The organism is Halalkalibacter sp. HAAS-P014 (genome assembly GCF_056619965.1).
Window position 1 is genome coordinate 1 of sequence record NZ_JBWQTV010000025.1, and the last position, 57,671, is coordinate 57,671.

A 57,671-nucleotide genomic window follows, 5' to 3' on the forward strand; every position below is an offset into this window, starting at 1 on the left:
AGACCCCTTAGAGATGATGAGGTTGATAGGTCTGGTGTGGAAGCGTGGCGACACGTGGAGCTGACAGATACTAATCGGTCGAGGACTTATCCAATAAATGATTCTTGACGTCATACTTCACGAAGTGTGACAATTGTTTCTATAAAAGCATTATCTAGTTTTGAGAGAACCATCTCAGGTATTTTCGGAGAAAATACCATATAGTCTGGTGGCTATAGCGAAGAGGTCACACCCGTTCCCATGCCGAACACGGTCGTTAAGCTCTTTTGCGCCGATGGTAGTTGGGGGCTTCCCCCTGTGAGAGTAGGACGTTGCCAGGCACACACCGTTCCACAGTAGCTCAGTGGTAGAGCAATCGGCTGTTAACCGATCGGTCGTAGGTTCGAGTCCTACCTGTGGAGCCATTTTTTTTGCTTCCATAGCTCAGCCGGTAGAGCACTACCATGGTAAGGTAGGGGTCAGCGGTTCAAGTCCGCTTGGAAGCTTCGAATAGTGAAAACCCACGCACCGTAAATGATACGGGCGTTTTTTTGTGTGTCTGAAAAGCGAAAAGGAGTTGTTCATGATTCTCAAGTATTAAGAAACATCATAGCGTCAATCTACGGCATAGTGAAAATGACGTAAGAAAATTACAAGAGGCAATAGAGAAAAACAACTAGGATACTTGCTTCGGGTATTGTCGTTAACACATGAACAACAACGAGCAATTAAAAAATGAACTAATCAGAAAAGGTCAAAATTAATTAACTTCCGTTTTTTCTGTTGAGACGTAGTGTTCATTTTCTGGAGCTGTATGCATAAGAGATACTCGGACTTTACTGTTTTTTCTAAATGTTTTATTGGGGTGAAAAGAGCCTTTCCATAATGTATTGGAAAGGCTCTTTATATATTATTTTTCTACACTCTAAACTTTCCTGATAGTTCTCTTAATTCTTCTGCCAAATCTGCTAAAGATGTTGCTGAAGCTGAAACTTCTTCGGCTGAGGCTAGCTGTTCCTCGGTAACAGCTGAGATTTCCCTTGCACTATCTGAAGATACTTTGGCAAGTTCTGAAACTTCTTCAATCGCAGCATTTACTTCTTCTACACTTGCAGACATTTGTTCAGAAATCGCAGACAATTCTTGTACTTGAGCATTTGATGTATTTATCGAATTCACAATCTGGCCAAATGTATTACCTGTTTCTTCAGCTAAATCAATTCCATTTGTAACTTCATTGTTTCCTTTATTCATCATATCAACTGCTCTAGATGTATCTGCTTGTATAAATTGAATAATATCTGAAATTTGATTTGCTGACTCTCTTGATTGCTCTGCAAGTTTTCGTACCTCTTCAGCAACAACAGAGAATCCCTTACCATGTTCACCGGCACGAGCTGATTCGATTGCTGCATTAAGAGCTAACAAGTTTGTTTGATCAGCTATATCAGTAATCACTTCTATGATCTTACCAATCTCAGTTGATCTTTTCTCAAGCTCTTGAATGACATGATTTGTTTCTGAATTTGCTTTTGAGATCGTGTTCATTTGTTGTACAACTCGTTGAATATAATCATTTCCTAAACCTGCTTGTTTCATTGTTTCCATTGATGACTCGGCTACCATTGAAGCATTGTCTGCAATTCGTACAATTCCTGTTGTAATTTCACCTACACCTCGAGCACTCTCTTCTGTATTTTTTCCTTGAACTTCTACACTTGTTGCAACTTCTGTAATCGAAGTGGCTACTTGGTTTGTTGCTGCTTTGTTTTCTTCGGCACTAGCAAGCAATTGTTCCGAGGAGGCGGCAACCTGTTCAGATGTTTGGCTCACTTGCTGACTCATCTCTTTTAAACTTTCAGTCATTTTATTAAAAGAATGCGCAAGTTGACCGATTTCATCTTTACTTTTTATTTTAATGTTTTCAATTGAGAGATTCCCGTTAGCAATTTCTTCAGCTGAAGCTGAAACAAGTCGCACATTTTTTGAAATATGTCTACTGAGGAAAATAGCTACAACAACGCCAATTACAATAGCAAGAAGACTAATTACTACTATTAGTTGAACTGTATTCGCAACCTCTTCAGAAAGTTTGTTGCTAGAGTGCTCTAAATTATCTTGTTGTAAAAATAATAAATCTCTTGCTGCAGCATACAACTGATTTAGGACATCAGCTTCTTCTTCTATTACACGTAAATAACCCTCTTCATTATTTTCATTTTTATAAGCAAGCATTCGCTCGGCGATATGGTAGTATTGTTCTTCTGCCTCTACCATTTGATCAATGATTTCTAACTCCTCATTTTGATCTGTTAGTTCCCTGATTAGTCCGATATTTTTTTGAAATTCATCTCGAGCAGCTAAATAATTATGTAACTCATCTTCACTTTCACTATTTAAGTATGTTTGTAGAGCAACCTGCTGTTTATAAGTTTCAAAAATAGAATAGGTCGCATAACGTATTTTTCCTGAACGATCTTCAATCACGTGACCGTATTCATCATCAACTTGATTAAATTGAAGGTAAGTAATGGACGTCATGATCCCTAATAATAAGATGACACTAAAAAATCCCAAAAGTAACTTTCTCATTAAATTCATATGTTGTTCTCCTCTTCTAATAAACTGTCCTCCATTATACGGCATAAATCGACTTTTTTCTGTGAGTTTTTTAATGAAAGCCCTTTTATATGCATGTTTTCTTTGTAGAATAAGTGAAAAAGTTTATACTAGATCATATTGTTTAAAAAGATGGAGGATCATAAAATGAAATTAAATAATATTCGTTGGGGCATCATCGGATGTGGGGATGTGACAGAAGTGAAAAGTGGACCTGCATTCCAAAAGATTAACAACTCAGAATTGGTTGCTGTAATGCGTCGAACAGGAGAGCTTGCAAAAGACTATGCGAAGCGACATAATGTGGCAAAGTGGTACGATAATGCTGATGCACTCATTAAAGATCCTGATGTTGATGCTGTTTATATTGCAACACCACCAAGCTCACATAAAGAATACACACTGAAAGTAGCGCAAGCTGGGAAACCGGTATACGTAGAAAAACCTATGGCACGAAATTACGCTGAATGCCAAGAAATGATCACTGCATGTGAAGAAGCTGGAGTTCCTCTTTATGTAGCTTACTATCGCAGAGCACATCCGAGATTTTTGAAAATAAAAGAGTTATTAGAGCAAAAGGCAATTGGAGACGTTCGGTTTGTCACAACGACTCACTACGAACAAGCGAAAAAGGATGAGATCGACTCGAAAACCCCCCCATGGCGCGTTCAACCCGATTTGCCAGGAGGTGGACTGTTTTATGATCTAGGAAGCCACACGTTCGACATATTAGACTTTTTACTTGGACCTATTAAATCTGCTCAAGGGTTTGCTTCAAACCAAGCGGGACATTACCGAGCAGAAGATATCGTCACAGGAAGTTATCTTTTTGAGTCGGGTGTTCACGGTATTGGAAAGTGGTGCTTTACTGCTTTTGAGAATATCGAAATAAATGAAATTGTCGGTAGTGAAGGGAAAATCACATTTTCGACTTTCAGTAACGAACCCGTTGTATTAACGACAGTAAACGGGACAAAGCAATGGAGTTTTGATCCACCACAACACGTGCATCAACCTCTTATAGAAACGATTATCGCCGATCTAACTGGAAAAGGAAGTAATCAATGCCTTAGTAACGGTTTAACAGGCGCAAGAACGAACTGGGTTATGAATGAACTGGTGAATCATTATTATACTTATAATAAATAGTGTGTATTGCAAAAAGGTATTGCCCCCAAAGGCTGGTTTTGAACTTAGAAGTAGTGGGAAATTTAAATTAAGAGGCTATCTCATCTAACTCGAGACTACCTCTTTTTATGTTCAAATGATTCGTGTGCGACTCGTTAATTGTTTAGATGTTAAGCCTGTTATAGCACCAACGAGTTTTTTATCTATTCCATAATCGAGCATACATTCAGCAACTTGGATTTTTGTCTCTATTTTTGCTTTATGCTGTACATAGTCTAAAAGCGTTACTAGCTCTTCGCGAGAGTACATGGGTTTGTGGTCATTCATCATTCATCACCTCAGGCTTTTTCTATTATTATAACGAATGTATGTTCGTATAATCAAGAGGTGAGAAACCTAATTTTTTTTAAAAAAAAGGACTTGCGATTGTCTTTTTCTTTCGGTATAATATTTTTTGTCAGTAAGAAATGGCCCGTTGGTCAAGCGGTTAAGACACCGCCCTTTCACGGCGGTAACACGGGTTCGAATCCCGTACGGGTCACCATTCTAGAAGATAGAGATTAGAAGTGAGAAGTTAGAAGAAGACTTTTCTAACCTCCAACATCTTACCTCTTACATCCAAACTGGAGGATTAGCTCAGCTGGGAGAGCACCTGCCTTACAAGCAGGGGGTCGGCGGTTCGATCCCGTCATCCTCCACCATATGCCGGCCTAGCTCAATTGGTAGAGCAACTGACTTGTAATCAGTAGGTTGGGGGTTCAAGTCCTCTGGCCGGCATCGTTTTGTTTCGTGGAGGGGTAGCGAAGTGGCTAAACGCGGCGGACTGTAAATCCGCTCCCTCCGGGTTCGGCGGTTCGAATCCGTCCCCCTCCACCATCACTGGGCTATCGCCAAGCGGTAAGGCAACGGATTTTGATTCCGTCATGCGTAGGTTCGAATCCTGCTAGCCCAGCCATTTTTTTTTTTTTTTTAGATGATTGCTCTAAGTAGAGTTAATGATCGATTTTTTTCTTTTTGAGAGGCATTAGCTCAGTTACGAGCAAGGCTACTTGAACAACAACGAGTTGTTCTGACGCAGCAAGCAACAGAGCGTTATTAGAAGAGGAAAGAACAGGTAGGACCCCGGAGCGCAACATCGTCCGTAAGCATCGTGAAATCCTTCAACGGAATAACTGCAAGAGCCATTAGCTCAGTTGGTAGAGCATCTGACTTTTAATCAGAGGGTCGAAGGTTCGAGTCCTTCATGGCTCACCATTTCTACATGTATGCGGAAGTAGTTCAGTGGTAGAACACCACCTTGCCAAGGTGGGGGTCGCGAGTTCGAATCTCGTCTTCCGCTCCAATGGGGCCTTAGCTCAGCTGGGAGAGCGCCTGCCTTGCACGCAGGAGGTCAGCGGTTCGATCCCGCTAGGCTCCACCATACATATTGATATCAAAAGCCATAGATTTACTATCTATGGCTTTTTTCTTTTGATTTATTGTTTGATCGTCATTTGTTCTTTTAATTTTAATTCGTACTCATTGAGGAGTTCGTCGAGCTTTTGACTGTGCTGTATAATCTCTTGTGAATGGAGAGGAATAGTTTTCGCCTTTTTATTTAATAAATCTCTGTATCGTTCAATTTCTCTAAGAATAAGTTGTTCTTTCAAATCCATTTAATCACATCCTTATAAGAGAATGAGTTTAATAGTAAGTTTATAAGATTACCTCATAAGCTTGGCCTTAAGTATTATTTTAATACCCTATTTTTTAAGAAGTGAAACATAAAATCATGTTATGATAGATTTATATAGGATGTAATTCCTATTTTTAGTTGTATTTTGAAACTTTCATCACTATTCATCCGTAAATGAAGATAGATTGAATCTAGGCAGGGGTATTTATATGGATACAATTGTAAGAAGGTTAATTAAAGAAGTGAAAAAAGGGAATCAACAGGCTTTTGCAGAGATTGTTGATCTTTATAAAGATAAAGTATACCAGGTAGCCTATCGCATGGTTGGAAATATTCATGAAGCACAAGATGTGGCGCAAGAAGCTTTTTTACGCGCCTATACGAACCTTGACCGTTTTGATAATAATCGAAAGTTTTCAACTTGGTTGTTTCGTATTGCGACCAATGTAGCCATTGATCGCTTACGAAAGAAAAAGCCTGATTTCTATTTACAAGACCAGGTGAGAGGGTCAGAAGGGTTGACAGTTGAATCGCAGTTAGCAGCTGATGAAGAACGTCCTGATGACCAGGTAGTAGCAATAGAAATGCAGCAATGGGTACAATCTGAGATTAATCAACTACCACCCAAATACCGTACAGCGATCATTCTAAAATATATAGAAGACTTATCGATTAATGAGATAAGCGATATCCTTGATATACCTCCTGCAACGGTTAAAACTAGAGTTCATCGAGGCAGAGAAGCTCTTAGAAAGAGAATGCGTCATGTATAGAAAGGGGTGTTTAGCATGAAGTGTGAACAGCACTATGAAGAGTTAATCGAAAAAGTAGTTGATTCTCGTGCGTCAGAAGAAGAAAAGAAACAATTAGACCGACATCTTAAAAACTGTGCTTCTTGTAAACAACACTTTCATGAGTTAAAGAAGGTAATAGCCTTTGTACAGAGCGCATCTCATATAGAAGCACCTGAAGGCTTTACTGACAAGGTGATGGCTAATTTACCTGAACGAAAGCAAGTGTCAAAGTGGAAACAATGGACGAGGAAACATCCAATTCTTGTTTCTGCAGCTATTTTTATATTGCTTATGCTTGGAAGTGTTACATCTCTTTGGAATACGACTGGTGAGCAAGTGGCAGTTACGGGATCAGGGAAAGTTCAAATAGACCAGGAAAATGGAGAAGTTGTTGTGCCTGAAGGAGAAGTGATTGAAGGCGATTTAGTCGTTCGAAATGGACTATTGAAAGTAGATGGTGAGGTGCAAGGGAATGTACTCTTGGTAAATAGTGAAGCCTATTATGCATCTACTGGTCATGTATCGGGTGAAATTAAAGAGCTGAATCAAGCATTAGAATGGGCATGGTACAATATTAAGAGCTTTTTTAGAGAAGTCATTGCAATTACAGGTAATGAGAGCTCGAATGAATAAAGAGGATGAGTCCTCATGTTACGCGCCTGCTGTGTCGGTCATAGCAGGCGTGTAAACCTTGCTGAGGTTAATCGTCAATGAATTGAAGATCTCTAACAGTGTAGAATTCTACTTTGTTCCTAGACTGTGATATAATGGGTCAAGGAAAAAAGAGGTCTAGATCATAGATCTCTTTAGATGCATGTCTTAATGGTTTGGAGGAAGAGCCATGTTTTCACTCGCAGAAGTTGGTTTGCTCAATTATATTGGGCAAATTGTTGATATTTTGCTCGTTACGTATGTCGTGTACAAGGCGATCATGATTATACGTGGGACTAGGGCAGTACAGCTAGTAAAAGGGATTACCGTCATATTAGCGATTTGGTTTCTTAGTAGGTTTTTGGGACTGCGTACGCTGGAATTTTTAATGAATCAAACATTTACATATGGACTGTTAGCTATCATTATTATTTTCCAGCCGGAGCTTAGACGTGCGCTAGAACAGTTAGGAAGAGGGCGTTTCTTTTCAAGCAGAACAGTTCCTCAAGACGATTCTGTTAAAACATCTATTGACGCCATTGTGAAAGCTTCTTCCTATATGGGAAAGCGACGGATCGGAGCTCTTATGACGTTAGAAAGAGAAACTGGAATGACGGATTATGTGGAGACAGGAATACAAATGAATGCCAAGTTAACTTCGGAGTTGCTTATCAATACATTCATTCCTAATACACCACTACATGATGGGGCTGTGATTTTAAAAGAAAATACGATTTTGGCTGCTGCTTGTTATTTGCCGTTATCAGAAAATCCTTTTATTTCAAAAGAGCTTGGGACAAGACATAGAGCTGCTCTTGGAGTAAGTGAAGTCACAGATTCCATAACGATTATTGTATCTGAAGAAACGGGAAGTATTTCATTAACGAAAAACGGTGAGTTACATAGAGATCTTGATGAGGAGAAGCTTCGTACTCTATTGGAACGAGAGCTTCTAACAGAAAGCAAGCAAACAACCACTTCACGTTGGCAGTGGGGAGGGAAGAAAAATGGATAAATTGTTCAACAGCCATTGGTTTGTTAAAATTATCTCTTTTTTTATTGCGTTAATGCTATTTACAATGGTGAATATTGACGATATGGCTTCTCAACCGGGTGTTTTGCCAGCTATTACACAGGCTTCTTATACTCTTGAAGATGTTGAGTTAAATGTTCTATATGATGAAGACAATTATGCGATCATTGACCAAACAGAACATGTTCAAGTGAATTTGAAAGGGCCACAAAGCTCATTAACATTATTTCAATTAACAAGACCTTCCTACGAAGTGTTTGTTGATGTTAGGGATCGTGGAGAAGGTGTTCATACGTTAAGTGTTGAGCATCGTAATTTCCCAAATGACTTAAGTGTATCTGTTGTACCACAATATGTTCGAGTTGAATTAGAAGAGAAACAAACCGTCTCGTTCCCAGTACAAGTAGATATTATTAACTCGGGTGAAGTTGAGGAAGGGTATACTGTTGGAACACCACTTGTATCACCATTAAATGTTGATGTAACGGCAGCGAAAAGTGTAGTTGCGAAAATAAGTGAAGTAAAAGCTTATGTCGATGTAGCAGGAGCTGATAAAACAATTGAGGAAACGACACCAGTGAAGATTTATGATGATAATGGAAATGAATTAACACTTTCAGTAGATCCTCAAGTTGTTGATGTAAAGGTGCCTGTTACGAGCCCTAACCGGACGATTCCATTAAAAATTGTTCGAGAAGGGGAGTTACCAGAAGGGGTAAGTATTAATGAGATTAGAATGGAACCTGAAGAGGTAACCGTCTATGGCTCGACTGATGTGATCGACAGAATGAATGTAGTTGAAGTGGGTCCATTAGACATGAGTGAAATAACAGAAGACCAAACGCTAGAGGTGAATGTACCAACTCCACCAGGTGTCGAACGTGTGTCACCGGAGACTGTAACGCTCGATATTACGGTTACAGAGGAAGAAACGGTGGAGATTAGTGGAATTCCAGTTGAAGTTGTTGGTCAACGTGAGAATGAGGATGTAACGTTTAATGGTAGCGAAACGAAGGAAATAACGGCTATTGCAAGAGGTTCAGAAGAACAACTTGAAAGGTTAGAACTAACGGATATTCAAGCGTTCGTAGATGTAAGTAATTTATCGGCTGGTGAGCACGAAGTTGAAATACAAATTAATGGGCCTGCTAATGTCGGCTTCAGTTTAATTGAAAATACAATTCCAATTACTATTACATCACAACCTGGTGATGAGTTGTTTGAAGGAGAGAATGAATAATGGGAAATTATTTTGGTACTGATGGTGTGCGAGGGGTTGCAAATACGGAACTTACCCCGGAGTTAGCTTTTAAATTGGGGAGAATGGGTGGATATGTTTTAACAAAAGATACCGAGAAACCTCGAGTTGTGATCGGGCGAGATACACGTATTTCAGGAGAAATGCTCGAAAGTGCGCTTGTTGCAGGGCTTTTATCAATTGGAGCAGAAGTGATGCGATTAGGGGTTATTTCAACTCCTGGAGTCGCATTCTTAACAAAAGCTTTGAGCGCTAATGCAGGTGTAATGATCTCTGCTTCGCATAACCCGGTTCCTGATAATGGAATCAAGTTTTTTGGCCCTGATGGATTTAAGCTACTAGATAATCAGGAAAAGGAAATTGAACGCCTATTAGAGAGCGAAGATGAATTACCGAGACCGACCGGAGGTGCTCTTGGTATCACAAATGATTATTTTGAAGGTGGTCAGAAATACCTTCAATATCTAAAACAAACAGTTGAAGAGGATTTCTCAGGGATCCATATTGCCCTTGATTGTGCAAATGGAGCAGCTTCCTCTCTGGCACCTCATTTATTTGCAGATTTAGAGGCAGACATCTCTACGATGGGAACTTCGCCAAACGGTATCAATATTAACGAAAATTGTGGGTCAACACATCCAGAAGCCCTCTCAGCTTTTGTCATTGAAAAGGGAGCGCAAGTGGGTCTTGCATTTGACGGAGATGCAGACCGCTTAATTGCAGTTGATGAAAATGGCGACATTGTTGATGGCGATAAGATTATGTTCATCTGTGCGAAATATATGAAAGAGCAAGGTTGGTTAAAGCATGGAACTGTTGTATCAACAGTGATGAGCAATCTTGGTTTTTATAAGGGGCTTGAAGAGTTAGGTATTGAAACAAAGCAAACAGCAGTTGGCGATCGCTATGTAATGGAGGAAATGAGAAAAGGTGGATACAATATTGGTGGTGAGCAATCGGGCCATATTATCTTTTTAGACCACATTACTACAGGTGACGGGCTATTATCTGCTTTGCAGCTTGTGAATATTATGAAAGCTACCAATAAGCCGTTATCGAAGCTCGCTTCAGAAATGGAAACATTCCCACAGGAACTAGTTAATGTTCGCGTAACAGATAAACATGCTGTAACACAAAATGAAAAAGTGAGTGCTGTGATTAAAGAAGTGGAAGCAGAAATGGCTGGTGAAGGGCGTGTGCTCGTTCGTCCATCTGGAACAGAGCCTCTTGTTCGCGTTATGATTGAAGCAAAAACAAAAGAACTTTGTGATGAGTATATAGATAAGATTGTACAGGTGGTACAAGAGGAAATGGGTTTAAAATAGAAATGATTTATTGCATAAGCAGCACACAACATGTTGCTTATGCATATTTTTTATTAAGAGCTGCCACTCTCAAAAAGAGATGTAAAATATTTACTTGTAATTGACGATTGATTATTCGTAATGTATGATTAAGCAAGTCAATATTTGAGAGGAGGATTGTAAGAAACTCACAGTAAAAAGCGCCTGAACTATACATCGTATAGTTGACGAGGAGAGGGAGTATCGAATGTTCGGCGGATGCCCTCCGGTTGTAGCATGACAACCGTTAGACTTCTAAGTAAAACGAAGAGGCAACTCTTTGCACAAAGCTAGAAGTAAGCATGCCTTCTAAAAATAAGAGAGTGGGGGCAAGTCTGCCCTCAGGTTGCTTGCCCCCGACTTCGGGAGGTAATTATTTTATGTGTGGAATTGTTGGATATATAGGGTCAGAAGATGCAAAAGAAATTTTATTACATGGTCTAGAAAAATTGGAATACCGTGGTTATGACTCAGCTGGTATTGCAGTAGCAAATGATGAGGGTGTTCATGTTTATAAAGAAAAAGGCAGAATTGCTTCTTTACGTAATGTTGTAGATCATTCAGTTAGTGGTACGGTCGGGATTGGCCATACACGCTGGGCAACGCATGGAGTACCAAGTCGTACAAATGCTCACCCACATCAAAGTGAAACAGCTAGATTCACGCTAGTTCATAATGGAGTTATCGAGAATTATGAGCAACTAAAGAGTGACTATTTGGTAGCTACTGATCTTCAAAGCGACACGGATACAGAGATTATTGTTCAACTTGTTGACCGTTTTGTAAAAGACGGTAAAAGCGTAGAAGATGCATTCAGTCATACATTATCCTTATTAAAAGGTTCTTATGCAATTGCTCTTCTCGACAAACAAAATGCTGATATCGTTTATGTTGGCAAGAACAAGAGTCCACTTTTAATCGGTGTTGGTGAAGGAGTCAATGTTATTGCTTCTGATGCGATGGCGATGTTAAAAGTGACAAATCAGTTTGTTGAAATTATGGATAAAGAAATTGTTTTAGTATCACGTGATAAGGTGACAATCAAGACTTTGGATGGAACGGTGATGTCTCGTGAGCCTTATACAGCGGAATTGGATGAAAGTGATATTGAAAAAGGGACTTATCCTCACTTCATGCTTAAAGAAATCGATGAGCAGCCATTTGTCATTCGTAATATCGTACAAAAGTATCAGAATGAAGACGGAACGGTTCGTCTTGATGAAAATATTCGTAATGCGATGAAATCTTCTGACCGTATTTATATAATTGCTGCAGGAACTAGCTATCATGCTGGTCTTGTCGGAAAACAATTAATTGAAAAAATTGCTGGTCGTCCAGTTGAAGTCCATATTGCAAGTGAATTCCTGTACAATATGCCACTTCTATCAGAAAACCCACTCTTTATCTTTATTTCACAAAGTGGTGAAACAGCAGACCTTCGTGGCGTTCTTGTCGAAGTGAAGGAAAAAGGATACAAGGCTCTAACGATTACAAATGTACCAGGGTCAACACTATCTCGTGAAGCTGATTTTACCTTGCACACATATGCAGGCCCAGAAATTGCTGTCGCTTCTACAAAAGCATATACAGCACAAATGGCGGTGTTAACGCTACTTGCTGTTGATACAGCTAATGCAAAAGGAATTGAGTTAGATTTTGATCCAATCCAAGAGCTTGGAATTGTTGCAAACGCAATGGAAACCCTTTGTGATCAAAAAGAAGCATTAGAACATATTGCTCGTGATTACCTCTCAGTTTCACGGAACTGTTTCTTCATCGGGCGTGCTGCTGATTATTTTGTTTGTTTAGAAGGAGCTCTTAAATTAAAAGAGATCTCATACATTCAAGCAGAAGGATTTGCTGGTGGTGAGCTGAAGCACGGTACAATTGCTCTAATTGAAGACGGGACTCCGGTTGTTGCTATTGTAACACAAGAACATGTCAACTTAAGTATTCGAGGGAATGTAAAAGAAGTCGCTGCACGTGGAGCAAATCCTTGTATCATTAGCATGGAAGGATTAGAGCAAAACAGTGATGCATTTGTTGTTCCAAAAGTGCACGAATATTTAACATCACTTGTCACAGTAATCCCATTGCAACTGATTTCTTATTATGCAGCTCTTCATCGGGATTGTGACGTTGATAAACCACGTAACCTAGCGAAAAGTGTTACGGTTGAGTAGGTTAGATAAGGTGACTTTTTATAAATAAGTTTAAGATTAAAAGGAGATGGCTGCATTAAGCCATCTCCTTTTAATGATAACTCTAACGAATGGCAAATAATTGTAGCGGTTTTTGGGTAAGATATACACAGAATAGGGGGTGTGTATCTTGTATGATAAAACTGAGATGAGGTTAACATCGGCTGAGATGACAAGCTTATGGACTCAGTACATAAATGATTCGGCTACTAAACAAGTGATTTCTGTTTTCTTGAATAATAATGAAGATGAAGATGTTCAAACGGTTCTAAAAGAGGCGCTAAAACAAGCTACGGATCACCTTACGTTCCTAACAAAGCTATTTCAGGAAGAAGGCTTTCCTACTCCTATAGGTTTTACTGAAAAGGATATTAATATAGGGGCTCCACGTTTATTTTCGGATCTCTATTATTTGTTTTATCTTCAACATATGACCATTTTAGGGATGACAGCAGGGAGTCTTGCTATTAGCACAGCTAGTCGAGCTGATATTGTTCAATTTTTTCGCAAAGTCGCTAATGATTCAACGGAATTACATTGTCATATAAAGAACATTTCCTTACAAAAAGGCATACATAATCGTGCGCCCTATATTCCGATGCCAAAAGAGGTGTCATTTATTACGGATCAAAAATATTTAGGAAATATGTTTGGAAAGCAAAGGACGATTAATTCCGTTGAAATAACTCATCTTTTCACCAATATTCAAACAAATCTAATTGGGAAAAATCTGATGATTGCTTTTGCGCAAGTGTGTGACTCGCATGAGTTACGCCAATATATTCTTAGAGGGAAAGAAATTGCTGAAAAACAAATCGCCGTTTTTGGTCAAATTCTTGAATCGAATGATGTCCCTATTCCGAGTCCGTGGGATACTGCCATAACAGAGTCAACAGTTTCTCCCTTTTCAGATAAGCTCATGCTCTTTCATGTGATAGCTATGATTGCAGCTGGAGTTGGAAATTACGGGGCTGCGATGGCAGCAAGTCCGAGAAAGGATATCGGTTTAAAATATGCTCGATTATCAATGGAAATTTCATTTTATGCCGAAGATGGTGCGAATTTAATGATCAAAAATGGCTGGCTTGAACGGCCACCTCAAGCACCAGACCGAGATAAGTTAACAAAAAAATCATGAGGTGTTTAGAGAAAATAAATAAATCTGTTGTTCTTAGGAAAACCTTAGAACAAGGAGGAGATAGAATGCTTACGATTTTAAAAACATCACTATTATCAGTTATGATTAAATTGGTGCGACAAATGTGTATAAACATCGTTAGCCTTTTATACCTCTTCAGACTTAAACCAGTTGGGTGCTAACCCTGCAGGTGAGTCTGTTAAAATATACTGGACTTCTTTTTGAAGCCAGTATATTTTTAATTTATGATAAGATAGAAGTCATGAAAAATGGTAAGGAGGTGTCAAATGCGCATATTTAGAATATTGAATAATAATGCCGTAGTTGTTGTTGATGGCCCTCATGAAAAAATTGTAATGGGGAATGGAATTGCTTTTCAAAAGAAAAAAAATGATATTGTCCCGAAAAACAAAATTGAAAAGATTTTTGTGTTACGAGATGCATCTTCAGAGAAATTTCAACAATTATTATCAACATTACCAGAGATTCATATTGAGATTGCAGAGGATATTATCAGTTATGCCGAAGGGCACTTGAAGGCCCCGTTAAGTGACCATATACATATCGCATTAACCGACCACCTTTCATTCGCTATTGAAAGGCTTGAACAAGGGATCCCTGTAAGAAATAAACTTTTGAATGAAATTAGAATGTTATATAAAAAGGAGTACGAGATTGGTTTATGGGCTAAGCAACTGATAGAAGAGAAAGTGGGCGTTGATATCCCGGAAGATGAAGTTGCGCACATTGCATTACACCTACATACAGCTAAAATTGATGCACCTTCTATGAGTGAATCGCTAAAACAAGCATCTATTTTAAGAGATTTTGTTGAACAGATTGAGATATTTGCCGGCAAAAAAATTAAAGAGTCTAGTATCGATTACCAAAGGTTAATTTCGCATCTGCGTTTTGCCTTAAACCGAATTGAACAAGGTGATCAATTCGAGTCGATTGATCAAGATATGTTAGAGTTAATTAAAACAAAATACAAAGATGCGTTTGAATGTTCAAAGGTGACGTTAGATTATTTAAGTAAAGAGTATGATGTACAATTTCCAAGTTCGGAAGTAGCTTACATTGCCTTGCACATTCAACGATTGTTAAGCTAAGAGTCGAAATTTGTATTTTTTTGTTGACGATAACGTTTACATGCTATAATATATAAACATAATTTCATACTGTGGGATTGTTACTGTTTGAAGCAGGCAAGACCTAAAATATATAAGGACGACATTGGTAGGGCGTCTATCTTTACCTACCGAGAATCCTTATGTGTTTTAGGTCTTTTTTTGTGGAAATAGATACGGAGTTAGGTACCAATTCTAGTAATGCTACTAATAGGGAGGATTATATTATGAACCATATTGAAGTCGCCAAACAGCTTGTTACGTTATTGGGTGGGGAAGATAATGTGATAAGTGCTGTACATTGTGCTACTCGATTACGTCTTGTAATAGAGGATGAAAGCAAAGTTGACAAAGGAGCTATCGAGGAATTAGATGGTGTGAAAGGGGCTTTCTCTAGTTCTGGACAATTTCAAATTATCTTCGGGACGGGAACCGTTAATAAAGTCTATCAACACTTTGGCCCACTTGTTGGAGCTTCTATGGAGGAAGATTCTAACAAAGGAGGCTCTCATAGTGATGTGGCTAAGAGAAAGATGAATCCGTTCGCTCGGTTTGCTCGAACTCTATCAAATATATTTGTTCCGATTATCCCGGCAATTGTAGCCGCTGGGATGCTGATGGGGCTCTTAGGATTAATGACGACCTATAATTGGGTAGACCCAGAGAGTGGAATAGTGGTTATGCTAGATATGTTCTCATCAGCGGCCTTCATCATACTGCCGATTTTAATAGGGTTTAGTGCAGCAAAAGAATTTGGGGGAAATGCTTTTCTTGGAGCTGTTATTGGAGGAATCATGACTCACCCTGCATTACTGAATCCATGGGGGTTAGCTAATGCAGAACCGGAAATGCTTAATTTTCTTGGATTTAATGTTGAAATGCTTGGATATCAAGGGACTGTAATCCCTGTATTATTAACAGTCTATTTTATGGCTCAAATCGAAAAAGGGTTGCGAAAAGTTATTCCAAACGTAATCGACTTACTAGCGACACCTTTCTTAACCGTTATCTTAACAGGTTTTGTCGCTTTGTTGGTAGTTGGTCCGATTGGTCGAGCTTTAGGTAATGGAATTACGACTGTTTTAGATGTTGTATACAATACAGCAGGTCCGATCGCGGGGCTAATCTTTGGGGGACTTTACTCAACGATTGTTCTGACAGGAGTACACCATAGTTTCCATGCGATTGAAGCCGAGTTGTTAGTGAATGTAGGTGCAAATTACTTGTTGCCGATTTGGGCGATGGCCAATGTGGCACAAGGTGGTGCAACTCTAGCTGTATTTTTTAGAACAAAGAATCAAAAAACAAAAGGAATTGCCATGCCAGCAGCAGTTTCAGCATTCCTTGGTGTAACGGAACCAGCTATTTTTGGTGTTAACTTAAAGTATCGCCGTCCATTTATCGGGGCTGCGATAGGTGGAGCTTTAGGAGGAGCGTATGTCGTATTCACTCAAGTAGCTGCTAATGGAATCGGCTTAACGGGTGTTCCGATGTTTGCGATTGCGCAAGATCCATTAAATTATTTAATTGGATTTCTAATTGCCATTGTAGGAGCGTTTACGGCAACACTCCTTTTAGGTTGGGATGAAGAAGCAAAATAATGGATGACACAAAGGGGGCTTTGTACTAAGTCGCCCCCTTACTATCTAGATACACGATTGAGGAGGAAATATAGTGAAAACGGGTATTATTTCATTAGGTGAAGCACTCATAGATTTTATTCCACTAGATCAAAGCAACAGTACTTATCAAAAAAGCCCTGGAGGAGCACCTGCTAATGTGGCAGTGGGAGTCTCTCGATTAGGGGCAAAGTCAACATTTTTAGGTAAGGTAGGAAACGATGTTTTAGGGCAGTTCTTACATGAAACATTAGAGGACTTCGGGGTGAGAGTGAATCAAATTGGATTTACTTCAGAAACAAAGACAGGTGTTGCGTTTGTTACGAATGCTGAAGATGGAGAAAGAAGCTTTGATTTTTATATCGATCCAAGCGCTGACCGTTTTCTCGAAGTAAACGATATAGATAAAGTTGATTTTGCAGAGCATAAAATTCTTCATTTTGGATCGATTTCGATGATTAGCAACCCTGCAAAGGATACGACTCAATTCGCAGTGAAACTGGCAAAGGAAAATGGCATGATTGTTTCTTATGATCCGAATCTACGCTTGGGGCTGTGGGACTCTAAGGAAAATGCTAAAGAAACAATTGAGAGTATGTTAGCTCATACTGATTTTCTTAAAATCTCCGAAGAAGAATTAGAATTTATAACAGGACAAAAAGATGTAGCAGCAGGCGTTCAAAAGATGAAAAAGTATAACATCCCGTTAATGATTATTACGATGGGAGCAAGCGGATGCTATGTACATACATCTAATGCCAGCAGCCATGTTCCGGCTATGGAAATAACAGCAGTAGATACAACAGGTGCAGGTGACGCCTTTGTTTCTGGGATGTTATATTGCTTAAATGAATATGAAGGAGATATTCGTTTGATAACAGTGGGAGAAGCAGTGAAAATGGCAGAATTTGCGTCTGTTTCAGGTGCTTTAGCAGCTTCTACAAAGGGTGCTATGACAGCTCTTCCGACATTAGAAGATGTAAACAAACGCTTAGCAAAGGGAGACCAGTAACTTATGACAGATAAGGAATTAAGAGAACTTGCCTACAAAGAGATTGAAGATCATCATCAACTTGTAGAACAAGACCCTTATAGGCAGCAATTTCACCTGATGCCTCCAGTAGGCTTATTAAATGATCCGAACGGTTTTATTGAGCACAATGGAACGTATCACCTTTATTATCAATGGATGCCTTTTAAGACTGGTCATGGAGCTAAGTTTTGGGGGCACTATTCTTCAAAGGATCTCATAAATTGGAAGCATGAAGAAATAGCTCTTACACCATCTGAATGGTATGAAAAAAACGGCTGTTACTCTGGGAGTGCGATTGAGCATGAGGGAGAAATTTATGTCTTTTATACAGGGAATGTTAAGGATGAACAGGGGAATCGAGAAACGTATCAATGTTTAGCTATTTCCAAAGACGGGATTCATTTTGAGAAGAAAGGACCGGTTGTGAACTTACCGAAGGGATTTACTGCGCACTTTCGCGATCCGAAAGTGTGGAAGCAGGATGGAATGTATTTTATGGTCGTTGGTGCTCAAACAGAAGATTTAAAGGGTGCCGTAGCCTTAATGAAGTCTGCTGATTTACAAGAGTGGGAGTATGTAGGAATTATAGCTGGGGGCGGTGAGGGAAAACTTGCTGATTTTGGCTATATGTTCGAATGCCCAGACTTATTTTCGCTTGACGGTAAAGATATCTTAGTGTTTTCTCCACAGGGAATTGAACCGCAGGGAATGCGTTATCAAAATGTGTATCAGGCGGGGTATGTTATTGGCGATTTTACGCCTGAGACAGGTGTATATTCTCATGGAGAATTTGATGAAATTGACCGAGGTTTTGACTTTTATGCTCCCCAAACGACAGTTGACCAGAAGGGGCGCAGACTCTTATTTGCATGGATGGCTGTACCCGATCAAAACGAAGATTCTCATCCGACCATTGACTATAAGTGGATTCATAATATGACCATTCCCCGAGAGTTGAGATTGGTTAACGGCAAACTTCACCAGATCCCAGTAGAAGAGCTCGTATCGCTTAGAGCAGGCGTAGAGTTTAAGGAATCGATTGAATTGCAAAAAGAGAGTAAAGAACTACAGGGAATAAATGGAAAACCGATAGAACTCCAGTTAGAAAACATAGCGGTTTCTGACGGTTGGCTAGAAATAGCAGTAGCTGACGGAGCAAGGATGATCTATTCTTCAGAACGAAAGGTTTTTACATTTGAGCGGAAAAGTTATGTAGATGGGACAACTGAAAGACGAGAGTGCACACTTGAGGAGTTACGGACTATGCGCGTGTACATTGATACATCGTCAATCGAAATCTTTATTAATGAAGGCCAAGAAACGTTTACTTCCCGTATATTTCCTATGCCTAATAATCGAACAGTCTGTTTTAGTTCTTCAAAAAATGCTAACTTTACTGTTCATAAATGGGATCTGCAAACTTCTAATGCAATAACTGTTGACAATTAGAAGCACCTCATGTAAGCTCATAAATGTTGCTAATTGAATACCTCGTTAGGTGAGGCTCCTGTGCTGGAGATACGCTGCTGCCCAAAAACGTCCAAAGACGCCAATGGGTCAACAGAAACCATCGACATAAGGTGGTTTTTAATGTAGCTGGATACATCCTATGCCGCACAGTGCTAAAGCTCTACGAATGGAGGAAGTTGATAGGCTTATTTGCTGTGTCTGTACTTTTAACATATTTGTTATTGGGTAGATACTGCCTTTATTTGCTATGCAAAAGACACCTTCATTCCTAGAAGGTGTCTTTTTTACATTTCAAGCAGAAGGCTTAATCTGCTCACGAATTTGCGTATGCGACATATAATTTGTGTGAGGCTAATCTTTTTCCTTGAGGAAACTTCTTGCTTTAATAAAAAGTATACAAATGAATAATACCTCGTTAGGTGAGGCTCCTGTGCTGGAGATACGCTGCTGCCCAAAAACGTCCAAAGACGCCAATGGGTCAACAGAAACCATCGACATAAGGTGGTTTTTAATGCAGCTGGATACACATCCTATGCCACACAGTGCTAAAGCTCTACGAATGGAGGAGAACCATCAGTTGTGCTAAATTTTTTAGTTTGGCGCTTTGTTCTGATGCAAACAACACCTCCCATTCGTGGGAGGTGTTTCTTATTATTTTGTTTCATGTTGGGGGTGATGTGGAATGGGACAGGATAGCAGTCCGGAACCTGATTCGAGTTGGATAAATCGTCATGATAGAAAAACAATACAAATAAGGAGTCCATTCCCATCAAAGGGGACAGTTGGCTCCATCTGAGGAGGATTCAGAATGGTTAAATTAAATGAACAAAACCGTGAAGAGTACAAAGCCCTTATTCTAAATGCATTAAAAGTGGAAGATCAGAAGCATTTCAATGAAGTGTTTTTAGAATTACATCCAACTGATCAAGTTGAAATATTTATCGAATTAGAAGAAGGCTTACGCCAAAAAGTTTATCAATTTTTAACGCCAGAAGACTTTTCTCATATCTTTGAAGGGTTAGAAATCAATGACCAAAAGAGAACTTATTTAGAGTTAGAAGAAAGTTATTCTTCAGAGATGTTTAATAATATGTTTGCCGATGATGTTGCTCACTTTTTAGCTGAAATAAAAGGTGAAAAAGCAGAAGACATCTTACTAAAAATGAATAAAGAAGAAGCCGAAGACGTTAAAGAACTGATGTCTTATGCTCCTGAAACAGCTGGGGCCATTATGACAAAAGAATTTGTAAGTATTTCTTCGTCAGACTTAGCTTCAGATGTAATTGAGAAACTAAGAAATGACTCTCCGGACGCTGAGACAATCTACTATTTGTACGTCGTTGATGACTTAGAGAAATTAGTGGGGGTTATTTCTTTAAGAGATCTTATCACCGCTCCTGCAAACGAAGCGATTGAAAATATTATGAGTACGAGAGTTGTATCCGTGCAAGATGACATGGACCAAGAGGATGTTGCAAAGCTTATAAAAAGGTATGATTTCTTAGCTGCGCCGGTTGTGTCCAAACAAAACCACCTAATTGGGATTGTTACATTTGATGATGTCATCGATGTTCTAGAAGAAGAAGCCACAGAAGATTTGGGGGAAATCTCGGCTGCAAAAGGGGCAACAGATGTAAATGTCAGTGCCTTCACAGCTGCTAAAAAACGTTCGCCTTGGATCATCATGCTTATGTTCTTTGGTCTAATTACAGCTGAAGTAATCGGTCAGTTTGAAGAAACCCTAGAAGCGATTGTCTTACTAGCTGCCTTTATTCCACTTATCATGGACTCAGCCGGAAACACAGGTACTCAGTCATTGGCAGTTGCGGTTCGAGGCCTTGCGCTTGGAACGATCAAAAAAGGAAGCATAGCCAAGATGATCAGACGTGAATTTGGTACAGGAATAATGCTTGGTTTGATCTGTATGATCGTTTTAGGGATTACCGTGACACTAATTCATGGGCATTGGATGTTAGCATTAATTGTTGGTTTCTCTATCTTCTGTACATTAAGCATCGCAACGGTTATTGGTGCCACAGTGCCGTTGATCATTAATAAATTAAAGTTAGATCCGGCAATCGCATCAGGTCCGTTCATCACAACAGTGAATGATATCCTCGGTTTATTAATTTACTTCTCAATTGCAACGGCTCTGCTTGATTTCTTGTAAGAGTAAAAAGCTGTTATCATGCGAAATGATAACAGCTTTTTTTGAGTTAAATGAGCTTTAATTTATTGCTTTGTTTCGCTATAAACCTTACGAGTACTAAACATAAATAAAACAAAAAAATAGAAATGGTAACGGCCGCAAAAATGTCTGATGGAAAATGAGCACCGACGATAATTCTACTCAATGACACGGAGACGATAACCAATAATAAGGCGAAAATTACACCTAATTTGATCTGTGTTTTTTTAATAAAATGATAGCTAATAAAAATTAAAAACGTAAATAATAGGACACTTCTCATCGTATGACCACTAGGGAAGCTGTAAGAAGCAATTTCAAGCGAATGTCCAAAAACTTCAATTACACTCATCTCACCAGGCCTTTCTCGCTGAAACAATAATTTCAAAAAGAAATTAAGAGCAATTCCCCCAAATGTAACAATAACTAATAAGAGAATATGAGTCCACTTTTTCTTTAGTAACAGTAAGAGTGCGATGATAAATGAGCTGATTAATATGACCTCACCAGAACCGATTTTTGTTAGTAACTCCATTAAAGAGACTAGGAAAGTTGGCGAGTTTTCAGTAAGTCCTGAAATAATAGTTTGGTCAAAAGTGGCTAATCTGTTTTGTAAGGATAATATCGAAATAATAATAAACAGAATTAAACAGCTAACCATGACAAGTAAATGAGATTTATTTGTTACTGGCATAAAAAGTCACTCTTTCTTTATGAATGTAAGAATCTATTGTAACACGTTTTTTTCCCAGTTTGATTGATTTCTTTGTTAGCAGATCTGACATACATAAAGAATTGCTTTGTATTCTTCGTTAAACTGTTAGTGATGTGAAAGGTTCTAAATCAATAAGGAATATATGACTTATGGAATGGTTTACGCTGAGTCGATAAGAGGTGTGTACCGAATCTAACGCTTTATTGAGTAAGACTAATAATTCTGGAGGGTTTATAAGATGAAAAGGCAAAAACTGATCTTAATTGGAAACGGGATGGCAGGCATTCATTGCATTGAGAAAATCGTAACGAATGATCCAAATAAGTATGACATTACAGTTTTTGGTAGTGAACCACACTATAATTATAACAGAATTATGTTATCGACAGTCTTGCAAGGAGATACAAAAATAGAGGAGATTACATTACATAATCGCTCCTGGTACGAAAATAACAATGTTGAACTATACACGAGTGAGACAGTTGTGAAAGTAGAAATTGAGAAGAAAGTCATTCGAACGGATCGCGCCAGAGAAGTTTCTTACGATAAGCTCATTGTTGCAACAGGGTCCGTTCCATTTGTTTTACCGATTCCTGGTGCAGACAAGGAAGGCGTTGTGAATTTTCGAACTATAGAAGATTGTCAGAAGATCATTGATATAGCGAATAACCATAAGAAAGCGGTTGTCATTGGTGGTGGTTTATTAGGGTTAGAAGCGGCGAGGGGATTGTTGAATCTTGGGATGGATGTCGATGTCGTTCATAGAAGCAATTATTTGATGGAAAGGCAGTTAGATCAAACAGCATCAAATATGTTGCAACAAGAACTTGAAGCTCAGGGAATGAACTTTCTTTTAGAAAAAGAAACAGTAGAAATCATCGGCGATACTCGTGTCGAGGGATTACGTTTTAGTGATGGAACAATTGTCTCGACAGACGCTGTCATTATGGCTGTTGGGATCAAACCCAATATACAGCTGGCAAAGGATAGTGGGTTAGCAACGAATCGTGCTATTTTGGTTAATGACTATATGCAAACAAGTGTACGAGATATTTATGCTGTCGGTGAATGCGTTGAACATAGAGAGATGGTTTATGGTCTTGTCAAACCACTTTATGAACAAGGAAGAGTTTTGGCAGATCATATTTGTGGGAAAATTGGAAACCGCTATCAAGGATCCATATTATCGACTCAACTGAAAATATCGGGTGTGGATGTCTTCTCGGTAGGACGATTTCAGCCTGATAACACAACTAAAACGATAACTCAAAGTGACGAGTTATCCGGGATTTATAAGAAGATTGTTTTAAGAGATGAAAAAGTGGTTGGAGCTGTCTTATTCGGGGATACCACATCTGGTAATAAATTACTAGATATGGTGAGCAAGCAAAAAGTTATTACAGATAAGGAAAAAGGGCTCATTTTGCAAGCTTCTAATCAAGAGTCGCAAGTAGCTGGGATGGAGCAAACGGACCTTATTTGTAATTGTAATGGAGTGTCAAAAGGGGCAATTATTGAGGCTTGTCAGACGCAAGGGCTAACAACAGTTAGTAACGTGAAAGAATGTACAAAAGCGTCCAGTGCTTGTGGAGGTTGTAGCCCCCTTGTTGCAGATTTACTTTCATATATACAAAGTGACGAGTTTGATGAAGTGATAGAAAAAGAGACGATGTGTGGTTGTACGACATTGACTGATGAAGAGATTGTCGCACAAATGCAACTAAGGGAACTTCGATCAGTTAGTGAGGTTATGAATGAGCTTGGTTGGATTAATGAGGACGGCTGTTCAACATGTCAACCAGCTTTACAATATTACTTAGGGATGATTTACCCTGAATATGATAGGGAGCAAGAGTCGCTTTTTATTAATGAGCGGATGAATGCGATATGTCAAGAAGATGGAACTTACTCGCTTACTCCTCAAATGTATGGAGGGTTAACAAATGCGGAAGACTTGCGCAAAATTGCAGATGCTGTTGATAAATACCGAGTTTCAAGCGTAGCCATTACGAGCGAACAAAGACTTCATTTAATGGGAGTAAAAGAAAAAGACCTAGAATCGATTTGGAGGGATTTGGACCTTCCTTTAAACAGTAAATACGGAAATACTGTTCAGAACATAAAAACATGCATTGGTGAAACGGTGTGTAAATGTGAGAAACATAGTGCTCTAAAACTAGCAATTAACATCGAAAAGATTACCGATTACGTAACAACTCCGTATCGTGTCAAAATGGGGGTTTCAGCCTGCATGCATAACGGAGCAGACTCAACAACAAAAGATATCGGTGTTATCCAGTTTGACCGTGGGTGGGAAATCTATGTCGGAGGTAGTAGTGGCCGACATGCGCGCACTGGTCAATTACTTTGTGTGGCAGAAAATGATAAAGAAGTCTACGAAATGATCATTGGCTTTGTTCAATACTACCGGGAAACGGCGAAGTACGCTGAACGCACGTGGGAGTGGATTGAGCGTATTCATTTATTGCATATCAGAGAAGTATTGTTTGACCAAGAATTAAGATGGCAATTGGTTGAGAGTTTAGAACAGGAATCTTGCAAACGAATAAATCATCAATCAATAGGAGAGCGTGCTCTGAATTAAGAGTTGTGAATAGGTTTAACTTCGAAAAGAGCAGCAGAGTTTTTGGTGCGTATTATATTAATAAAAAAATAATTCGTCATGTCCAGACGCGACAAATACATGAGCAAAGGATGGGACATCATGACAGAAATGTTATTACGGTATTTTCGAAAAAAGCAACAACAAGTGGAAACTGAGAAAATATACGATACGCAATGTCCATTTTGTAGCATGCAATGTAAAATGCAATTGATTGAACAGTCTACCGTGACAAGGAAAATATATAAGACAATCGGAAAGGATAATCCGACATCTGAAGGACGTTTATGCATAAAAGGTCTCAATGCTCATCAACATGCTATCCATAACGAACGAATTAAACATCCAATGTTGAAGGTGAATGGTGAATTTGTACGAATATCATGGGATGATGCGATGGAACTAATAAAAGAAAAATTCACCGATATCCAATCACAATACGGGAAAGATGCATTGTCTGTTTACGGAAGTGCTACGATAACAAATGAAGAAGCTTATTTACTAGGCAAGTTCGCTAGAGTGGCGCTAGGGACGAAATATATTGATTATAATGGTCGTCTCTGTATGTCAGCTGCTGCCTCAGCAGCAGCTCAAACATTTGGTATGGATCGAGGTTTCACCAATACGATTCAAGAGATTCCCTATTCGAGATGTATTATTCTTGCTGGAACAAATATTGCTGAATGTCAACCGACGATTATGCCGTATTTTGAGAAAGCGAAGGAAAATGGTTCGTTTATTATTGCGATTGATCCACGCGAGACGTCAACAACGCAAATGGCAGACTTACATCTTAAAGTGAAGCCTGGGATGGATGCAGCCTTAGCAAACGGCTTGTTGAAGGTCATCATAGAAGGGGATTTAATTGACGAGAAATTTATTAAAGATCATGTAAATGGTTTTGATGCTCTTAAGGAATACATCACTGCACTTAATTTAAACGAAATAGCAGATATAACAGGAGTACCAGCTGAACAAATAACAAAAGCTGCAACTGTATTCGGTAAAGAAGCATCAGGCATGATTTTTACTGCAAGAGGAATTGAACAGCAAACAGATGGATCGGCATCCGTTCGCAATTTTCTAAATCTCCTTTTAGCGACAGGAAAAATTGGAAAGGAGAATTCTGGTTACGGGGCCGTGACTGGACAAGGGAATGGTCAAGGAGCAAGAGAACATGGGCAAAAAGCCGACCAATTACCAGGTTACCGTTCGATTGAGAATAATGAACATCGTCAGTACATTGCAGATGTATGGGGGATCAGTGAGAACGATTTACCGAGAAAAGGTGTTTCTGCCTTTGAAATGATTCAAAAGATTGATGAAGGCGAGATCAAAGGGATGTTTCTTATGTGTTCGAACCCCGTTGTTTCTAACCCTAGTGCTGAATATGTAAAGAAAGCCTTAGAAAAACTAGACTTTTTTGTTGCAGTCGATATGTTTGTTTCAGAGTCAGCTAGATTAGCAGACTTAATCTTGCCAACAACATCTTATTTGGAAACATCCGGTACAATGACGAATGTGGAGGGAAGAGTGACGTTACGCGAGGCCAGCTTCCCGGTGCGAGGAGAGGCGAAGCATGATTGGCAAATCATTTGTGAGATTGCAAATGCTCTTGGAAAAGGGGGGTATTTTGCATTTTCATCTCCGGAAGAAGTATTTAATGAATTAAGAGAAGCTACCCATGGTGGTATTGCTGACTATTCTGGTATTACTTATGAGAGATTGAGAGAAGAGAAAGGGATCTTATGGCCATGTCCGGATTTAGAGCACCCGGGTACGCAACGTTTATTTGAGAAAGAGTTTGCTCATGCTGATGGAAAAGCGAAAATGGCTGTTGTGCCGAATACGCCTGAAATTCCTAAAGAAAAACCAACGGAAGATTTTCCTTTATATTTAACAACAGGAAGAGTCATGTCGCATTATTTAACCGGTGTTCAAACAAGAAAGAGTTCTACACTTGCAGCGCGCGAGTTTGAATCTTATATGGAAATCCATCCATCAACAGCAGAGAAGTTTCAAATTGAAGAGAATACGCTCGTTAAAATTGAATCAAAACGGGGCAGTATTGTCGTCAGAAGCAAATGGTCACCAACGATTCGTAAAGACACCGTGTTTGTTCCTTTTCATTGGGCTGATTCCCAAAATGTCAATCGCTTAGTTTCCGAGGAGTTAGATCCTACTTGTCGAATGCCTGGGTTTAAAGTGAGTGCTGTCAAAATTAGCCCGGTAGCGAAGTAAAAAGGGTCTGTATGAGTGAAGAAGGACTCATGCAGACCCTTTTGGAATTTACCCTCGCAGTAGACGTAGTCCGTTTAAAATAACGAGAATCGTACTGCCTTCATGTCCAATGACTCCTAGAGGAAGAGACATTTGCCCCATGAAGTTTGAGATAATTAACAAGGCGATAACAGTGATTGAAAAGATAATATTTTGTTTGACAATCCGGTTCATACGCTTCGATAAGTGAACGGCCTCAGCTAATTTGGCTAAATCATTTTTCATCAGAACAATATCAGAAGTTTCAATCGCTGCATCAGTGCCACCACCCATGGCAATTCCGACATCTGCTGTTGCAAGGGCGGGTGCATCATTGATGCCATCTCCAACCATAGCAATCGTTTCATAGCGTTCTTTTAGCTGGTTGAGTTCGTTCACTTTTTTCTGTGGTAAGCAAGAGGCTACAAAGTCATCGACATCCGTTGTTTTCTGAATTGCTTTTGCTGTCTTCTCGTGATCACCAGTAAGCATAATCGTATAGATTCCTTGCTTTTTAAACGATTTTATCGCTTCAATTGTTTCGTTGCGTACAGTATCTTGAATGGCAAGAATGGCAGCAATGCCGTCATTGTCAGAAACATACACAAGCGTTTTCCCGTCACTTGCTAGTTTACTAGCTTCTAATGAATAAAATGAATCAGCTAGTGAATCACCGATAAAACCACGTTTCCCAATCTTCCAAGTAAGCCCATCAATAGTGGCGCTAACCCCAAATCCTGTTTTCTCTTGCATATGTTCGATGTCTATAAAAGAGGTAATTCCTTCTTTTTGGGCAAAGCGAACGACGGCTTCGGCTAATGGGTGGGTGGATTGTTTTTCAACTGACGATACATTTTGTAAAAGAACTTTTCGATCTAATCCTTCACGAATGAGGAGGTTCGTGACTTCTGGTTTTCCTTTTGTTAATGTCCCTGTTTTATCGAAGGCGATCGCCTTTAATGAAGCTAAATTTTCTAAATGTACGCCCCCTTTAAAAAGAATGCCTTTTCGTGCTCCGTTTGATATCGCCGAAAGGGTAGCTGGCATAATAGAAGCGACAAGGGCACATGGGGAAGCTACAACGAGTAAAACCATTGCTCTGTACCATGTCTCCGTCCAGCTCCAACCAAGGAGGTAATAGGGAAGGACCATCATAATTCCGACCGTGATAAGGACCACTTTTACATAAGGGCCTTCAAACCTTTCGATAAACTGTTGCGAAGGGGTTTTCTCATCTTTGGCTGTCTGGACTAAGTCAATGATTTTTTGAAACAAGGACTCGTCGCTTCTTTTCGTGACGCTAATAACAATCAGACCATTTTTGTTCACTGTACCAGCAAAGACATCATCGTTTATGCTTTTCTCGATAGGGATTGCTTCGCCACTTAATGTAGCCTCGTCAATCATGGTTTCACCACGTGTAATTTGACCATCTGCTGGAACTCGTTCGCCAGGTTTAATAAGAACATGATCACCAATAGCGAGTTGTTTCACATCGACTGTCTGTTCATTTCCATTTAAAAGAACGGTAGCAGTTTCAGGCTTAAGGTTCATAAGAGATGAGATTTCACGATGGCTCTTGTTCATTGTGTACGTCTCGAGAGCGCCACTTAAGGAAAAAATAAAGATGAGGATAGCCCCTTCCATCCAATATCCGATCATTGCAGAACCAATTGCAGCAAGAATCATTAACAACTCGACATTTAATGAACGGTTATGAATAACGTCTGAAATTCCCTCCTTTGCCTTGAAATACCCACCAACGATGTAGGCGCTTAAGAACAAAGGAATCGATAACCAAAGAAAGTTAAACTGTTGCATTAACCAAGCAAGCAGAATAAGGACACCACTTGTAAGGGCGAAAATCAGCTCTAGTTGAAGTTCGTTAATAGTAAATTTTTTATTGGCAACAATCGTACAGTTTTGTTTGTCAGTGCAGTTATTCGTGCATTCTGTACACTCCAGTTGTCGTGCGATATTCATTTTTTATCGCCTCCTCTAATGGTTTGAAACCTAATTGAGAATGGTTAATAATTAATAGTGGCATCACTAGTTGATAATGGTTATTATTTAGAATTATTTTAAATAGATTGTCACTTGTTATTATCTTAGTTGAAATAAAAAGGTTTTTCAATGGGTGTTTTGTTAATGTTTATTAATTTTTAAAGGGATAACCATTATCATCTTATAAATATAATTGATAATCAATTACGTTTGTGTGAAGAGAGTCATTTTAGAGTAATTGAGGTGGGCAGAGGATAGAATAAATGTTAAAAGCCTGATAACTAGTTTTATTAATAACTAGTTATCAGGCTGGTATTAGAATAGGGAGTATTCTTCTTTCGATGTTTATCTCTATAATACTTTTTTGTGTAAAGGTGTTTCTTCTGTGCCGGTTTCTAAGGATTTAAGTTCATCTGAAGACATGTAGTAATCTTCGCCAAATGAATTTTTGGGTTCTTCTAAAGTTAAGTAGCAAATTATAAAGCTAATAAGTGCTCCTCCGGCAAGAATAAAGAAAAACTGTTGCGGTGTTACAAATGTATATAAAGTTAAATAGACGGTGGCACCTACATTTCCATAGGCACCAGACATCCCGGCGATTTGACCAGTCACGCGCTTTTTAATCATAGGAATGACGGCGAATGTAGCTCCTTCTGCGCCTTGGATGAACATTGATGTAAGAACGGTAATTGCAACAGCGATTGCTAACGGCCAACTAGAATCGATAAAGCCCATTCCGACAAGCCCAATTGTAATGCCGGCCATATAAACTAACATAACATTACGGCGACTGCCCATTCGATCGGATAGAATTCCTCCTAATGGACGGGCAATAAGGTTCACAAATGCAAATGATGCAGCGATAAGCCCGGCTTGTGCGGCTGATAATGAAAATGTTAACTGGAAGAACATTGGTAGCATTGAAATAATCGCCAATTCAGCACCAAAGTTGGCAAAGTACGTACTGTTTAATGCTCCTACATTTTTAAATTTGTATTTATCATCATCTGGAACACCTTTTTTTAGGATGGGAACATTTACTTTTAAAATCATGTACAACTGGTAGATTAACACAATGATAAGAGTTGCCCAGATTACGTATAAAGCAGTTTCAGAAACAAATCCTAAATCGGCTAATCTCCAAGCGCTTATCGCTAAAGCTCCTCCGAGAGGGATCGTCCAGATAATGAGTTGTACTAAATCACCCCAACTGCTTACTTCTAATGCTCCAGAACGCTTTGGTTTCATTAACGTTTTTCCCTCTGGTGTATCTCTAACACAAATGTAATAAATAATTCCATAAACAAAGCAAATAATTCCTGTGAAAGCTAATGCGTATCTCCAGCCCTCATCGCCACCGAATAATGTGAGTGCAAACCAAGGTAATACCATAGCAGCCACAGCAGAACCGAAGTTCCCCCAACCACCGTAAATTCCTTCGGCGAAGCCAATGCTCTTAGGTGGAAACCATTCAGCAACCATGCGGATACCGACAACAAAACTAGCACCGATACTCCCAAGAACAAGACGTGCAATCATTAACTGAGCCCAACTATCACCGAAGGCAAAAACTAACGCCGGAATCGACATGATAATAAGTAGGCCTGAGTAGACAATGCGTGGCCCGTATTTATCGAGCAATGAACCAATCACGACTCTAGCAGGAATCGTTAAAGCAACGTTACAAATACCTAGAGCTGCAATGTGTTGTGGAGTTAGCCAGTCCATAGCATCAAGCATGGTTGTAGCAAGTGGAGCCATATTGTACCAAGTGAAAAAGGAAACGAAAAAAGCAAACCATGTAAAATGTAGAACCTTAATCCGTTCACTCTTGAATTTGAAAATTTCTGATAACGTCATCGAAAAAGCCCTCCCTATAAAATACATTTAAGATACAGTTTTCATTTTTACACTATCAAGCTACTGTTGTCTGAAAGTTAGATAGAAAACTTAACATAGTTTTTTCATGTGGATTAATTTTCGGACATGCTCGAAAGTGTTGAAGGGGTTAATTAGAAAGAGTTCAAATTCATCTCTCTTATCAATAAGAAGGATGCTTAGTGAAATGAGAATAATAGGGTGAGCCCTCTAAATGGTTTGCTTGTATAAGGAACCTCTTCATTATTTTTAAAAGAGAGTAGAAACAGTCTGTTACGTTAGAGAAAGAGGTTAAAAGATTGCAAGAAAAAACAATGGAAGATAAGCTGACACGATGTAACATACATGCAAAATATTGGTTTAGGATAAACGTATAAATCAAATAAACGTTTAAGCAAAGGGGGAGTGATTAGTGAAAAGTGGAATGGTCTATTTTGTTGGGGCTGGTCCTGGGGACGTAGGTTTAATTACAGTAAAAGGGAAACAGGTCCTGAAGCAGGCTGATGTAGTCATTTTTGATAGATTAATCAATCCTTTTTTGTTAATGGAAGTAAAAGACGAGGCGAAATTAATTTATTGTGGCAAGCAACCTTGTAAACACACTCTGAGGCAAGAGGACATTCAAAGAGAAATCCTTATTCACGCTAGAAAGGGAAAGACCGTTGTGAGATTAAAAGGTGGCGATCCAGCTGTATTTGGAAGGGTTGGTGAGGAGGTTGAGTATTTAGCAGAGAATCACATTAAGTATGAGGTGATTCCGGGGATCACAGCAGGTATTGCTACTACCATGTATGCGGGAGTCCCGATTACGCATCGTAAGCATTCTAATTCCTTTGCGATTGTAACAGGACATGGCAGTCGTGATGATGGGACGCCAAATATAGAATGGGAGCCATTATCAAAAGGAGTAGAAACGATTGTTTTTTATATGGGAATCAAACATGTAAAAACGATAGCAGAAAAATTGATCCAGCATGGAAAACGAGAAGAGACGGCGGTACTGGTTGTGCATTGGGGGACTTATAGCAAGCAAAAAACGATAGAAGGTTCTTTAACGACAATTGCTAGTATGGTAGAAGAAGCCCATATCTCTAATCCTGCAATTATTGTCGTCGGGGATGTTGTGAAGCTTCGCTCGAAATTAGCATGGTTTGATAATAGACCTTTATCGGGCAAGAGTTTCTTAATCCCGTCAACAACAGAAGATCATGAACAATTCGTCTCAGGCCTTAGAAAAAGTGGAGCTGATGTATTTGAACACAGTCTATTATCAGAACATTATGTTAATTTTTCTGAGGAATTTAGCAGTAAAATAGCAAGGTCAAACGGAAAAGATCTTGTATTCCTATCGCCACAAAGTGTATACGCCTTTTTACGGGGGCTTGGAAAGTGTGGTTTCGATCTTCGGGGCATCCGTTCACCTTTTTACTCTTTTGATGAAACGGTTAAAGAGGCTTTGCAAAGGGTGGGGGTTCAATCGGAGTTAGTTGACGAAGCATCATTACCATCTCCAGTTTTAATAGGAGGAGATCTTGAAATTGAAGCGTTAAGGCCACTTCTACCACAAGCTGTGGATGAGCTTATCGTCAATAAAACGTATGTAACAAAAAAAGCGGTTGAGGCATTTACAAGACTTATAGAAGAACAACATGTGACGACCATTTTAGTAACGAGTCGTCTTGAAGCGATAAGATTAAAAAAGTTCCTTGAATGGAGTGAGACCCCATTAGAGGTCGTAACTAAGCATGTAGAAGTTGTTTGCAAAACAAAAGAGATAAGTCAGTTGTTTAAAGAAGCTGATGTAAGCGTTGAGTGTTTCACTGAAAGCATTGCCACTATCACCGAAAAAGAAGCAGTCTTTGCGTGATAATACGGAAAACTGAAACGGTCATAAAAAGGAGAGATTGATGTGAGTGAGAAACTAGTGCTAATTGGTAACGGTATGGCTGGAATTCGTGCAATTGAAGAGATCTTAAAGAACGACCCGAATCGGTTTGAAATCACTGTTTTTGGAGAAGAGCCCCATCCAAACTATAACCGAATTTTATTATCTTCCGTTCTCCAAGGTGATACGACTGTTGATGATATTGTTTTAAATGACTATAACTGGTATGAAGGAAATCAAATTGAACTCCTTACTGGGGATAAGGTCGTTAGCGTAGATACAAAGAAGCAAGTTGTTTACAGCAAAAGTGGCATTGAAAGGCCTTATGATAAATTAATTTTCGCAACTGGATCTAATCCTTTCATGCTTCCTCTGCCTGGAGCAGATAAAGAGGGAGTGATCGCATTCCGAAATATTAAAGATTGTGAAACGATGATCGATGCTTCGAAAAATTATAAGAGAGCAACTGTTATCGGTGGAGGCTTACTTGGACTTGAAGCAGCTCGTGGATTGCTTAATTTAAATATGGAAGTAGATGTGATTCATATTGCAGATTACTTAATGGAACGTCAACTCGACGACCAAGCAGGAAAGATGCTAAAAGAGGAGCTTGAGGCTCAAGGAATGACATTCCATCTAAATAAAAATACAAAAGAGATTGAAGGAAAAAAACGTGTAGAAAGCATTTCCTTTACCGATGGCACAAGGTTTAAGACCGATCTTGTCGTCATGGCTGTTGGGATCAAGCCTAATATCGCATTGGCCCAAGAGGCAGGTTTAACGACAGAAAGAGCAATTGTCGTCGATGACTTTATGCAAACAAGTGTGCCGAATGTCTATGCAGTCGGAGAGTGTGCGCAGCATAGAGGAATCGCTTATGGCCTTGTTGCACCACTTTACGAACAAGGGAAAGTGTTAGCTACCCATATATGCTCTGAAGGTCAAGCTCTTAAGCATGGCTATCAAGGTTCACTGGTCTATACTCAATTAAAAGTATCGGGGGTTAATGTATTCTCAGCAGGTCAGTTCCAAGACGGCGAAGAAACAAAAGCGATTCGGGTTCATGATGAATTCGAAGGAATTTATAAAAAAGTTGTCGTTGAAGATAACAAAGTTATTGGGGCCGTTTTATTTGGGGATACATCTGACTCAACAAGGTTGCTAAGCATGATGAGAAATGAAGAAGACATTTCGGGTATGAGCAAAGTTGCACTACTGCCATCAGAAGGTGGAGAAGCGCCAATAAGTCCAGTTGTGGCGATGGCCGACAGTGACAATATTTGTGATTGTAACGGGGTATCTAAAGGGGATATTTGTTCGGCGATTACAGAAGGTGGCCTAACGACTGTGGAACAGGTCAAACAATGTACAACAGCAGGCCGTTCTTGTGGTGGCTGTAAACCTCTGATCGGGGACTTACTAACGCTAACAACTGGTGAAGAAGTCGGCGATGCTCCTGAACCATTATGTGGATGCACCGAATATACACATGAAGAAGTTGTTGCCGAAATTCGTGAACTCGGCCTTTCTCATCCTCGTGAGGTTATGAATGTATTAGGTTGGGAATCAGACGAGGGTTGTTCGAAATGCCGTCCAGCAATTAACTATTATTTGAAAATGGTTGACCCAATTAAAAATGCCGATGACCCGACTTCACGTTTTATCAATGAGCGTGTTCATGCCAATATCAATCATAATGGAACCTTTACGGTTGTTCCAAGAATGTATGGTGGGGTAACAAATGCAGATCAGCTTAGAAAGATTGCTGATGTTGCTGATAAATACAATGTTCCTCTTCTAAAAGTAACAGGAGGTCAACGAATCGACTTGTTTGGAGTTGAAAAGGAAGACTTGCCAAAAGTATGGAGCGATCTTGGAATGAGATCTGGTTCTGCATATGCAAAAGCGCTTCGAACGGTTAAAACATGTGTCGGGGAGCAGTTCTGCCGATTCGGGACGCAAGATTCGATTGGTCTTGGTGTTGAACTCGAGAAGAAGTTTGAGTACATTAATACACCACACAAAGTAAAAATGGCTGTATCAGCTTGTCCGAGAAACTGTGCTGAGTCGGGTATAAAAGACTTTGGAGTCGTTGGTGTAGATGGAGGTTGGGAGCTCTATGTCGGTGGTAACGGTGGAGTTGACCTGCGTGGGGGAGACTTGTTCTGTAAAGTGAAAACAAAAGAAGAGATCATTGATACGATCAGTGCCTTCATGCAGTATTACAGAGAAAATGCGAGATACCTTGAGCGTACATCGCACTTTGTTGAACGTGTAGGGTTAGATCATATGAAGAAAGTGGTGTTAGAAGACGAAGAAGGTCGTAAGTCTCTTATTGAAAGAATGGATATTGCGTTGTCAACAGGTAAAGATCCTTGGAGCGAGATTGTTGAAAATGAAGAGAAGCAGCAAGAGTTCAAAAAGAAACAAGTAGAAGTACTTTCTTAATCTAAAGGGGGAGATTACATGGGTAAAGTGGATAGTGCAAACAAAGTAGAAGTGGCAAATCTTTCGGAACTATCAATAGGTGTAGGGCAACGAGTGAATGTAGCGGGGGAAGAGATAGCTTTGTTTAAGTTAAAGGATGGTACCGTCAGAGCAATCCAAAACAGCTGCCCCCATAAAAACGGTCCGTTATCTGAGGGGATTGTCAGTGGTGAACACGTCTTCTGTCCTCTGCACGATTGGAAGATTAATATGAAAGACGGAATGGTTCAAGCACCAGATGAAGGTTGCGTGAAGAAGTATAATGTAGAAGTATTGGATGAGGCCGTCTATATTGTCTTTTGAGCATATTGACCTAAAGTTCCTTCCTTATTTAAGTTCAAGCCGTTCTTGGCTTGAACTTTTTTTCTTCGTTATCTAAGCTTATAATTATAGTAAGAAATCGTAATGATCTATATATGAAGTAAATTATGAAGATATGGAAGTGAAATGATGAAGACAGGTCTAAATGGAAAGAGAATTGTATTAGCTGCTTCTAGAAAGACAGAAGAAATGAGCACTCTCATTGAAAGACAGAATGGAAAGCCTCTCGTTAGGTCTTTGCAGGGGACTGTGTTTTTAGCTGGTGATCAAGTGAAAAAAGATTTGCAAGTGATAGTAAAAGGAAACTTTGATTGGGCTATTTTTACAACTGGGATAGGATTAAATGCCCTCTTAGATCAAGCAGAGGAGTTACATATTCGTGATCAATTTTTAGATGTTGTAAGTGAAGCGAAAGTTGCTTCTAGGGGGTATAAAACATATGCAGCCCTAAAAAAAATTGATGTTACACCTGATGTGAAAGATGATGATGGAACGATAAAAGGATTAATTGAATCGTTAGAAGGGGAAGACTTTAATGGGAAGCGTGTTTTCGTTCAATTGCATGGGGAAAATGCACCAGCACTCATTCATTATTTAGAAGAGAACGGAGCAGAAGTGTTAAAAGTGTTACCATATCAGCATGTTGATCCTGATTTTGAAACGGTTGAGCAATTTTGCCAAGAGTTGTTTCAGTCTGAAATTGATGCTGTTTGTTTCACGGCTGCGATTCAAGTGCGTTCTCTGTTTAAATACGTGAAAGAAAAAGGCTACACCGATCAAGTGGTAGATGCTTTCAAGAAAAATGTACTTGCTGTTGCAGTCGGGAAAGTAACAGAAGAAGCATTGAATGAAGAAGGGATTGATCGGGTGGTTGCTCCGGAATTAGAAAGAATGGGTGCGATGATTGTGGAGCTGACTCACTACTACGAACGAACTGAACAGTAGTATTAGCCTCAGAAAAAGTACCGCGGAGGAACTTGTGCCAGTAACGCACTTCATTCTATGCAAGTTCCGTCCTTTCGGGAAAAAAATAAGGGAAGTGTTTGAATTGGTTCGTCTGATTCATGATTTTGCTAAAGAGGTACAGATTATCCCATTAAGTGAATCTTCTGTATCGGTCTATTTCGGAGAAGAAATTAATCTAGAGATACACCGAAAAGTGAAAGCTCTCACATCTCGTTTAGAAAATGAGCCGTTTGCTGGACTAAGTGAGGTAGTCCCTGCCTTTACGAGTGTAACGGTCTTTTATAATCCAATGGCTATAGTAGAAGGTGAAGCGCGCAAGGTTAATCGTTCCCTTCACTCATTCCCTTCTGACATTATTTGTGCGAAACTCAAGCAAATAGTACTAGAGCTAGAAACAGAGGATGAGGATATTCGAAGAGAAGTAGAGATTCCAGTTTGTTATGGAGGGGAATTTGGACCTGACCTTCAATATGTGGCTGAGTGTAATCGTCTTTCTGTTGATGAGGTCATTCACATTCACTCAAGTGGTGAGTACCTTGTGTACATGATTGGGTTTGCCCCGGGATTCCCGTACTTAGGGGGGATGTCAGAGCGTATCGCAACGCCTAGAGGAAAAAGGCCAAGACTCGAAATTCCACAAGGGTCAGTGGGGATAGCAGGTCTACAAACGGGGGTGTACTCCATTGCAACTCCTGGTGGTTGGCAACTAATAGGAAGGACACCATTGGATTTATTTATAAAGGAAAGTAACCCACCTAGTTTACTAAATGCTGGAGATATCGTGCGTTTTAAATCTATTACAAAAGAAGAGTTTATTAGTTACAGGGAGGGGCGTTCATGGCTTTAAAGGTACTTCGATCAGGCTTACTTACGACCTTTCAAGATCTAGGTAGAACTGGGTTCCAAAAATATGGAGTAAGTGTAAGTGGAGCAATGGACCCTTTCTCCTTACGGGTAGCTAACTTGTTAGTAGGAAATGACGAGGGAGAAGCGGCTTTAGAAATTACATTAGTGGGCCCTACTCTACGATTTGAAAGAGATATGCTTATTGCCATTACTGGTGGGGATTTATCGCCAATGTTAAATAATCAACCTCTTCCTTTGTGGAGACCTTGTTATGTTAAGAGGGGGAGTATAGTAACATTTGGGGCAGCTAAAAATGGTTGTAGAAGCTATCTTGCGGTAGCGGGAGGATTTGCTGTTAAAGAGGTGCTCGATAGTAAAAGTACGTATCTTCGTGCAAAACTAGGGGGATATGAGGGCAGAGCTTTACAAGCTGAAGATATCATAGAATTGCAACATTCGGGTAAGATGCCGTATGACTTGAAAGGTGATAGCGAGCGTTCATTTATCACGACTAGTTGGAGTGTGACGTCATTTCTCCAACCAACTTATCAAGGCAAACGCGTTGCAAGGGTTATTATAGGCCCACAATTTGAGCGGTTTTCAAAGGAGAGCCAAGAAGTTTTGTTTCAGAGCCCATTTAAAGTGACCTCACAATCAGATAGGATGGGGTACCGTCTTAGTGGAACCACATTAACGTTAGATGAGCCGATTGAGTTGGTCTCAGAAGCAGTTACGTTAGGTACCATACAAGTACCTAAAGATGGAGATCCGATTATTCTTCTTGCGGATCGACAAACAATCGGTGGTTATCCAAGAATTGGCCAGATTATTGAAGTAGACATTCCCGTGATAGCACAAACAAAACCTGGGGAAAGCATACTGTTTGAAAAAACAACATTGCAAGAAGCAGAAGCGAGTATAATGAAAAGAGAAGCGCTCATCAAAGAATTGCGAGCAAGTTTGTTGCTAAGGAGAAGGTCACCTTTTGAGAACTCTTAAACAAATGTTTGTTTAATTTAGCGAATCTTTAAATAAATGTTTGTTTAATTTTGGCTGTTTTCAAAAACATTGTTATTATTGGAAAGCTTTTACTCGTAGCGAAATGGAACGAACATGTGAAAACAACAAAGTATGCGAGTCAGCCTTAATTTTTTAAAGCTCCTTCCTCTGCTGTTTAGAATTAAGTAGATACAAGTTGCTGCTTTAGGGGTGTTTTGTTAATGTCTATTAAAGGAGATTTTGGGATGAAGAAGATAGACTTGAATTGTGATTTAGGTGAGAGTTTCGGTGCTTTTACTGTCGGCCAAGATGAATTGATTTTAGACTACATAACATCTGCAAATATTGCTTGTGGGTACCACGCTGGCGATCATAATGTAATGGCAAAAACAGTGAAACTAGCTGCTGAAAAGGGTGTGAAGATAGGTGCACACCCCGGATTTCCTGATTTGCTAGGTTTTGGGAGAAGGATGATCCAAACAGATCAAAAGGATATTTATAATTTTATAGTTTATCAAATCAGTGCGTTAAAAGGTTTTTGTAGTATACAGGGGGTTCAGATGCAGCATGTAAAACCTCATGGAGCATTATTTAATGCAGCTGCAACGGATAAAGATGTTGCAGAAGCTATTGCGAACGCTGTATATGATGTAGACCCCGAACTTGTATTGTTTGGTTTGTCTGGCAGCGAGCTCATTAAAGCAGGGGATCAATTAGGTTTGTCTGTTGCTAATGAAGTGTTTGCAGATAGGACGTACCAGGCAAACGGGACGCTTACCCCACGTCGGAATAACAACGCATTGATTCATGACTTACAAGCAGCAGTAAACCAAGTAGTTCTAATGGTAAAAGAAGGAATAGTGATTTCAACTGATGGCACAGTCGTACCGATTGAAGCTGATACGGTTTGTGTTCATGGAGATGGTGAGCAGGCGCTTGTATTTGTCCAAGAGCTTCGGAAGGTGTTACGCGCAGAAGGTATACAAATAATATGATAGGCGATTTCAACCTTTAATTTTCGACTGTCCCTCATTAAAGGAGTGAAATCATTCCCTTCGCAAACTTCATAAAAAAAACAGCGATGCATCGTAATTGAGCATCGCTTCCCTATATTATTTATTCTCAGAAGACATCGCCAACAAATTCCTACTTATTTCTTGAAGTTTTTCTCTAACAAATATTGTACCCCATACAAAAGATACGCTTTGTAGTGTATATAGATAAAGAATTGAAAATAGTTTAACCGGTGTAAACGAATAATTTTTATTTTTTTGAGGAACGGCATAAAGAGAAACGCAAAAAATCCATTAGCAATAACATTTAATACGACAAACTTTTTGAAATTTCCATACGAAGATTTAAGGAGCCACATAGAAACCGGCATATAAGGGCCTATATCAAAAGGAAGTTCATCCCGGATAAATGATTTGGGTTTATCATAAAACTCCCAAAACTTTCGTTTGTGTCCATAAACATGACTTATAATCTCATAAATACCGATGATAAAACTCGCTAAAAAATATCGTTTAACATGGCGCTTTCCTATAAATAGTACCGATGCCCATGGAATGAATATGATAATGAGATTAAATAATACGTGCCTTCTTGATAGCATAAGGACTTCACCTCCATATTTGAATTATCAATCTCTTTTAAAGTATCCAAATTAAATAAAAAAACCACTTAATTTAGTTTCTTGACATTCAGATGAAAATAGCTCTTTTTTTGAATTTCATCATAAGGTTGCTAAAATGTATGGCTTAACTGTTAAAGTATGTTTTACGTAAGGCCCCGATAAGGAACCGATTTTCTTCCCATTCATAAAATAAAGAGATGATAAATCGGGGAGGGGTTTCGTATGTTCAAGAAAATAGTCGTGGCACTTGATGGTTCAGAACAATCGTTACGAGCAGCGATAAAAGCGATAGAGTTAGCTCAGTTAACAGGTGCCTATGTATATATTGTACATGTTGTTGATGGAATAACCTTAAAGCCAGATGTATTAGAAGTATGGAATACCTTTGAGATTGCCGAGAGGAGAAAGGAAAAGTTTAAGTATGTGGAAACTTGTGCGAGTAATGAAGGAATTTATTATGAAGTGCGGGTTATCATGGGAGAACCAGCGAAGACAATTGTGAATTTTTCCAGCAATCATCGAGCAGACCTTATTGTAATAGGGAGTAGAGGGTTAAATTCAATTCAGCAAATGGTTCTTGGAAGTGTTAGTTATAAAGTAGTTAAGCGTGCACCATGCTCTGTGCTAATTATAAAATAACGGAAAAGGACGTATCCTTTTCGTAGTGTTTTAATGGACAAGTACTTTAGAGTACAGAGGCTATCAAAAGCCTAAATCGAGTAAATTATAGTATACTTACGAAAAAAGACTAAGCAAAAGGGGTCGAACAATGAAGTTTTCAAATAAAACATTATTTATTATTATTACAGCCATTGTAGTGCTATACGGTCTAGGCTATTGGATTATCGGTGACATAGTAACGAGATAAAACAAATTTAAAAGGTATCTTAAAGAACAAACACACAATAGATCATACATCGCATCATCTATTGTGTGTAATTATTGGATTACTCGTTATAAACCAGAAAGTTGAGTAAGGAATGCTGTTGCAATCCCAAAGTAAATAATAAGGGAGAAAATATCATTTAATGTTGTAATAAGTGGACCGGAGGCGACAGCAGGGTCAACTCCAAAACGATTTAACGTTAATGGAATAATAGTTCCTGCTAACGTACCGACGATTAAGGTTATTAATAACGAAGTCCCTACGACAAACCCTAAAATAAGATTCCCTATCCAAAAGTAAGCAATTAAGAAAATTAAAGCACCGCACGTAAGACCGATAATAATCCCCACACGGAATTCACGTAAAACGAGTTTGATGACTGTTTTACGGTCAGTATTATGTGTGATGATTCCACGAACGACTACAGCGAGGGACTGTGTCCCTGTGTTCCCAGTCATACCGGCAATCATAGGCATAAAGAAAATTAGGGCTACCACTTGTTCGAGTGTTTCCTCAAACCCACTAATAATACTTCCGGAAACAAGTCCGATAAATAATAACAAGACTAACCACGGTAGTCTACGAACAGAAGCTGTGACAGCCTTCGTGTGAAAATCAATTGCCTTTCCAGTAGCGGACAACTTTTCAATATCCTCATTGGCTTCCTGTATAATAACATCCATCGCATCATCGACCGTAATAATTCCTTTTAAAATGTTGAGGTCGTCGACAACTGGAACGGCGATAAAATCGTATCGTTCAATGATTTTGGCAACTTCTTCTTGGTCATCACCTACGTGGACAGATACCACGCGTGTAAACATTAGATCTTCGATAACATCTTGCAAATCAGCGATTAATAAATCGCGATAAGAGACAACCCCAACCAGTTTTTTTTCATCATTAATAACATAGAGGTAATAAATGTTTTCTGAGAAATTTGCATATTCCTTAAGTTTATCAACTGCTTGTCTAACCGTCTGATCAGCGTGAATCCAAACGAATTGATTTGTCATTATCCCACCGGCAGTATCAGCTGGGTAACTCATTAACGATTGAATGTTTTGGGAGTCCTCGTTTTTCATGCTATCAAGAAACTCTTGGATTTTGTCTATGGACAACTCATTTAAAAGGTCAGCAAGGTCATCATTGTCCATATGGTCCATTACTTTTGAAGAACGCTCAATCCCTAGCTTATGTAGAATCTCAATTTGCATAACGTAATCAAGCTCTTGGATCAGATCAGCAACCTGAGAAGGAGTTAAAAACATTAAAAACTTATGATGATGCTTTTCTGGCAATCCTCTATAAAGCTGTGCAAAATCATATGGATGTAGCTCATCTAATAACTCTTGTATGAGCGTGCGTTTTCCTTCTTTTACATATTTGATAACAAGCACTAGTAATTGATCTTCTGTCATATTTGCAACCATACCTTCACCTCACCATTCGTACTTATCTACTCTACAAAAAAAAGAAGTGTAAGTAAAACGCTTTTCAAGAAAAAACCTTATATAAGGTAGTGTTAACATAATTGTCTTTTTAACGCACAAAGGCTACATAAAAAGGTACGGCTTTTCCCTTTTTTGTAGCCTCTTTGTCTCGACTTTTTAGTATTAGGAAATTTTTTCTTTCGTTGACGCTTACAAAATACCTATGATAAGATTTAAGTATATTGATTTTCATTCTCAAGTCCGATGATAAAGAGGGGGGTACATATGAGTTTTATCCAACTAAAGCAGCTAACAAAAGTCTATAGTCAAGCTGAGTCACCTGCTGTCGATAACATAGACTTAGAAATTGAAAAAGGTGAAATAATCACGCTCCTAGGTCCTAGTGGATGTGGGAAGACAACAACTTTACGCATGATAGCCGGTTTTGAACAACCGACGACTGGGTCAATTACTATTGATACTAAAGAGGTGTTTGGAAATAAAACGTACCTCCCTCCAGAAAAGCGAGGAATCGGTATGGTCTTTCAGGATTATGCACTATTCCCACATCTAACAATAGAGAAAAATGTAACATTTGGTTTAACTAAATGGAGTACTCGTGCGAAGAAAGAGAGAGCTAAAGAAGTTCTTGAATTAGTCGGGTTGAGTGAGTATGGTAAGCGATTCCCAAATGAACTTTCCGGAGGCCAGCAGCAACGAGTTGCTCTTGCAAGAGCATTAGCGCCTCGACCTCATGTTGTCCTAATGGATGAACCATTTAGTAACTTAGATGCCGGTTTGCGTGAACGAATGCGCTATGATATTACGTCTATCTTGCGAAAGGCTAATACAACAGCGATTATTGTCACTCATGATCAAAAAGATGCATTTGCTGTATCTGATCGTGTAGTCGTTATGAAGCAAGGGGTCATTCAACAGATAGCATCTCCACGTGAAATGTACCGTTGCCCAAAAAACTGCTTTGTTGCTCAATTTGTTGGCAAAACGAATCTTTTGCAAGGGACGCTTTGTCCAGATTTAAAGCATGTTGATACGTATATTGGCCGTGTCATGCTGCCGAAACAAAGTGAAATGCTAATGGATGACGTTCGTGTTTCGATACGCCCAGAAGGTTGTCGGTTAGCTGAGAATGGAAGTTACTCTGGTCGTGTTATTCGTGTTACCTATGGTGGGGAGTACCAAGAGGTGGAAGTACAGTTAGGTGAACATCTGGATTCTCCACCAATGGTCGTTTATGCCCCGATTGAAAAAGACGTCGAGGTAGGTTCAATTATTTCGTTTGATATTACAACGGAACTTGTTGCGTTAGTGGAGGCATAGACTGGAAAGTGACTCATTATGCATGAGTTACTTTTCAGTCTATTGAAAATTTTTTTAAAATGTAATTGACAACAATTATCATTATCGGTTACAATTCTTCTTGTAAGGTTTTGATGATAATGAATATCATTATCGAGTGTTAAAATACATATATTCATAGGGGGAGAAAGATGAACAAGGTTCTAAAAACATTTTTATTTGCAATCTTAGTTATGTCACTTTTTGTTGTTGCAGCTTGCGGTGGGGCTAATGACACTGCAGAAGAAACAGATGATCAAGCTACGGGTGATGTAGAAACGGAAGAAACAGGCGAAGAGGTAGTAGATCTTGATGGACAAATTGTAGTATACTCATCTCGTAACGAAAACTTTGTTCAGCCTTTACTTGACAAATTTTCAGAAGAAACTGGCATTGAAGTATTAGCTCTTCATGGAGCTGACCCTCTTCAACTTCAAGAGGAAGCAGGTAATGTTCAAGCAGATGTCTTTATTTCAAATGATCTTGGAGCTCTAGAGTATTTAAATGGGCAAGGCTTGCTAGAAGGATTTGATCCAGAAGGTGTAGAGTCAATTGATGAACAGTATCGTGCTGACGATAATGCATGGATTGCTTTATCAGCAAGAGCACGTGGCTTTATTTACAATAAAGATATGATTTCTGAAGAAGAAATGCCAAAAAGCATGGAAGATTTATTTGATGCAAAATGGGCAGATGTTGAAAATGGATACGCAATTACTCGTGGTGGTAACGGTGGTATGATTGGAAATGTTTCAGCACTACGCTATGAGTGGGACGATGAGAAAACAGCAGAGTGGATTGCGTCTATTAAAGATAATGCAGCCGGAATTTTTGATGGACATGGTGATATCCGTAGAGCAGTAGGTGCTGGTGAGCACGCTTTTGGATTAGTAAATAACTATTATTACCACCAACAGTTAGAAGAACCATCGGATAATAATGTTGGCTTTATTTATCCTGACCAAGGCGAAGATGAAATGGGAGCTATTGCGAATGCTGCTGGTGTTGGTCTTGTAAATGGGGCGCCGAATGAAACGAATGCAAAAGCATTTATTGAATGGGTTTTAGAAACAGAGAATCAACTGGCATTTGTTGGTGATTCATTAGAGCTTCCTATTAACCCTGAACTAGATCCTCCTTATGAGGCAGCAACGAGCTTTGCGGAATTAAAGATCCAAGATATGCCTTTGAAAGAATTAGGAAACTATTTTGAAGATACAAAAGCTTTAATTGAAGATTCAGGATTAGATCTTGAATTAAGATAAATTTTCACCTTGATGCTTGACTTTGGGAGAGGGCAAAATGGACAACAAAGATAGAAATGAGAAAAAACTTAATCATGATCATAATGCCAAGGTTGGGGATAAGAATTCCCCAACCCTTCTCCATTTCTTCCGAAAGAAGTGGTTTGATATTTGGAAGGGGAATCCTCCGGGTGTAATATTGCTTCTTTTTGGTGCGATTGTTGCGCTTATTATGTCTATTCCCATTATTTATGTAGTGTGGCGTTCATTATTTGCCGGTGCTGACCGTTGGATGAGATTATTAGATGGAAGGATTCCACAATTATTATGGAATACATTTTCATTGACTGTAGCCGTGACGGTCTGTGCTGTGGCAATTGGAGTTTCTTTAGCCTGGATTGTTGTACGTATGGATATACCTGGGCAAAAGATGTGGCAATGGGTACTTGCTCTCCCGCTCGTGATTCCACCTTATGTGGGTGCTGTTGCATACATTATCCTTTTTGGACCGAGTGGATGGGCACGTGATTTTTGGAGGGATACTCCATGGTTAGTTAACATATTTGGTAATTATCCTATAAACATTTATTCATTTTGGGGTGTGTTTTTCGTTTTAACGATGTTTACATATCCTTATGTATTCTTGATTGCAAGTGCTTCCCTTCGAAAGATGAACCGTAACTTTGAAGAAGTCGCCCGTTCACAAGGGATGAGTACAGCACAAATATTTTGGAAAGTGAATTTGCCGTTTTTGCGTCCGGCCATTGGTGCTGGTGCTATATTGATTTCACTATATGTATTATCGGACTTTGGCGCAATAGCCATGCTCCGGTATGTAACGTTTACTGCTGCGATTTATTTCCAAAGAGCTAGCTTCGACACCGCTTCTGCATCGGTATTAAGTTTGGTTCTAATAGCTTTGACGATTTTAATTTTATGGATTGAATCACGTACAAGAAAGAAAAATAAGTATTACCAGACTGCAAATACGTTTAGAGCGCCGGAAACATTGTCTCTAGGTAAATGGAAGCCTTTAGCGATTGTTTATGTGGTTGGGGTATTTATTATATCTGTTGTATTACCGATTATTGTATTGGTGTATTGGTCTATTATAGGAATAGGCATGGGGGCGCTAGATGAACGGTTCTTTGGATTTGCCTGGAACAGTATTAAAGTTTCAGGTGTTGCTGCCCTGTTGTGTATGATACTAGCAATGCCGATTATTTATTTAAAATCACGCTATCCATCAATTATTTCAAGTTTTATTGATAAGTTAAGTTACGCTGGCTATGCGCTTCCAGGTGTCATTGTCGGGCTTGGAATGGTGTTTATCTTTAACAACCATATCCCTATTTTATATAATACGTTCTATATGGTCGCTCTTGCATTTGTTGTTCGATTCTTACCACAAGCGATGCAAGCAGGAGAGGCGTCATTAAGCCTAGTTTCACCAAGAATCGATGAAGCTGCAAGGAGTTTAGGGTATCCTCCGTGGAAGGTCATGCTTAAAGTCATCTTTCCAACGATCTTGCCTGGTGTTTTAGCGGGTGGGGCGCTTGTGTTTGTTAGTTCAATCAAAGAGCTTCCAGCTACTCTTATGTTACGTCCCCCTGGTTTTGATACATTAGCAGTAAGAGTGTACTTTGAAGCGAATGAAGCAATCTATCACCTAGCAGCACCTGCTGCTTTATTGATTATTCTTGTTTCAGTTATTCCATTGCGTTATTTATTGAAAAAATACTAACATATAAAAAGTAAGAAGAGCTTGTTCAAAAGATATCTCTCTTTTGAACAAGCTCTTCTTTGTTTTAAGGTACAACACTGTTTTCTTTTGATAATTGTTATATCAGCTAGTTGTAGAGGTGCAGATACGGGCGATCTCAAAAGGTCATGTTAACCTTTTGACACGCTACGACTTTTTTCTATTTCTAGCCCATAGAACCATTGCTATACATATAAATACGAAAGCCCCGATTGTTACAACGAGGAATCCATCTGCAACATCAAACATAATATAATCCTCCTCATTAAGGTATGCAGTCTATTTTTTGATGAAAAAGGCAGGTTTATACAGGTTGTTTGTGAAGTGAATAAGGCACCTTATTATTAAAATTTTTTGATTATTATATTGACAATGAGAATCACTTTCATTTATTATAATGATAACTATTCTCATTAATGTCAGGAGTGTGTTATTCATGTCTTCTTTATTAATAGTCGGTGCTGATCGTTTGGGCTCTATCCCTAAAAAACTAGAAGAGCTTGGATTTAAAGAAATTATTCATGTTAGTGGAAGGAAAGTACAAATGGTGAAAAAAGAAATTCCGTCCCGTATTGACTTAGTGCTCGTTTTGACAGACTTCATTAATCACAATTTAACGGGGGTCTTGAAAAAGAAGGCGACCGAACAGGCGATTCCAATTTGTTATGCGAAGCGATCCTGGTGTTCGATCTATCAAGCAATCGACAAATGCGAGTATGGTTGTGAGTATCAAAATCATTGTCAGTTTGGGAATACGAGGCAGGAGAAAAGATGAATACGATCAGTGGAAGAAGATTATACGACAGTCATGAAATTTTTTTAGACTGTCCATATCGGTATTACGATAGAGAGTTACATTCTAGGCGCGAGTGTCGCTCATAAGTATTGCAAGGAAAATAGTCTCAGGTGCCCAAACCGAATTGAAATTATTGATATTTTGAATGCCAAAAGGTATGTACATCTTTCCTAGCAAGAGCTTATACATACAATTAGAGCTTAATTTGTAGATAATGAGGACGTTTCTGAATTGAGGTTTAGCCCCCGAGCGCATACTAGTAGCTATTTGCTATATTTAGACCTAAATCTGTTGAGTATCCAAACGGGGGGAGACCTTTATGTTGTTTTATTGTGAAGTTTCCCTGGTTAATTCTAATATCTGTTTATAGGCACTCATATAAAGGGTAGGGTTAGGATCTTCTCCTTGTATTTTTGGTACGTCTAAGTCAGTAAGTACGAAATAATGTTTCGGTTTCACGTCGTGCCTAGCTAAAGAGCTCTTGCAACAAGATAAGTGACATCCATCAATGGCAATGATATCGCGTCCGGATTTAGCTGTTTTTACAAGAGGTTTAACATCTCCCCCCACACCTGCAATGCAGGACATCTCTGCGACTCTTTCACGATCCATTCTAATAGCAATCATATTAGCAGTTTGTGCTGCGGATGAACATCCGGAACATGAATAAACAATTGGCAGGTCTGGTCTTTTCATCTTTAAAGTCCTCCTTTGAGATAAGTGTTAAGTGTTGAACAGGTCCTCCTGCTATTAGGAGCTACTTAGTTCGATGTTTATCCATTACTTTAATTTAATTGTGCTTTCAATTCTGTGAGTGGTATCACATTCTCATTCATTATTTGAGCGATGATTTTTTGAAAAATAACAATCAGAATGTTTCCCCTAAAGAAAAACGAGATCAAATCTTATATAGATTTGATCTCGTTTGGTTATTCTCAGACTGAGACGAACCAGCTTCTCATTATTATTTTTATAAAATTTGTCCAAGCAAGCCGAAAAGAACAAGTAGACCGAATGCAATCCATAGAATCTGCTTAAGTCTTTTGGTGTTTCGTCTTTTCTTTTGCCACCTATTAGGATCGAAGACTGGCTCGCTTGCATCGGCAAAAACTCGTTGCCTTGCATAAAAGGGCTTAGCGCCAATAAGGAAAAGAGGAGCAAGGGCAGCGCCGGTAATTAACCCGAATAGATGGGCAAATATATTAATATTAGGGTTTACAAAAGTCATCACCAAGCCGATTGCGATAATGGTCATAACGAGTTGGGAGTTTACATTATCAATTAAATCTTTACGGTTCAGAACAAGGTAAACATACAGCCCGAGTAAGCCGAATATAGCTCCAGATGCACCTAAGTGTGGTGGGTAAGTAAGTCCTCCAATGTAAAATGTCGCGATGTTGGCAATGATGCCTGTTACTAGATAGACGAGAATAAATTTGACTTTGCCTAGCATTCTTTCAAGTGCAGGCCCGAAAATAACTAGGGAAAATGAATTGAAAATAACATGGCCTAATCCGATGTGCATAAAAATCGGTGTGATTAAGCGCCAATATTCTCCGTTGGCGATAGCAAGGTTGTATCCGACCCCCATTGCTCTAATCAAATTCCCGTATGGGAGAAAGTTCATCCAGACAAATAGTAGTAGGTGAATGGCTACAAGAATTGTAATCACAGGATATTGACGTCTAAACGAATAAAAGCTTTCGTTTCGGATAAACATGGTACAGCCTCCTTTTATATTTGCTATTATAACAGATAAAGTATGGTTACTCGTATAAACCAAGCTTATGTAGTGTGGGCGATGGGAATGAGTAAAAAGAGAGTGGGGAGTTTCTTATATGATTAAAGGAATCGGAATTGACATTGTTGAGCTTGAACGGATTGAAAAAGCAGCTAAACGTCAGCCGAGATTTGTTGACCGTATTTTAACACCAAAAGAAAGGGAGGCCCTTCAACACTTTTCCGAAACACGCAAAAATGAATTTGTTGCAGGCAGATTTGCTGCCAAAGAGGCATTTATAAAAGCTAGTGGCAAAACAAATTCAAAAAGTTATAGCTGGCAAGAAATAGAGGTGTTAAAAGAAAAGAATGGGAGTCCAACCCTTACTGCCACAGGGGTTGAAGGGGTCATCCACTTATCGATATCACATAGCAAGTCATACGCTGTAGCGCAAGTAATTATTGAAAGCTCGTCAAGCTAGTCTGCATATTGCTCAAGGTTGTCTCATATAGTTGTAGTGCGAATAGAAGAGGTAAGACATTCAGGCAGAGTCAGGTCTATTTCCTACAAGATGATCCTAGCTTTTTCTAACCTATAGTGAGTATACCAGTCGTACTTGCTACGGTGAAAAACAGGGCACACAACAATGAGAAAGCCGTCTCTTGAATGCGTTCGCTCTCTTCTTTCAAATGAGACAAAGGGGTGAAAGCATGAAAAAAGCAATCTGGTTCGCTACACTAGGGTTACTACTATCTATGATACTCGTAGGTTGCGGCGAAAAAACACAAGAAGACATTATGACTGATTTAGACGAGAAGCTTACGGAAATGACTGGGTATAAGGCAAAGTCTACAATGACTTTAGAAACAGGAAAGGAACAACAAACGTATGAGGTGGATGTTTGGCATCAAAAGAAGAGCTATTATCGTGTAGCTTTAGAAAATCAAAATAAAGACCAAAGCCAAATTATCCTTCGCAATGATGATGGGGTTTTCGTGTTGACACCCGCTTTAAACAAAAGTTTCCGTTTCCAAAGCGACTGGCCGACAAATAGTAGCCAAGTATATCTTTATGAATCTCTTATTCAAGACATTTTAATGGACCCGGAGCGTTCGTTCCAAGCTGATGAGGATTACTATGTGTTCCAAACAAATACTAACTATCAAAATAAAAATTTAAATAAACAAGAAATTAAGTTGAATAAAAAGGATTTATCACCAGCGCAGGTGAAGATTATGAATGCTGATCTTGAGCTGCTTGTTCAACTAGATTTCACTGAATTTGAATGGAATGCAAGCTTTAATGAAGGCGACTTTGATATGGAGCGTAACATGACAGGTGCACAAATGACAGAAGAGCCAGCAATGGCCGAGCCTATGGAAGAAATGTCGGTTTACTATCCGATGTACACACCAGATGGCACACAATTTGATGGTTCAAGAAACATTGAATCAGAAAATGGAGAGCGTATACTCTTGCAATATAGTGGGGAACAACCATTCACATTAATTCAAGAACAAAGTCAAGTCGTACCAGCTTCGACTCCTATGAATGTGAGTCAAGGGGAGCCTGTTGACCTTGGATTTACAATTGGTGTGATGACAGAAGAGTCACTACAGTGGTCTTACAATGGTGTTGATTTCTTCCTTGCTTCTGAAAACCTAAGTCAAGAAGAAATGATGTCAATTGCAAGCTCTGTTTATGGAACGGAAGAAAAGTAACAAAAAACAAGAGGTGTTTTGCATGATCAAAAGTGGATCATGCGAAACACCTTCTTTTTCTTTTGTGTTCTCCTTTGTGGTAAAATAAATTCTAAAAGTGCCTGTTGGAAAATAGGACAAACACGCTTATTATTAGATTGTTTGAATAGAGATATACCTAAAAGGTTCAAGTGCAGTTTAGGTATTGGAGGATTAGGATGAGTCAAATATATTATCGAGATACTTGGGCGGAGATTGATTTAAAGGCTATTTCGTATAATGTAAGTGCCATTAGTCAACTTTACCAAGAGAAAAATGTAAATGTCATGGCTGTTGTAAAGGCAAATGGTTATGGCCACGGTGCAGTGGAAGTAGCGAAAACAGCGCTTGAATCTGGAGCGACCTATTTAGCGGTAGCTATACTAGATGAAGCTATTGCCTTAAGGGATGCGGGGATAACAGCACCGATACTTATCTTAGGTCGTATAAGGCCAGAGGATGTTCAGGTTGCAGTTCGGTTTGGTGTTATCGTAACGGTCTTTCAAACTGAGTGGTTAGAAGAAGCCAAAAAACATATTGATGAAGATAAACGTGTTCAAGTGCATGTTAAATTTGATACAGGGATGGGGAGAGTTGGTTTACGGACGAAGGAAGAAGCGATTTCGCTCTTTCAATTTGTTCAGCAACATGATCAATTTGATTTAAACGGTATTTATACGCACTTTGCAACAGCTGATGAAGTAGATGTGTCTTATGTAAACGAGCAGCACAATCGCTTTTGTGAGATGCTTTCATGGCTTGAGGAGTGGGAGATAACAGTCCCACTTATTCATAGTGGCAATAGCGCAGCAGGAATGCGCTTTCCTGAGAAAATGTTTAATATGTTTCGGTTAGGTATCTCAATGTATGGACTTACTCCATCTCCAGAGATCACTAAGGAGCTTCCGGTTAAATTAAAGCAAGCATTTTCATTGAAAAGTCGCCTCGTACAAGTGAAAGAGTTACCTCCTGGTGAATCAATTAGTTATGGTGCTACTTATAGGACAATAGAAAAAGAATGGATTGGGACAATTCCAATTGGTTATGCTGATGGCTGGCTTAGGTATCATAGTACAAATGGGGGAGACGTATTAATTGATGGCGAGCGAGCACCATTTGTCGGACGTATTTGCATGGATCAATGTATGGTCAAACTGCCGAAGTGGGTTGAAAATGGAACCGTAGTAACATTGATTGGTGCCGATGGAAATGATACAATAAGTATGGATGAGGTTGCTAAAAGGCTTGGCACAATCAATTATGAAATCCCTTGTGTTATTAGCCAAAGGGTACCTCGTGTTTATTTAAAATAGTTGATGCTAATACGATTTTCAGATCTCAAAGTGTGAAAATCGAAAAAAAAGACTAAACGGTCTTTGCATTTTGATGATGCTAGTGCTATGATTATTCTTGGTAATAAATTAGAAATTATAATATTGGTTAATATAAGTTAGCAGAATAGGTTAATGGTGGATGCTGGGGGTGGATGTTTGTGTCAGAGCAAAACACAAAGCGCATTGTAATTAATTTGCCACAACATTTGTTGAACGAGGTGGACGGTGTGATTAAAAAGGAAAACGTCAATCGGAGTGAATTTATTTCGCAGGCAACGAAAATGTATCTACGTGAACGTAAAAAACGTCAGATTCGTGAGACGATGCAACAAGGCTACATGGAAATGGCGAAAATTAATCTAAACATTGCGTCAGAATCCTTTCTTGCCGAGGAGGAAGCAGAGAATACCCTCGATCGCTTAGTTAGTGGGGTGTAGCCTTTGATTGTGAAACGAGGCGACGTATATTTTGCGGATCTTTCACCTGTTGTTGGTTCAGAGCAAGGGGGAGTTCGTCCTGTACTCGTCATACAAAATGATATTGGTAATCGCTTCAGCCCGACAGTAATTGTCGCTGCTATTACAGCGCAAATTCAGAAGGCTAAATTGCCTACCCATGTTGAAATTAATGCAAAGCGATACGGTTTTGATCGTGATTCAGTCATTTTATTGGAGCAAGTACGGACAATTGATAAGCAAAGGTTGACTGATAAAATAACGCATTTGGATGATGATATGATGAATCGTGTAAATGATGCGTTGTTTATTAGTTTAGGGCTAATTGATTTTTAATGAAGAGAACCTCGTAGAAGTACGAGGTCTTTTTGTGTTCTTTTTTAGTTTGATTGTGAGGAAAAATGTGAAAATTTCCACAAGTAAAATCTTTGCAACTAATTTTGTCTCATGAAATAATAAAGGGAACGATGTTACAGGAGGATACAAAATGCAACCGTATATACTTTCGTTACTTGAAAATCAAAAAGAGACGGTATTAGAACTTTGGAGAAAGGAGCTAGAAGTGGTTCGCTCTGAAAACTATCTATCTTCTATTTCTGATGCGGTCTATAAAAATATGAATGAAGAATTTATGGATTTTATTTTTAGTTTAATCAGTACTGACCAAGCAGAAGCGAAGGAGCAAATTAGTTCATTTGCAGAAAATTACATACAAGGTGGTTGGCCGCTTTCTTATTTCACTCAAGGGCTTCAAGCTTTTAGGAGAGTTCTGTTAGCGAGTTTATCTGAACAAGAGACAGATGTACAAGCCTTATTAGCGACATTTACAGACTTAGAAGAGTGGATTGATCGCATCGTCAATCAATTGGTTCACGATTATACAGGAAATTGGGAAGACATTATTGAAATGCAAAAGCTCTCTTTGCTTGAGTTATCAGCTCCGTTGATTCCGGTGTTTGATAAAATTACAATTATGCCTCTTATTGGAACGATTGATACAGGTAGAGCAAAGCTGATTATGGAGAACTTATTAGAAGGTGTGATTGAGAACCGTTCTGAAGTTGTCCTTATCGATATAACAGGTGTGCCGGTAGTTGATACAATGGTTGCACATCATATTATTCAAGCTTCTGAAGCAGTGAGATTAGTAGGGGCAACATGTATCCTTGTTGGCATTAGGCCGGAGATTGCTCAGACAATTGTTAATTTAGGGATCGACCTAGGGAAGTTCCCAACTAAGAGCACGTTACGAAAAGGGATTGAAACGGCCCTGGAATTAACGAATAAAAAAATGATTGATTTGTAGTTTGGAGGAAGACAATGAGAATTCCTATATTGAAATTACATCAGTATTTATTAATTAGTATCCAAGTGGAACTAGATGATCAAACAGCCTTGCAATTTCAGGAGGATCTTCTTAATAAAATTCATGTTGAAGGGTCTTTAGGAGTTGTGATTGACTTAACTTCAGTTGATATGATTGACTCATTTATTGCAAAGGTGCTTGGTGATGTAGTTGATATGTCTAGTTTAATGGGAGCAAAAGTGGTATTGACGGGAATTCAGCCAGCTGTTGCGATTACACTCATTGACATGGGTATTAAACTTGATGATGTTCAAACAGCGTTAGATTTAGAGCAAGGTCTTGCGAAGTTGCAACAAGAATTGGAGGGGTAGGAATGACAACCCAATCTTGTGTGGAGGTCAAAAATGAGTGGGGAATTGTTGCAGCTAGGCAAGCTGGCCGCAAGTTGTCTAAAGAGATTGGTTTCGGAAGTGTTGATCAAGCGCGTATCACGACAGCGATTTCAGAACTTTCGCGCAATATCTATCTTTATGCTAAGCGTGGTGAAATCTGTATTGAGGTAGTCGGAAAACATTCGAAGATAGGTACGAAAAAAGGGATACAAATTATCGCTCGTGATCAGGGCCCGGGGATTCCGGATATTAGACAAGTGATGGTTGATGGATTTACGACATCCGGAGGGATGGGAGCTGGGTTGCCGGGAGTGAAACGACTGATGGATGAATTTACAATCGATTCGGAAGTGGGTCAAGGTACGACTATTGCAACAATTAAATGGCTAAAATAATTGTTTGTTTTCATATATATATATATAGTTCCTGTGTAAGTGAAAAGGAGGGCTTTTGTGAAACGAACTGTTCAAAATTTAGAAGACACTTATAAGCATATCCTAATAACTTTTCTTACTCATAAAAGTGAACAAGGGTTATATGAGGCTCAACAATTTAGTAAAGTTCTACTTGAGCATCAAGTCTCTCCTGAGGAAATGATAAATGTTCATCGTGAAGTGTTAGAAGAGTTATTTCCAACAGTACCAGAGGGTATTGTCGACTCATTAGATCTCTTACTTGAGGTGATGATGGGATACGGTTTAGCTTATCGTGAACATCAAAGTCTTAAGGACAGGCAGTTAGAATTAGAATCGGAAATAGACGTTGCTGCCGATATGCAGCAAACGCTTTTGCCTAAAAATGTTCCCGTGGTTGAAGAACTAGATATAGGGGTCATTAGTGTGCCTGCGACTAAAATGAGTGGCGACTACTATCATTATATCCAGGATGATAATGGATGTGTTGGCTTTGCGATAGCTGATATTATCGGGAAAGGTGTACCTGCGGCCTTGTGTATGTCCATGATCAAGTATGCAATGGATAGTCTTCCTGAGCAACGTTTACAGCCTGCAGCTTTATTAGAAAACCTAAACCGTGTCGTGGAACAAAACATTGACGATAATATGTTTGTAACGATGATGTATGGGTCGTATGACTCGCGCTCGCATCTATTCCATTATTCTGCTGCTGGTCACGAGCCTGGTTTCTATTATCGGGCGAGTAGTGATCGTTTTGAAGACCTTTATGCGAAAGGGCTTGTTCTTGGTGTTTCCAAAAGTGTGAAATTTAGGGAGTACAACAGAAAAATTGAAAAAGGCGACTTTATCATTTTCTTATCGGATGGGGTAACGGAAAGTCGGATAGGGGAACGGTTTATTAGTAGAGAAGAAATTATCACTATCATTCGAAGATGCATGCACTTACCGGCTCAAGAAATGGTTGAACATATTTACAATGAACTAGCAAAGTTGCAAGACTTTACATTAAAAGACGATTTTACACTGATGATTATTCGCAGAAATGTTTAAGTTTAATGATACAGGGTATAAACAAGTAGAAGTTAAGAGAGGAGAGTCACTATGAATTTATCTATTCGTCGTGAGAAAAGTTTAGAGATCGATGTTTTACGTTTGTCAGGAGAAGTTGATGCATATACAGCACCAAAATTACGCGAAGACCTGATGCCGTTGGCTGAATCAGGGGCTGAAATTAAAGTGGATTTATCTGGTGTGCAATATATAGATAGTACAGGCTTAGGAATCTTTATCGGAGCGTTGAAAGCAATTGATACAAGTGGTGGAAGCCTGACGCTAATGGGGATGTCAGAAAGAGTACATCGTCTGTTTTCGATAACAGGATTGGATGAAGTGATATCAATTGAAGAGGAGGAGGGGTCAAAATGAAACAAAATGAGGCAGACCACATCCAAATGAGTGTACCGGCTAAATCGGAGTATGTGGGAGTTGTCCGTTTGACTGTTTCTGGAATCGCCAATCGAGTTGGTTTTTCGTATGATGATATTGAGGATATGAAGATTGCGGTTGCAGAAGCATGTACTAACGTTGTAAATCATGCGTATGAACAAAGTGGCACAATGAATGTGTCTTATTACCTTTATAGCGATCGGTTACAAATTGTCGTGGCAGATAGTGGTCAGAGTTTTAATATTTCTGAAGTGAAAGAACATGTAGGCCCGGTAGATGCAAGTAGTCCTGTTGGGGATTTGAAAGAAGGTGGCTTAGGGCTATTTCTTATCAATACATTGATGGATAAGGTAGAAATCAACAATAACTCAGGCATTGTCCTTATCATGACAAAGTTCCTTCATAGGGATGAGGTGGAACATGATGTCAGTGGGTTCGACGAGGCACAACCAGAACAATGAATTGGTTTATGAGTGGATAAAACAATACCAGGAATATGATGACCAAGAGGCTCAAGTTCATCTCGTGCAGCACTATGAAGCTCTTGTTCGCTCGTTAGCTCGCAAGTTTTCGAAAGGGCTAGATTATGATGAAGATATGTTTCAAGTTGGGATGGTAGGATTGTTGGCTGCGCTGAAAAGGTTTGATCCTGAGGTAGGACGTAGTTTTGAGTCATTTGCTATCCCGACAATCGTTGGAGAGATTAAACGCTTTATTCGCGATAAGACATGGAGTGTTCATGTTCCAAGACGTATTAAGGAATTAGGTCCGAAGATAAAGAAAGCAGTTGAAGCACTAACGGCAGAACTGCAAAGATCTCCACTAGTACATGAATTGGCTGACTATCTAGCTGTTTCAGAAGAGGAAGTGCTAGAAACAATGGAGATGAGTAAGAGTTACCAGGCGTTGTCTGTAGATCGGTCGCTCGAGGCAGATCAAGAAGGTGGGGATGTAACGCTACTTGATTTAGTTGGGAAGGTTGATTTAGGCTATGAAACAGCAGATCGTAAGTTAGTGCTAGAAAAGGCATTTCGCGTTTTAGACGATCGTGAAAAGGAAATTTTAAATTGTACATATCTTCAAAATTTAAGTCAAAAGGAAACGGGAGAGAAGCTTGGAATGTCACAGATGCACGTTTCGCGTTTGCAAAGAAAGGCGCTTGAAAAACTGAGGAATTCGATTAATGTTGAGCCTTCGGAGATTATTTAAAATGGTAACAATTTATCGTGATGCAAACGTTGAAGTTGCCGCTTTTGAACAAGCGAAAAAGGGCAATGCTCGTTCTGGAGATACGCATACGGTTATTCAGATGGACAATTATACAGTTTGTTCGGTTATTGATGGATTGGGGAGTGGAGAGGGGGCTTTCACTTCAGCATTGGCTGCTGTTGAAGTTATCCGATCGCATTATGATGAACCAGTTCAAAGGATTGTTGAGTTGTGTAATGATGCGCTAATGCATAAGCGTGGAGCGGTTATGACCGTTTTGAAAATAGACTACAATG

General features: G+C 39.2%; 50 protein-coding genes, 10 tRNA genes, 2 rRNA genes and 2 riboswitches (1 of these 64 running past the window's edge). Of the genes, 52 read left to right on the forward strand and 10 right to left on the reverse strand.

Annotated elements, in window-relative coordinates:
* From AC1FXZ_RS19380 to AC1FXZ_RS19395, 4 genes are all read left to right on the forward strand, one after another.
* Window positions 1–94, forward strand: a 23S ribosomal RNA gene (locus AC1FXZ_RS19380); the annotation flags it as partial.
* A gap of 110 nt (window positions 95–204) precedes the next feature.
* A 5S ribosomal RNA gene (rrf, locus tag AC1FXZ_RS19385) occupies window positions 205–320 on the forward strand.
* A gap of 9 nt (window positions 321–329) precedes the next feature.
* Window positions 330–404 (forward strand) — tRNA-Asn (locus AC1FXZ_RS19390).
* A gap of 8 nt (window positions 405–412) precedes the next feature.
* Window positions 413–485: transfer RNA gene (locus tag AC1FXZ_RS19395), tRNA-Thr, on the forward strand.
* 412 nt (window positions 486–897) lie between these two features.
* Here AC1FXZ_RS19395 and AC1FXZ_RS19400 read toward each other — a convergent pair.
* Complete coding sequence (locus AC1FXZ_RS19400) at window positions 898–2,580, reverse strand: methyl-accepting chemotaxis protein (protein WP_480056750.1); 1,683 nt, start codon at window positions 2,578–2,580, stop codon at window positions 898–900.
* A gap of 165 nt (window positions 2,581–2,745) precedes the next feature.
* Here AC1FXZ_RS19400 and AC1FXZ_RS19405 point away from each other — a divergent pair, with 165 nt between their 5' ends.
* On the forward strand, window positions 2,746–3,747 hold the full coding sequence (locus tag AC1FXZ_RS19405; RefSeq protein WP_480056752.1) for a Gfo/Idh/MocA family protein: 1,002 nt from the start codon (window positions 2,746–2,748) through the stop codon (window positions 3,745–3,747).
* A gap of 111 nt (window positions 3,748–3,858) precedes the next feature.
* On the opposite strand, the gene AC1FXZ_RS19410 is transcribed toward AC1FXZ_RS19405, so the two are convergent.
* The gene (locus tag AC1FXZ_RS19410; RefSeq protein WP_480056754.1) at window positions 3,859–4,053 is read right to left on the reverse strand and encodes a hypothetical protein; all 195 of its coding nucleotides are present in this window, start codon (window positions 4,051–4,053) and stop codon (window positions 3,859–3,861) included.
* Window positions 4,054–4,195: 142 nt separating this feature from the next.
* Between AC1FXZ_RS19410 and AC1FXZ_RS19415 the strand changes: the two genes are divergently transcribed.
* The 8 genes from AC1FXZ_RS19415 (at window position 4,196) to AC1FXZ_RS19450 (ending at window position 5,146) form a co-directional block, all read left to right on the forward strand.
* Window positions 4,196–4,270, forward strand: a tRNA-Glu gene (locus AC1FXZ_RS19415).
* Window positions 4,271–4,351: 81 nt separating this feature from the next.
* Window positions 4,352–4,427: transfer RNA gene (locus tag AC1FXZ_RS19420), tRNA-Val, on the forward strand.
* Window positions 4,428–4,430: 3 nt separating this feature from the next.
* Window positions 4,431–4,503 (forward strand) — tRNA-Thr (locus AC1FXZ_RS19425).
* A gap of 14 nt (window positions 4,504–4,517) precedes the next feature.
* Window positions 4,518–4,602 (forward strand) — tRNA-Tyr (locus AC1FXZ_RS19430).
* A gap of 4 nt (window positions 4,603–4,606) precedes the next feature.
* Window positions 4,607–4,681 (forward strand) — tRNA-Gln (locus tag AC1FXZ_RS19435).
* 223 nt (window positions 4,682–4,904) lie between these two features.
* A tRNA-Lys gene (locus tag AC1FXZ_RS19440) sits at window positions 4,905–4,980 on the forward strand.
* Window positions 4,981–4,993: 13 nt separating this feature from the next.
* A tRNA-Gly gene (locus tag AC1FXZ_RS19445) sits at window positions 4,994–5,068 on the forward strand.
* Between the two features lie 2 nt (window positions 5,069–5,070).
* Window positions 5,071–5,146, forward strand: a tRNA-Ala gene (locus tag AC1FXZ_RS19450).
* Window positions 5,147–5,201: 55 nt separating this feature from the next.
* Here the strand turns inward: AC1FXZ_RS19450 and AC1FXZ_RS19455 are convergent.
* Window positions 5,202–5,381 carry a Spo0E family sporulation regulatory protein-aspartic acid phosphatase gene (locus tag AC1FXZ_RS19455; RefSeq protein WP_480056756.1) on the reverse strand — a complete coding sequence of 60 codons (180 nt, stop codon included), beginning with the start codon at window positions 5,379–5,381 and terminating at the stop codon, window positions 5,202–5,204.
* Between the two features lie 229 nt (window positions 5,382–5,610).
* On the opposite strand from AC1FXZ_RS19455, the gene sigW reads away from it, so the two are divergent.
* From sigW to mgtE (AC1FXZ_RS19515), 12 genes are all read left to right on the forward strand, one after another.
* On the forward strand, window positions 5,611–6,174 hold the full coding sequence (gene sigW, locus AC1FXZ_RS19460) for an RNA polymerase sigma factor SigW (RefSeq protein ID WP_480056758.1): 564 nt from the start codon (window positions 5,611–5,613) through the stop codon (window positions 6,172–6,174).
* Between the two features lie 15 nt (window positions 6,175–6,189).
* The gene (locus AC1FXZ_RS19465; RefSeq protein ID WP_480056760.1) at window positions 6,190–6,828 is read left to right on the forward strand and encodes a zf-HC2 domain-containing protein; all 639 of its coding nucleotides are present in this window, start codon (window positions 6,190–6,192) and stop codon (window positions 6,826–6,828) included.
* Window positions 6,829–7,036: 208 nt separating this feature from the next.
* The gene (cdaA, locus tag AC1FXZ_RS19470) at window positions 7,037–7,861 is read left to right on the forward strand and encodes a diadenylate cyclase CdaA (protein WP_480056762.1); all 825 of its coding nucleotides are present in this window, start codon (window positions 7,037–7,039) and stop codon (window positions 7,859–7,861) included.
* Window positions 7,854–9,119 (forward strand): CdaR family protein, encoded by a 1,266-nt coding sequence (locus AC1FXZ_RS19475; protein ID WP_480056764.1) that lies wholly within the window; start codon window positions 7,854–7,856, stop codon window positions 9,117–9,119. Before cdaA ends, AC1FXZ_RS19475 begins: the two co-directional genes overlap by 8 nt.
* Complete coding sequence (gene glmM, locus AC1FXZ_RS19480; protein WP_480056766.1) at window positions 9,119–10,462, forward strand: phosphoglucosamine mutase; 1,344 nt, start codon at window positions 9,119–9,121, stop codon at window positions 10,460–10,462. The genes AC1FXZ_RS19475 and glmM overlap by 1 nt, the downstream gene beginning before the upstream one ends.
* A gap of 398 nt (window positions 10,463–10,860) precedes the next feature.
* A complete protein-coding gene (gene glmS / locus AC1FXZ_RS19485; RefSeq protein ID WP_480056768.1) occupies window positions 10,861–12,663 on the forward strand; it encodes a glutamine--fructose-6-phosphate transaminase (isomerizing) in 1,803 nt (600 codons plus the stop codon).
* Between the two features lie 148 nt (window positions 12,664–12,811).
* On the forward strand, window positions 12,812–13,819 hold the full coding sequence (locus AC1FXZ_RS19490) for a DUF3231 family protein (RefSeq protein ID WP_480056770.1): 1,008 nt from the start codon (window positions 12,812–12,814) through the stop codon (window positions 13,817–13,819).
* Between the two features lie 287 nt (window positions 13,820–14,106).
* Window positions 14,107–14,931 (forward strand): PRD domain-containing protein, encoded by an 825-nt coding sequence (locus AC1FXZ_RS19495; protein WP_480056772.1) that lies wholly within the window; start codon window positions 14,107–14,109, stop codon window positions 14,929–14,931.
* A gap of 245 nt (window positions 14,932–15,176) precedes the next feature.
* Window positions 15,177–16,550 carry a sucrose-specific PTS transporter subunit IIBC gene (locus tag AC1FXZ_RS19500; RefSeq protein ID WP_480056774.1) on the forward strand — a complete coding sequence of 458 codons (1,374 nt, stop codon included), beginning with the start codon at window positions 15,177–15,179 and terminating at the stop codon, window positions 16,548–16,550.
* A gap of 73 nt (window positions 16,551–16,623) precedes the next feature.
* Window positions 16,624–17,580, forward strand: coding sequence for an aminoimidazole riboside kinase (locus tag AC1FXZ_RS19505; protein ID WP_480056776.1), 957 nt, complete (start codon window positions 16,624–16,626; stop codon window positions 17,578–17,580).
* Between the two features lie 3 nt (window positions 17,581–17,583).
* Entirely contained in the window at window positions 17,584–19,050 is a 1,467-nt protein-coding gene (locus AC1FXZ_RS19510) for a glycoside hydrolase family 32 protein (RefSeq protein WP_480056778.1), read from the forward strand.
* Between the two features lie 34 nt (window positions 19,051–19,084).
* Window positions 19,085–19,250: riboswitch (M-box (ykoK) riboswitch) on the forward strand.
* 225 nt (window positions 19,251–19,475) lie between these two features.
* A riboswitch (M-box (ykoK) riboswitch) is annotated at window positions 19,476–19,642 on the forward strand.
* 237 nt (window positions 19,643–19,879) lie between these two features.
* A complete protein-coding gene (gene mgtE / locus AC1FXZ_RS19515) occupies window positions 19,880–21,241 on the forward strand; it encodes a magnesium transporter (protein ID WP_480056780.1) in 1,362 nt (453 codons plus the stop codon).
* A 46-nt stretch (window positions 21,242–21,287) separates the two neighbouring features.
* Here the strand turns inward: mgtE (AC1FXZ_RS19515) and AC1FXZ_RS19520 are convergent, their stop codons facing one another.
* Window positions 21,288–21,953 carry a phosphatase PAP2 family protein gene (locus tag AC1FXZ_RS19520; RefSeq protein WP_480056782.1) on the reverse strand — a complete coding sequence of 222 codons (666 nt, stop codon included), beginning with the start codon at window positions 21,951–21,953 and terminating at the stop codon, window positions 21,288–21,290.
* A 259-nt stretch (window positions 21,954–22,212) separates the two neighbouring features.
* Between AC1FXZ_RS19520 and nirB (AC1FXZ_RS19525) the strand changes: the two genes are divergently transcribed.
* Together nirB (AC1FXZ_RS19525) and nasC are read left to right on the forward strand one after the other, a co-directional pair.
* The gene (gene nirB, locus AC1FXZ_RS19525; RefSeq protein ID WP_480056784.1) at window positions 22,213–24,579 is read left to right on the forward strand and encodes a nitrite reductase large subunit NirB; all 2,367 of its coding nucleotides are present in this window, start codon (window positions 22,213–22,215) and stop codon (window positions 24,577–24,579) included.
* Between the two features lie 120 nt (window positions 24,580–24,699).
* On the forward strand, window positions 24,700–26,838 hold the full coding sequence (gene nasC / locus AC1FXZ_RS19530; protein WP_480056786.1) for an assimilatory nitrate reductase catalytic subunit NasC: 2,139 nt from the start codon (window positions 24,700–24,702) through the stop codon (window positions 26,836–26,838).
* Between the two features lie 48 nt (window positions 26,839–26,886).
* Here nasC and AC1FXZ_RS19535 read toward each other — a convergent pair whose 3' ends face one another.
* Both AC1FXZ_RS19535 and AC1FXZ_RS19540 read right to left on the reverse strand, forming a co-directional pair.
* Window positions 26,887–28,839, reverse strand: a complete 1,953-nt coding sequence (locus AC1FXZ_RS19535; protein ID WP_480056788.1) for a heavy metal translocating P-type ATPase — start codon at window positions 28,837–28,839, stop codon at window positions 26,887–26,889.
* Window positions 28,840–29,211: 372 nt separating this feature from the next.
* Window positions 29,212–30,720: a NarK family nitrate/nitrite MFS transporter gene (locus AC1FXZ_RS19540; RefSeq protein WP_480056790.1), complete on the reverse strand. Its 1,509-nt coding sequence runs from the start codon at window positions 30,718–30,720 to the stop codon at window positions 29,212–29,214.
* Window positions 30,721–31,150: 430 nt separating this feature from the next.
* On the opposite strand from AC1FXZ_RS19540, the gene cobA reads away from it, so the two are divergent.
* The 7 genes from cobA to AC1FXZ_RS19575 all read left to right on the forward strand — a co-directional run bounded on the left by cobA (window position 31,151) and on the right by AC1FXZ_RS19575 (window position 39,237).
* Complete coding sequence (gene cobA / locus AC1FXZ_RS19545) at window positions 31,151–32,605, forward strand: uroporphyrinogen-III C-methyltransferase (RefSeq protein ID WP_480056792.1); 1,455 nt, start codon at window positions 31,151–31,153, stop codon at window positions 32,603–32,605.
* A 42-nt stretch (window positions 32,606–32,647) separates the two neighbouring features.
* Window positions 32,648–35,071 carry a nitrite reductase large subunit NirB gene (gene nirB, locus AC1FXZ_RS19550; protein ID WP_480056794.1) on the forward strand — a complete coding sequence of 808 codons (2,424 nt, stop codon included), beginning with the start codon at window positions 32,648–32,650 and terminating at the stop codon, window positions 35,069–35,071.
* 18 nt (window positions 35,072–35,089) lie between these two features.
* On the forward strand, window positions 35,090–35,413 hold the full coding sequence (nirD, locus tag AC1FXZ_RS19555) for a nitrite reductase small subunit NirD (RefSeq protein WP_480056796.1): 324 nt from the start codon (window positions 35,090–35,092) through the stop codon (window positions 35,411–35,413).
* 147 nt (window positions 35,414–35,560) lie between these two features.
* The gene (locus AC1FXZ_RS19560) at window positions 35,561–36,376 is read left to right on the forward strand and encodes a uroporphyrinogen-III synthase (protein WP_480056798.1); all 816 of its coding nucleotides are present in this window, start codon (window positions 35,561–35,563) and stop codon (window positions 36,374–36,376) included.
* A 103-nt stretch (window positions 36,377–36,479) separates the two neighbouring features.
* The gene (gene pxpB / locus AC1FXZ_RS19565; RefSeq protein WP_480056800.1) at window positions 36,480–37,244 is read left to right on the forward strand and encodes a 5-oxoprolinase subunit PxpB; all 765 of its coding nucleotides are present in this window, start codon (window positions 36,480–36,482) and stop codon (window positions 37,242–37,244) included.
* Window positions 37,235–38,242 (forward strand): 5-oxoprolinase subunit C family protein, encoded by a 1,008-nt coding sequence (locus AC1FXZ_RS19570; protein ID WP_480056802.1) that lies wholly within the window; start codon window positions 37,235–37,237, stop codon window positions 38,240–38,242. The genes pxpB and AC1FXZ_RS19570 overlap by 10 nt, the downstream gene beginning before the upstream one ends.
* A gap of 245 nt (window positions 38,243–38,487) precedes the next feature.
* Window positions 38,488–39,237 carry a 5-oxoprolinase subunit PxpA gene (locus AC1FXZ_RS19575; protein ID WP_480056804.1) on the forward strand — a complete coding sequence of 250 codons (750 nt, stop codon included), beginning with the start codon at window positions 38,488–38,490 and terminating at the stop codon, window positions 39,235–39,237.
* Between the two features lie 155 nt (window positions 39,238–39,392).
* Here the strand turns inward: AC1FXZ_RS19575 and AC1FXZ_RS19580 are convergent, their stop codons facing one another.
* Entirely contained in the window at window positions 39,393–39,857 is a 465-nt protein-coding gene (locus tag AC1FXZ_RS19580; RefSeq protein ID WP_480056806.1) for a hypothetical protein, read from the reverse strand.
* Window positions 39,858–40,100: 243 nt separating this feature from the next.
* On the opposite strand from AC1FXZ_RS19580, the gene AC1FXZ_RS19585 reads away from it, so the two are divergent.
* Window positions 40,101–40,517, forward strand: coding sequence for a universal stress protein (locus tag AC1FXZ_RS19585; protein ID WP_480056808.1), 417 nt, complete (start codon window positions 40,101–40,103; stop codon window positions 40,515–40,517).
* Between the two features lie 315 nt (window positions 40,518–40,832).
* On the opposite strand, the gene mgtE (AC1FXZ_RS19590) is transcribed toward AC1FXZ_RS19585, so the two are convergent.
* Window positions 40,833–42,197, reverse strand: coding sequence for a magnesium transporter (gene mgtE, locus AC1FXZ_RS19590; RefSeq protein ID WP_480056810.1), 1,365 nt, complete (start codon window positions 42,195–42,197; stop codon window positions 40,833–40,835).
* Window positions 42,198–42,482: 285 nt separating this feature from the next.
* On the opposite strand from mgtE (AC1FXZ_RS19590), the gene AC1FXZ_RS19595 reads away from it, so the two are divergent.
* From AC1FXZ_RS19595 to AC1FXZ_RS19610, 4 genes are all read left to right on the forward strand, one after another.
* Complete coding sequence (locus AC1FXZ_RS19595) at window positions 42,483–43,538, forward strand: ABC transporter ATP-binding protein (protein WP_480056812.1); 1,056 nt, start codon at window positions 42,483–42,485, stop codon at window positions 43,536–43,538.
* A gap of 170 nt (window positions 43,539–43,708) precedes the next feature.
* A complete protein-coding gene (locus AC1FXZ_RS19600) occupies window positions 43,709–44,821 on the forward strand; it encodes an extracellular solute-binding protein (protein WP_480056814.1) in 1,113 nt (370 codons plus the stop codon).
* A 37-nt stretch (window positions 44,822–44,858) separates the two neighbouring features.
* Window positions 44,859–46,544: an ABC transporter permease gene (locus tag AC1FXZ_RS19605; protein WP_480056816.1), complete on the forward strand. Its 1,686-nt coding sequence runs from the start codon at window positions 44,859–44,861 to the stop codon at window positions 46,542–46,544.
* A gap of 454 nt (window positions 46,545–46,998) precedes the next feature.
* Window positions 46,999–47,337, forward strand: a complete 339-nt coding sequence (locus AC1FXZ_RS19610; RefSeq protein ID WP_480056818.1) for a DUF2325 domain-containing protein — start codon at window positions 46,999–47,001, stop codon at window positions 47,335–47,337.
* A 348-nt stretch (window positions 47,338–47,685) separates the two neighbouring features.
* Here AC1FXZ_RS19610 and AC1FXZ_RS19615 read toward each other — a convergent pair whose 3' ends face one another.
* Both AC1FXZ_RS19615 and AC1FXZ_RS19620 read right to left on the reverse strand, forming a co-directional pair.
* Entirely contained in the window at window positions 47,686–48,054 is a 369-nt protein-coding gene (locus AC1FXZ_RS19615) for a putative zinc-binding protein (protein WP_480056820.1), read from the reverse strand.
* Between the two features lie 274 nt (window positions 48,055–48,328).
* Window positions 48,329–49,078 carry a rhomboid family intramembrane serine protease gene (locus tag AC1FXZ_RS19620; RefSeq protein ID WP_480056822.1) on the reverse strand — a complete coding sequence of 250 codons (750 nt, stop codon included), beginning with the start codon at window positions 49,076–49,078 and terminating at the stop codon, window positions 48,329–48,331.
* A gap of 118 nt (window positions 49,079–49,196) precedes the next feature.
* Between AC1FXZ_RS19620 and acpS the strand changes: the two genes are divergently transcribed.
* The 13 genes from acpS to AC1FXZ_RS19685 all read left to right on the forward strand — a co-directional run.
* Window positions 49,197–49,559, forward strand: coding sequence for a holo-ACP synthase (gene acpS / locus AC1FXZ_RS19625; protein WP_480056824.1), 363 nt, complete (start codon window positions 49,197–49,199; stop codon window positions 49,557–49,559).
* 229 nt (window positions 49,560–49,788) lie between these two features.
* A complete protein-coding gene (locus AC1FXZ_RS19630) occupies window positions 49,789–50,799 on the forward strand; it encodes a LolA family protein (protein ID WP_480056826.1) in 1,011 nt (336 codons plus the stop codon).
* A gap of 197 nt (window positions 50,800–50,996) precedes the next feature.
* Window positions 50,997–52,130 carry an alanine racemase gene (gene alr, locus AC1FXZ_RS19635; protein WP_480056828.1) on the forward strand — a complete coding sequence of 378 codons (1,134 nt, stop codon included), beginning with the start codon at window positions 50,997–50,999 and terminating at the stop codon, window positions 52,128–52,130.
* A gap of 173 nt (window positions 52,131–52,303) precedes the next feature.
* On the forward strand, window positions 52,304–52,588 hold the full coding sequence (locus AC1FXZ_RS19640; protein ID WP_034631317.1) for a CopG family ribbon-helix-helix protein: 285 nt from the start codon (window positions 52,304–52,306) through the stop codon (window positions 52,586–52,588).
* Between the two features lie 3 nt (window positions 52,589–52,591).
* The gene (locus AC1FXZ_RS19645; protein WP_034631315.1) at window positions 52,592–52,942 is read left to right on the forward strand and encodes a type II toxin-antitoxin system PemK/MazF family toxin; all 351 of its coding nucleotides are present in this window, start codon (window positions 52,592–52,594) and stop codon (window positions 52,940–52,942) included.
* 151 nt (window positions 52,943–53,093) lie between these two features.
* Window positions 53,094–53,912 (forward strand): STAS domain-containing protein, encoded by an 819-nt coding sequence (locus tag AC1FXZ_RS19650; RefSeq protein ID WP_480056831.1) that lies wholly within the window; start codon window positions 53,094–53,096, stop codon window positions 53,910–53,912.
* Window positions 53,913–53,926: 14 nt separating this feature from the next.
* Entirely contained in the window at window positions 53,927–54,283 is a 357-nt protein-coding gene (locus AC1FXZ_RS19655; protein WP_480056833.1) for an STAS domain-containing protein, read from the forward strand.
* 2 nt (window positions 54,284–54,285) lie between these two features.
* Window positions 54,286–54,699, forward strand: coding sequence for an anti-sigma regulatory factor (locus tag AC1FXZ_RS19660; RefSeq protein ID WP_480056835.1), 414 nt, complete (start codon window positions 54,286–54,288; stop codon window positions 54,697–54,699).
* Between the two features lie 57 nt (window positions 54,700–54,756).
* The gene (locus tag AC1FXZ_RS19665) at window positions 54,757–55,770 is read left to right on the forward strand and encodes a PP2C family protein-serine/threonine phosphatase (protein WP_480056837.1); all 1,014 of its coding nucleotides are present in this window, start codon (window positions 54,757–54,759) and stop codon (window positions 55,768–55,770) included.
* Between the two features lie 51 nt (window positions 55,771–55,821).
* Window positions 55,822–56,145 (forward strand): STAS domain-containing protein, encoded by a 324-nt coding sequence (locus AC1FXZ_RS19670; protein WP_480056839.1) that lies wholly within the window; start codon window positions 55,822–55,824, stop codon window positions 56,143–56,145.
* On the forward strand, window positions 56,142–56,627 hold the full coding sequence (gene rsbW / locus AC1FXZ_RS19675; protein WP_480056841.1) for an anti-sigma B factor RsbW: 486 nt from the start codon (window positions 56,142–56,144) through the stop codon (window positions 56,625–56,627). Before AC1FXZ_RS19670 ends, rsbW begins: the two co-directional genes overlap by 4 nt.
* Entirely contained in the window at window positions 56,590–57,375 is a 786-nt protein-coding gene (gene sigB / locus AC1FXZ_RS19680) for an RNA polymerase sigma factor SigB (RefSeq protein WP_480056843.1), read from the forward strand. Before rsbW ends, sigB begins: the two co-directional genes overlap by 38 nt.
* A 1-nt stretch (window position 57,376) precedes the next feature.
* A protein-coding gene (locus AC1FXZ_RS19685; protein WP_480056845.1) for a PP2C family serine/threonine-protein phosphatase crosses the window boundary here: on the forward strand, window positions 57,377–57,671 show its 5' end (the start). The gene runs 305 nt beyond the window's last position; the window shows 295 of its 600 coding nt (coding positions 1–295); the start codon lies at window positions 57,377–57,379; its stop codon lies beyond the right edge, outside the window.

What these genes read in the sequence shown, in the direction of transcription:
- AC1FXZ_RS19660 (WP_480056835.1), top strand. Translation starts at nt 54,286, where the DNA reads ATGACAACCCAATCTTGTGTGGAGGTCAAAAATGAGTGGGGAATTGTT.
- AC1FXZ_RS19640 (WP_034631317.1), top strand. Translation starts at nt 52,304, where the DNA reads ATGTTTGTGTCAGAGCAAAACACAAAGCGCATTGTAATTAATTTGCCA.
- glmS (WP_480056768.1), top strand. Translation starts at nt 10,861, where the DNA reads ATGTGTGGAATTGTTGGATATATAGGGTCAGAAGATGCAAAAGAAATT.
- AC1FXZ_RS19455 (WP_480056756.1), bottom strand. Translation starts at nt 5,381, where the DNA reads ATGGATTTGAAAGAACAACTTATTCTTAGAGAAATTGAACGATACAGA.
- AC1FXZ_RS19410 (WP_480056754.1), bottom strand. Translation starts at nt 4,053, where the DNA reads ATGAATGACCACAAACCCATGTACTCTCGCGAAGAGCTAGTAACGCTT.
- nasC (WP_480056786.1), top strand. Translation starts at nt 24,700, where the DNA reads ATGACAGAAATGTTATTACGGTATTTTCGAAAAAAGCAACAACAAGTG.
- AC1FXZ_RS19465 (WP_480056760.1), top strand. Translation starts at nt 6,190, where the DNA reads ATGAAGTGTGAACAGCACTATGAAGAGTTAATCGAAAAAGTAGTTGAT.
- AC1FXZ_RS19500 (WP_480056774.1), top strand. Translation starts at nt 15,177, where the DNA reads ATGAACCATATTGAAGTCGCCAAACAGCTTGTTACGTTATTGGGTGGG.
- rsbW (WP_480056841.1), top strand. Translation starts at nt 56,142, where the DNA reads ATGAAACAAAATGAGGCAGACCACATCCAAATGAGTGTACCGGCTAAA.
- AC1FXZ_RS19620 (WP_480056822.1), bottom strand. Translation starts at nt 49,078, where the DNA reads ATGTTTATCCGAAACGAAAGCTTTTATTCGTTTAGACGTCAATATCCT.
- AC1FXZ_RS19615 (WP_480056820.1), bottom strand. Translation starts at nt 48,054, where the DNA reads ATGAAAAGACCAGACCTGCCAATTGTTTATTCATGTTCCGGATGTTCA.
- AC1FXZ_RS19560 (WP_480056798.1), top strand. Translation starts at nt 35,561, where the DNA reads ATGAAGACAGGTCTAAATGGAAAGAGAATTGTATTAGCTGCTTCTAGA.
- cdaA (WP_480056762.1), top strand. Translation starts at nt 7,037, where the DNA reads ATGTTTTCACTCGCAGAAGTTGGTTTGCTCAATTATATTGGGCAAATT.
- alr (WP_480056828.1), top strand. Translation starts at nt 50,997, where the DNA reads ATGAGTCAAATATATTATCGAGATACTTGGGCGGAGATTGATTTAAAG.
- AC1FXZ_RS19670 (WP_480056839.1), top strand. Translation starts at nt 55,822, where the DNA reads ATGAATTTATCTATTCGTCGTGAGAAAAGTTTAGAGATCGATGTTTTA.
- AC1FXZ_RS19605 (WP_480056816.1), top strand. Translation starts at nt 44,859, where the DNA reads ATGGACAACAAAGATAGAAATGAGAAAAAACTTAATCATGATCATAAT.
- glmM (WP_480056766.1), top strand. Translation starts at nt 9,119, where the DNA reads ATGGGAAATTATTTTGGTACTGATGGTGTGCGAGGGGTTGCAAATACG.
- mgtE (WP_480056810.1), bottom strand. Translation starts at nt 42,197, where the DNA reads ATGGTTGCAAATATGACAGAAGATCAATTACTAGTGCTTGTTATCAAA.
- AC1FXZ_RS19475 (WP_480056764.1), top strand. Translation starts at nt 7,854, where the DNA reads ATGGATAAATTGTTCAACAGCCATTGGTTTGTTAAAATTATCTCTTTT.
- AC1FXZ_RS19535 (WP_480056788.1), bottom strand. Translation starts at nt 28,839, where the DNA reads ATGAATATCGCACGACAACTGGAGTGTACAGAATGCACGAATAACTGC.
- mgtE (WP_480056780.1), top strand. Translation starts at nt 19,880, where the DNA reads ATGGTTAAATTAAATGAACAAAACCGTGAAGAGTACAAAGCCCTTATT.
- AC1FXZ_RS19520 (WP_480056782.1), bottom strand. Translation starts at nt 21,953, where the DNA reads ATGCCAGTAACAAATAAATCTCATTTACTTGTCATGGTTAGCTGTTTA.
- AC1FXZ_RS19580 (WP_480056806.1), bottom strand. Translation starts at nt 39,857, where the DNA reads ATGCTATCAAGAAGGCACGTATTATTTAATCTCATTATCATATTCATT.
- AC1FXZ_RS19510 (WP_480056778.1), top strand. Translation starts at nt 17,584, where the DNA reads ATGACAGATAAGGAATTAAGAGAACTTGCCTACAAAGAGATTGAAGAT.
- AC1FXZ_RS19540 (WP_480056790.1), bottom strand. Translation starts at nt 30,720, where the DNA reads ATGACGTTATCAGAAATTTTCAAATTCAAGAGTGAACGGATTAAGGTT.
- nirB (WP_480056784.1), top strand. Translation starts at nt 22,213, where the DNA reads ATGAAAAGGCAAAAACTGATCTTAATTGGAAACGGGATGGCAGGCATT.
- AC1FXZ_RS19585 (WP_480056808.1), top strand. Translation starts at nt 40,101, where the DNA reads ATGTTCAAGAAAATAGTCGTGGCACTTGATGGTTCAGAACAATCGTTA.
- AC1FXZ_RS19600 (WP_480056814.1), top strand. Translation starts at nt 43,709, where the DNA reads ATGAACAAGGTTCTAAAAACATTTTTATTTGCAATCTTAGTTATGTCA.
- AC1FXZ_RS19575 (WP_480056804.1), top strand. Translation starts at nt 38,488, where the DNA reads ATGAAGAAGATAGACTTGAATTGTGATTTAGGTGAGAGTTTCGGTGCT.
- AC1FXZ_RS19655 (WP_480056833.1), top strand. Translation starts at nt 53,927, where the DNA reads ATGAGAATTCCTATATTGAAATTACATCAGTATTTATTAATTAGTATC.
- AC1FXZ_RS19595 (WP_480056812.1), top strand. Translation starts at nt 42,483, where the DNA reads ATGAGTTTTATCCAACTAAAGCAGCTAACAAAAGTCTATAGTCAAGCT.
- AC1FXZ_RS19405 (WP_480056752.1), top strand. Translation starts at nt 2,746, where the DNA reads ATGAAATTAAATAATATTCGTTGGGGCATCATCGGATGTGGGGATGTG.
- nirD (WP_480056796.1), top strand. Translation starts at nt 35,090, where the DNA reads ATGGGTAAAGTGGATAGTGCAAACAAAGTAGAAGTGGCAAATCTTTCG.
- AC1FXZ_RS19650 (WP_480056831.1), top strand. Translation starts at nt 53,094, where the DNA reads ATGCAACCGTATATACTTTCGTTACTTGAAAATCAAAAAGAGACGGTA.
- sigB (WP_480056843.1), top strand. Translation starts at nt 56,590, where the DNA reads ATGTCAGTGGGTTCGACGAGGCACAACCAGAACAATGAATTGGTTTAT.
- AC1FXZ_RS19630 (WP_480056826.1), top strand. Translation starts at nt 49,789, where the DNA reads ATGAAAAAAGCAATCTGGTTCGCTACACTAGGGTTACTACTATCTATG.
- AC1FXZ_RS19610 (WP_480056818.1), top strand. Translation starts at nt 46,999, where the DNA reads ATGTCTTCTTTATTAATAGTCGGTGCTGATCGTTTGGGCTCTATCCCT.
- sigW (WP_480056758.1), top strand. Translation starts at nt 5,611, where the DNA reads ATGGATACAATTGTAAGAAGGTTAATTAAAGAAGTGAAAAAAGGGAAT.
- AC1FXZ_RS19400 (WP_480056750.1), bottom strand. Translation starts at nt 2,580, where the DNA reads ATGAATTTAATGAGAAAGTTACTTTTGGGATTTTTTAGTGTCATCTTA.
- AC1FXZ_RS19570 (WP_480056802.1), top strand. Translation starts at nt 37,235, where the DNA reads ATGGCTTTAAAGGTACTTCGATCAGGCTTACTTACGACCTTTCAAGAT.
- AC1FXZ_RS19495 (WP_480056772.1), top strand. Translation starts at nt 14,107, where the DNA reads ATGCGCATATTTAGAATATTGAATAATAATGCCGTAGTTGTTGTTGAT.
- acpS (WP_480056824.1), top strand. Translation starts at nt 49,197, where the DNA reads ATGATTAAAGGAATCGGAATTGACATTGTTGAGCTTGAACGGATTGAA.